Annotated in this window: 49 protein-coding genes, 13 pseudogenes and 2 other annotated features (2 of these 64 only partly in view); of the genes and pseudogenes, 23 read left to right on the forward strand and 39 right to left on the reverse strand. The window is 51.5% G+C overall.

Annotated features, from left to right (window positions below; translation table 11 throughout):
• Positions 1 to 442: pseudogene (locus tag C1P89_RS20530) on the forward strand (S6 family peptidase) (its annotated part extends 149 nt beyond the left edge of the window); the annotation flags it as partial.
• Between the two features lie 63 nt (positions 443 to 505).
• Positions 506 to 1662, forward strand: a protein-coding gene (locus tag C1P89_RS20535) for an IS3-like element IS600 family transposase (RefSeq protein WP_087879964.1) whose coding sequence is annotated in 2 segments (ribosomal slippage) — positions 506 to 755 and positions 755 to 1662 — 1158 coding nt in all. Because the reading frame shifts where the segments join, the coding sequence is not laid out codon by codon here.
• Between the two features lie 43 nt (positions 1663 to 1705).
• On the opposite strand, the pseudogene C1P89_RS20540 reads toward C1P89_RS20535, so the two are convergent.
• Both C1P89_RS20540 and C1P89_RS26105 read right to left on the reverse strand, forming a co-directional pair.
• A pseudogene (locus C1P89_RS20540) lies at positions 1706 to 2587 on the reverse strand (IS110-like element ISSso6 family transposase); the annotation flags it as partial.
• A 116-nt stretch (positions 2588 to 2703) separates the two neighbouring features.
• Positions 2704 to 2841: a hypothetical protein gene (locus tag C1P89_RS26105; protein ID WP_000670133.1), complete on the reverse strand. Its 138-nt coding sequence runs from the start codon at positions 2839 to 2841 to the stop codon at positions 2704 to 2706.
• 336 nt (positions 2842 to 3177) lie between these two features.
• Here C1P89_RS26105 and C1P89_RS20550 point away from each other — a divergent pair, with 336 nt between their 5' ends.
• Positions 3178 to 4104 carry an IS4/Tn5 family transposase DNA-binding protein gene (locus C1P89_RS20550; protein ID WP_024261277.1) on the forward strand — a complete coding sequence of 309 codons (927 nt, stop codon included), beginning with the start codon at positions 3178 to 3180 and terminating at the stop codon, positions 4102 to 4104.
• On the opposite strand, the gene C1P89_RS20555 is transcribed toward C1P89_RS20550, so the two are convergent.
• Positions 4054 to 5247, reverse strand: coding sequence for an MFS transporter (locus tag C1P89_RS20555; protein ID WP_000074488.1), 1194 nt, complete (start codon positions 5245 to 5247; stop codon positions 4054 to 4056). The genes C1P89_RS20550 and C1P89_RS20555 overlap by 51 nt on opposite strands.
• A gap of 135 nt (positions 5248 to 5382) precedes the next feature.
• On the opposite strand from C1P89_RS20555, the pseudogene iucA reads away from it, so the two are divergent.
• From iucA to iutA, 6 genes and pseudogenes are all read left to right on the forward strand, one after another.
• Positions 5383 to 6416 (forward strand): annotated as a pseudogene (iucA, locus tag C1P89_RS26110) (aerobactin synthase IucA); the annotation flags it as partial.
• Positions 6396 to 7106, forward strand: coding sequence for a ferric iron reductase (locus tag C1P89_RS26115; RefSeq protein ID WP_243666945.1), 711 nt, complete (start codon positions 6396 to 6398; stop codon positions 7104 to 7106). The pseudogene iucA and the gene C1P89_RS26115, both read left to right, overlap by 21 nt.
• A complete protein-coding gene (iucB, locus tag C1P89_RS20565) occupies positions 7107 to 8054 on the forward strand; it encodes a N(6)-hydroxylysine O-acetyltransferase IucB (RefSeq protein WP_001287501.1) in 948 nt (315 codons plus the stop codon).
• Entirely contained in the window at positions 8054 to 9796 is a 1743-nt protein-coding gene (gene iucC / locus C1P89_RS20570) for an NIS family aerobactin synthetase IucC (protein ID WP_001015717.1), read from the forward strand. Before iucB ends, iucC begins: the two co-directional genes overlap by 1 nt.
• On the forward strand, positions 9793 to 11130 hold the full coding sequence (iucD, locus tag C1P89_RS20575) for an NADPH-dependent L-lysine N(6)-monooxygenase IucD (protein WP_000750143.1): 1338 nt from the start codon (positions 9793 to 9795) through the stop codon (positions 11128 to 11130). The genes iucC and iucD overlap by 4 nt, the downstream gene beginning before the upstream one ends.
• Positions 11131 to 11135: 5 nt before the next feature.
• A complete protein-coding gene (iutA, locus tag C1P89_RS20580; RefSeq protein WP_014334084.1) occupies positions 11136 to 13331 on the forward strand; it encodes a ferric aerobactin receptor IutA in 2196 nt (731 codons plus the stop codon).
• Between the two features lie 550 nt (positions 13332 to 13881).
• Here iutA and C1P89_RS26120 read toward each other — a convergent pair.
• Entirely contained in the window at positions 13882 to 14025 is a 144-nt protein-coding gene (locus tag C1P89_RS26120; RefSeq protein ID WP_005140587.1) for a hypothetical protein, read from the reverse strand.
• 295 nt (positions 14026 to 14320) lie between these two features.
• Here C1P89_RS26120 and C1P89_RS20590 point away from each other — a divergent pair.
• Positions 14321 to 15018, forward strand: a protein-coding gene (locus C1P89_RS20590) for an IS1-like element IS1A family transposase (RefSeq protein ID WP_094096600.1) whose coding sequence is annotated in 2 segments (ribosomal slippage) — positions 14321 to 14570 and positions 14570 to 15018 — 699 coding nt in all. Because the reading frame shifts where the segments join, the coding sequence is not laid out codon by codon here.
• Between the two features lie 18 nt (positions 15019 to 15036).
• Positions 15037 to 15327: a hypothetical protein gene (locus C1P89_RS20595; protein WP_000961603.1), complete on the forward strand. Its 291-nt coding sequence runs from the start codon at positions 15037 to 15039 to the stop codon at positions 15325 to 15327.
• 405 nt (positions 15328 to 15732) lie between these two features.
• On the opposite strand, the pseudogene C1P89_RS20605 reads toward C1P89_RS20595, so the two are convergent.
• Positions 15733 to 16773 (reverse strand): annotated as a pseudogene (locus tag C1P89_RS20605) (IS3 family transposase).
• Here C1P89_RS20605 and C1P89_RS26125 point away from each other — a divergent pair.
• Positions 16740 to 17718 (forward strand): annotated as a pseudogene (locus tag C1P89_RS26125) (IS3 family transposase); the annotation flags it as partial. The pseudogenes C1P89_RS20605 and C1P89_RS26125 sit on opposite strands and share 34 nt — an antisense overlap.
• Positions 16970 to 17086, forward strand: a sequence feature (AL1L pseudoknot). (Overlaps the previous pseudogene by 117 nt.)
• A gap of 17 nt (positions 17719 to 17735) precedes the next feature.
• Here C1P89_RS26125 and C1P89_RS20625 read toward each other — a convergent pair.
• Together C1P89_RS20625 and nlpA are read right to left on the reverse strand one after the other, a co-directional pair.
• A protein-coding gene (locus C1P89_RS20625) for an IS1-like element IS1A family transposase (RefSeq protein ID WP_237158176.1) occupies positions 17736 to 18433 on the reverse strand; the annotation gives its coding sequence in 2 pieces (ribosomal slippage) (positions 17736 to 18184 and positions 18184 to 18433; 699 coding nt in all).
• 50 nt (positions 18434 to 18483) lie between these two features.
• Positions 18484 to 19251: a lipoprotein NlpA gene (gene nlpA, locus C1P89_RS20630; RefSeq protein ID WP_000779420.1), complete on the reverse strand. Its 768-nt coding sequence runs from the start codon at positions 19249 to 19251 to the stop codon at positions 18484 to 18486.
• A 221-nt stretch (positions 19252 to 19472) separates the two neighbouring features.
• Here nlpA and yicS point away from each other — a divergent pair, with 221 nt between their 5' ends.
• Positions 19473 to 19766 (forward strand): protein YicS, encoded by a 294-nt coding sequence (gene yicS, locus C1P89_RS20635; protein WP_000805509.1) that lies wholly within the window; start codon positions 19473 to 19475, stop codon positions 19764 to 19766.
• A 40-nt stretch (positions 19767 to 19806) separates the two neighbouring features.
• On the opposite strand, the pseudogene nepI reads toward yicS, so the two are convergent.
• The 5 genes and pseudogenes from nepI to C1P89_RS26525 all read right to left on the reverse strand — a co-directional run.
• Positions 19807 to 20989, reverse strand: a pseudogene (nepI, locus tag C1P89_RS20640) (purine ribonucleoside efflux pump NepI).
• A gap of 210 nt (positions 20990 to 21199) precedes the next feature.
• On the reverse strand, positions 21200 to 21652 hold the full coding sequence (locus tag C1P89_RS20645) for a DUF1198 domain-containing protein (protein ID WP_005140558.1): 453 nt from the start codon (positions 21650 to 21652) through the stop codon (positions 21200 to 21202).
• Positions 21653 to 21704: 52 nt separating this feature from the next.
• Positions 21705 to 22586: pseudogene (gene adeQ / locus C1P89_RS20650) on the reverse strand (adenine permease AdeQ); the annotation flags it as partial.
• A gap of 16 nt (positions 22587 to 22602) precedes the next feature.
• Positions 22603 to 23300, reverse strand: a protein-coding gene (locus tag C1P89_RS20655) for an IS1-like element IS1A family transposase (RefSeq protein WP_094096600.1) whose coding sequence is annotated in 2 segments (ribosomal slippage) — positions 22603 to 23051 and positions 23051 to 23300 — 699 coding nt in all. Because the reading frame shifts where the segments join, the coding sequence is not laid out codon by codon here.
• Positions 23301 to 23355: 55 nt separating this feature from the next.
• Positions 23356 to 23439: pseudogene (locus C1P89_RS26525) on the reverse strand (hypothetical protein); the annotation flags it as partial.
• Positions 23440 to 23613: 174 nt separating this feature from the next.
• On the opposite strand from C1P89_RS26525, the gene adeD reads away from it, so the two are divergent.
• The gene (adeD, locus tag C1P89_RS20665; protein ID WP_001065692.1) at positions 23614 to 25380 is read left to right on the forward strand and encodes an adenine deaminase; all 1767 of its coding nucleotides are present in this window, start codon (positions 23614 to 23616) and stop codon (positions 25378 to 25380) included.
• A 44-nt stretch (positions 25381 to 25424) separates the two neighbouring features.
• Here the strand turns inward: adeD and uhpT are convergent, their stop codons facing one another.
• The 7 genes from uhpT to ivbL form a co-directional block, all read right to left on the reverse strand.
• Positions 25425 to 26816, reverse strand: coding sequence for a hexose-6-phosphate:phosphate antiporter UhpT (uhpT, locus tag C1P89_RS20670; RefSeq protein ID WP_000879194.1), 1392 nt, complete (start codon positions 26814 to 26816; stop codon positions 25425 to 25427).
• 137 nt (positions 26817 to 26953) lie between these two features.
• Positions 26954 to 28273, reverse strand: coding sequence for an MFS transporter family glucose-6-phosphate receptor UhpC (gene uhpC / locus C1P89_RS20675; RefSeq protein ID WP_000936559.1), 1320 nt, complete (start codon positions 28271 to 28273; stop codon positions 26954 to 26956).
• A gap of 9 nt (positions 28274 to 28282) precedes the next feature.
• On the reverse strand, positions 28283 to 29785 hold the full coding sequence (uhpB, locus tag C1P89_RS20680; protein ID WP_005151348.1) for a signal transduction histidine-protein kinase/phosphatase UhpB: 1503 nt from the start codon (positions 29783 to 29785) through the stop codon (positions 28283 to 28285).
• Positions 29785 to 30375 (reverse strand): response regulator transcription factor UhpA, encoded by a 591-nt coding sequence (gene uhpA, locus C1P89_RS20685; RefSeq protein ID WP_000633668.1) that lies wholly within the window; start codon positions 30373 to 30375, stop codon positions 29785 to 29787. The genes uhpB and uhpA overlap by 1 nt, the downstream gene beginning before the upstream one ends.
• Before the next feature lie 74 nt (positions 30376 to 30449).
• Positions 30450 to 30740 (reverse strand): acetolactate synthase small subunit, encoded by a 291-nt coding sequence (ilvN, locus tag C1P89_RS20690; RefSeq protein WP_001181706.1) that lies wholly within the window; start codon positions 30738 to 30740, stop codon positions 30450 to 30452.
• Between the two features lie 3 nt (positions 30741 to 30743).
• The gene (gene ilvB / locus C1P89_RS20695) at positions 30744 to 32432 is read right to left on the reverse strand and encodes an acetolactate synthase large subunit (RefSeq protein WP_000168430.1); all 1689 of its coding nucleotides are present in this window, start codon (positions 32430 to 32432) and stop codon (positions 30744 to 30746) included.
• Positions 32433 to 32537: 105 nt separating this feature from the next.
• Entirely contained in the window at positions 32538 to 32636 is a 99-nt protein-coding gene (gene ivbL / locus C1P89_RS20700) for an ilvB operon leader peptide IvbL (protein WP_001312198.1), read from the reverse strand.
• Positions 32637 to 33200: 564 nt separating this feature from the next.
• Here ivbL and tisB point away from each other — a divergent pair.
• Positions 33201 to 33290 carry a type I toxin-antitoxin system toxin TisB gene (gene tisB / locus C1P89_RS20705; RefSeq protein ID WP_000060506.1) on the forward strand — a complete coding sequence of 30 codons (90 nt, stop codon included), beginning with the start codon at positions 33201 to 33203 and terminating at the stop codon, positions 33288 to 33290.
• Positions 33291 to 33413: 123 nt separating this feature from the next.
• Here the strand turns inward: tisB and ysdE are convergent, their stop codons facing one another.
• The gene (ysdE, locus tag C1P89_RS26130) at positions 33414 to 33488 is read right to left on the reverse strand and encodes a protein YsdE (RefSeq protein ID WP_211180519.1); all 75 of its coding nucleotides are present in this window, start codon (positions 33486 to 33488) and stop codon (positions 33414 to 33416) included.
• 81 nt (positions 33489 to 33569) lie between these two features.
• Here ysdE and emrD point away from each other — a divergent pair, with 81 nt between their 5' ends.
• Positions 33570 to 34754: a multidrug efflux MFS transporter EmrD gene (gene emrD / locus C1P89_RS20710; protein ID WP_001306726.1), complete on the forward strand. Its 1185-nt coding sequence runs from the start codon at positions 33570 to 33572 to the stop codon at positions 34752 to 34754.
• A gap of 7 nt (positions 34755 to 34761) precedes the next feature.
• Here the strand turns inward: emrD and C1P89_RS20715 are convergent, their stop codons facing one another.
• From C1P89_RS20715 to C1P89_RS20725, 3 genes are read right to left on the reverse strand one after another with little or no spacing between them, the layout of a single operon-like run.
• Positions 34762 to 35259, reverse strand: coding sequence for a radical SAM protein (locus C1P89_RS20715; RefSeq protein WP_000148060.1), 498 nt, complete (start codon positions 35257 to 35259; stop codon positions 34762 to 34764).
• The gene (locus tag C1P89_RS20720; RefSeq protein ID WP_001113432.1) at positions 35256 to 35618 is read right to left on the reverse strand and encodes a DUF202 domain-containing protein; all 363 of its coding nucleotides are present in this window, start codon (positions 35616 to 35618) and stop codon (positions 35256 to 35258) included. The genes C1P89_RS20715 and C1P89_RS20720 overlap by 4 nt, the downstream gene beginning before the upstream one ends.
• A complete protein-coding gene (locus C1P89_RS20725; protein ID WP_000703959.1) occupies positions 35608 to 35955 on the reverse strand; it encodes a YidH family protein in 348 nt (115 codons plus the stop codon). Before C1P89_RS20725 ends, C1P89_RS20720 begins: the two co-directional genes overlap by 11 nt.
• Before the next feature lie 108 nt (positions 35956 to 36063).
• On the opposite strand from C1P89_RS20725, the gene yidI reads away from it, so the two are divergent.
• On the forward strand, positions 36064 to 36513 hold the full coding sequence (yidI, locus tag C1P89_RS20730) for a protein YidI (protein WP_000511297.1): 450 nt from the start codon (positions 36064 to 36066) through the stop codon (positions 36511 to 36513).
• Positions 36514 to 36559: 46 nt separating this feature from the next.
• Here yidI and C1P89_RS26135 read toward each other — a convergent pair.
• Together C1P89_RS26135 and C1P89_RS20735 are read right to left on the reverse strand one after the other, a co-directional pair.
• Positions 36560 to 36718 (reverse strand): annotated as a pseudogene (locus tag C1P89_RS26135) (sulfatase-like hydrolase/transferase); the annotation flags it as partial.
• A 43-nt stretch (positions 36719 to 36761) separates the two neighbouring features.
• A complete protein-coding gene (locus C1P89_RS20735) occupies positions 36762 to 37970 on the reverse strand; it encodes an RNA-guided endonuclease InsQ/TnpB family protein (protein ID WP_024261483.1) in 1209 nt (402 codons plus the stop codon).
• Positions 37971 to 37977: 7 nt separating this feature from the next.
• On the opposite strand from C1P89_RS20735, the pseudogene tnpA reads away from it, so the two are divergent.
• Positions 37978 to 38409, forward strand: a pseudogene (tnpA, locus tag C1P89_RS20740) (IS200/IS605 family transposase).
• Between the two features lie 59 nt (positions 38410 to 38468).
• Positions 38469 to 38543, forward strand: a pseudogene (locus C1P89_RS20745) (hypothetical protein); the annotation flags it as partial.
• Here the strand turns inward: C1P89_RS20745 and C1P89_RS20750 are convergent.
• Together C1P89_RS20750 and C1P89_RS20755 are read right to left on the reverse strand one after the other, a co-directional pair.
• Positions 38540 to 39863, reverse strand: a pseudogene (locus C1P89_RS20750) (6-phospho-alpha-glucosidase). The pseudogenes C1P89_RS20745 and C1P89_RS20750 overlap by 4 nt on opposite strands.
• Positions 39863 to 41479, reverse strand: coding sequence for a PTS sugar transporter subunit IIB (locus C1P89_RS20755; protein ID WP_000952143.1), 1617 nt, complete (start codon positions 41477 to 41479; stop codon positions 39863 to 39865). The pseudogene C1P89_RS20750 and the gene C1P89_RS20755 overlap by 1 nt, the downstream one beginning before the upstream one ends.
• A 295-nt stretch (positions 41480 to 41774) precedes the next feature.
• On the opposite strand from C1P89_RS20755, the gene C1P89_RS20760 reads away from it, so the two are divergent.
• On the forward strand, positions 41775 to 42491 hold the full coding sequence (locus tag C1P89_RS20760; RefSeq protein WP_001300779.1) for a GntR family transcriptional regulator: 717 nt from the start codon (positions 41775 to 41777) through the stop codon (positions 42489 to 42491).
• Here C1P89_RS20760 and C1P89_RS20765 read toward each other — a convergent pair.
• From C1P89_RS20765 to ibpA, 3 genes are all read right to left on the reverse strand, one after another.
• Positions 42488 to 44149 carry a putative transporter gene (locus C1P89_RS20765; RefSeq protein ID WP_001279748.1) on the reverse strand — a complete coding sequence of 554 codons (1662 nt, stop codon included), beginning with the start codon at positions 44147 to 44149 and terminating at the stop codon, positions 42488 to 42490. The genes C1P89_RS20760 and C1P89_RS20765 overlap by 4 nt on opposite strands.
• A gap of 195 nt (positions 44150 to 44344) precedes the next feature.
• Complete coding sequence (gene ibpB / locus C1P89_RS20770) at positions 44345 to 44773, reverse strand: small heat shock chaperone IbpB (RefSeq protein WP_001243431.1); 429 nt, start codon at positions 44771 to 44773, stop codon at positions 44345 to 44347.
• A 111-nt stretch (positions 44774 to 44884) separates the two neighbouring features.
• On the reverse strand, positions 44885 to 45298 hold the full coding sequence (gene ibpA / locus C1P89_RS20775) for a small heat shock chaperone IbpA (protein ID WP_001243437.1): 414 nt from the start codon (positions 45296 to 45298) through the stop codon (positions 44885 to 44887).
• Positions 45292 to 45364 (reverse strand) — a sequence feature (ROSE (Repression Of Heat Shock gene Expression) occurs in the 5'-region of heat shock genes and acts as an RNA thermometer to modulate expression.). It overlaps the preceding gene by 7 nt.
• 239 nt (positions 45365 to 45603) lie before the next feature.
• On the opposite strand from ibpA, the gene C1P89_RS20780 reads away from it, so the two are divergent.
• The gene (locus tag C1P89_RS20780; RefSeq protein WP_001313407.1) at positions 45604 to 45936 is read left to right on the forward strand and encodes a YceK/YidQ family lipoprotein; all 333 of its coding nucleotides are present in this window, start codon (positions 45604 to 45606) and stop codon (positions 45934 to 45936) included.
• Position 45937: 1 nt separating this feature from the next.
• Here C1P89_RS20780 and C1P89_RS20785 read toward each other — a convergent pair whose 3' ends face one another.
• Positions 45938 to 47152: a YidR family protein gene (locus C1P89_RS20785; protein ID WP_005140517.1), complete on the reverse strand. Its 1215-nt coding sequence runs from the start codon at positions 47150 to 47152 to the stop codon at positions 45938 to 45940.
• A 100-nt stretch (positions 47153 to 47252) separates the two neighbouring features.
• Between C1P89_RS20785 and cbrA the strand changes: the two genes are divergently transcribed.
• Entirely contained in the window at positions 47253 to 48317 is a 1065-nt protein-coding gene (gene cbrA, locus C1P89_RS20790) for a colicin M resistance lipid reductase CbrA (protein ID WP_005140515.1), read from the forward strand.
• On the opposite strand, the gene C1P89_RS20795 is transcribed toward cbrA, so the two are convergent.
• From C1P89_RS20795 to dgoR, 5 genes and pseudogenes are all read right to left on the reverse strand, one after another.
• Positions 48314 to 49651, reverse strand: coding sequence for an MFS transporter (locus C1P89_RS20795; RefSeq protein ID WP_000253455.1), 1338 nt, complete (start codon positions 49649 to 49651; stop codon positions 48314 to 48316). The two genes, cbrA and C1P89_RS20795, sit on opposite strands and share 4 nt — an antisense overlap.
• Before the next feature lie 74 nt (positions 49652 to 49725).
• Positions 49726 to 50874 (reverse strand): annotated as a pseudogene (dgoD, locus tag C1P89_RS20800) (galactonate dehydratase).
• The gene (dgoA, locus tag C1P89_RS20805; protein ID WP_001198699.1) at positions 50871 to 51488 is read right to left on the reverse strand and encodes a 2-dehydro-3-deoxy-6-phosphogalactonate aldolase; all 618 of its coding nucleotides are present in this window, start codon (positions 51486 to 51488) and stop codon (positions 50871 to 50873) included. The pseudogene dgoD and the gene dgoA overlap by 4 nt, the downstream one beginning before the upstream one ends.
• A complete protein-coding gene (dgoK, locus tag C1P89_RS20810; protein ID WP_000127108.1) occupies positions 51472 to 52350 on the reverse strand; it encodes a 2-dehydro-3-deoxygalactonokinase in 879 nt (292 codons plus the stop codon). Before dgoK ends, dgoA begins: the two co-directional genes overlap by 17 nt.
• Positions 52347 to 53036, reverse strand: coding sequence for a D-galactonate utilization transcriptional regulator DgoR (gene dgoR, locus C1P89_RS20815; RefSeq protein WP_000174305.1), 690 nt, complete (start codon positions 53034 to 53036; stop codon positions 52347 to 52349). Before dgoR ends, dgoK begins: the two co-directional genes overlap by 4 nt.
• 277 nt (positions 53037 to 53313) lie before the next feature.
• Between dgoR and C1P89_RS20820 the strand changes: the two genes are divergently transcribed.
• Complete coding sequence (locus C1P89_RS20820) at positions 53314 to 53970, forward strand: YidX family protein (protein ID WP_000773806.1); 657 nt, start codon at positions 53314 to 53316, stop codon at positions 53968 to 53970.
• A gap of 45 nt (positions 53971 to 54015) precedes the next feature.
• Here the strand turns inward: C1P89_RS20820 and yidA are convergent, their stop codons facing one another.
• From yidA to gyrB, 3 genes are all read right to left on the reverse strand, one after another.
• Complete coding sequence (gene yidA / locus C1P89_RS20825) at positions 54016 to 54828, reverse strand: sugar-phosphatase (RefSeq protein ID WP_000985549.1); 813 nt, start codon at positions 54826 to 54828, stop codon at positions 54016 to 54018.
• Positions 54829 to 54942: 114 nt separating this feature from the next.
• Complete coding sequence (locus C1P89_RS20830; protein WP_463725820.1) at positions 54943 to 55383, reverse strand: YidB family protein; 441 nt, start codon at positions 55381 to 55383, stop codon at positions 54943 to 54945.
• Between the two features lie 197 nt (positions 55384 to 55580).
• A protein-coding gene (gene gyrB, locus C1P89_RS20835; RefSeq protein WP_000072067.1) for a DNA topoisomerase (ATP-hydrolyzing) subunit B crosses the window boundary here: on the reverse strand, positions 55581 to 57671 show its 3' portion. Its footprint extends 324 nt past the window's final position; 2091 of the gene's 2415 nt are visible here — the last part of the coding sequence; its start codon lies beyond the right edge, outside the window — the gene reads right to left on this strand; its stop codon occupies positions 55581 to 55583.

Here is a 57671-nt window from a genome sequence, read left to right on the forward strand (position 1 = left end):
TCAGATATCCCAGGCGGGTATTGTCCGTTCCGATATTGCCTATCAGATTTATCGTGATTTCGCCGAAAACAAAGGGCTTTTTGTACCTGGTGCCAATGATATTCCGGTATATGATAAGGACGGAAAACTTGTGGGAAGACTGGGTAAAGCCCCAATGGCCGATTTCAGCAGTGTGAGCTCAAATGGCGTTGCTACGCTTGTATCGCCTCAGTATATCGTCAGCGTAAAGCATAACGGAGGATATCGGAGTGTGAGCTTTGGTAATGGGAAAAATACATATTCCCTTGTTGACCGTAATAACCACCCTTCTATTGACTTCCATGCTCCACGTCTGAATAAACTGGTTACAGAAGTTATTCCCTCAGCGGTAACATCAGAAGGAACCAAAGCCAATGCTTATAAATACACTGAACGTTACACCGCTTTTTATCGGGTGGGTAGTGAGGTAGCCTGAGTTTAACGGACACTCCTTCCTGAAATAGAATGGCATCAGAAGGAGCTAATAATGAGCAGAAAAACCCAACGTTACTCTAAAGAGTTCAAAGCCGAAGCTGTCAGAACGGTTCTTGAAAATCAACTTTCGATCAGTGAAGGCGCTTCCCGATTATCTCTTCCTGAAGGCACTTTAGGACAATGGGTTACCGCCGCCAGAAAAGGGCTCGGTACTCCTGGTTCCCGCACGGTGGCTGAACTGGAATCTGAAATTCTGCAACTGCGTAAGGCGTTAAATGAAGCTCGCCTTGAGCGAGATATATTAAAAAAAGCAACAGCGTATTTTGCACAGGAGTCGCTGAAAAATACGCGTTAATCGAACAATGGCGACAACAATTTCCCATTGAAGCGATGTGTCAGGTATTTGGTGTATCCAGGAGCGGTTATTACAACTGGGTACAGCATGAACCCTCAGACAGAAAACAAAGTGATGAGCGGCTAAAACTGGAGATTAAGGTGGCACATATCCGCACTCGCGAAACATATGGAACCCGGCGGCTCCAGACGGAGCTGGCAGAGAATGGCATCATCGTTGGTCGTGACCGACTGGCACGTCTTCGTAAGGAGCTAAGGCTACGCTGTAAGCAGAAACGCAAGTTCAGAGCGACTACGAACTCGAACCACAATCTGCCAGTTGCGCCAAATCTGCTGAACCAGACGTTCGCTCCTACAGCACCAAATCAGGTCTGGGTGGCGGACCTGACGTATGTTGCCACACAGGAGGGATGGTTGTACCTCGCTGGCATCAAAGATGTTTATACGTGCGAAATTGTCGGCTACGCCATGGGAGAGCGCATGACAAAAGAGCTGACAGGTAAAGCCCTGTTTATGGCGCTCAGGAGCCAGCGCCCACCTGCCGGGCTAATCCACCACTCTGATCGAGGTTCACAGTACTGCGCATACGATTACCGGGTCATACAGGAGCAGTCTGGTCTGAAAACATCAATGTCGCGTAAAGGTAACTGTTACGACAACGCTCCGATGGAAAGCTTCTGGGGAACGCTGAAAAATGAGAGCCTGAGCCACTATCGTTTTAATAACCGGGATGAAGCCATCTCAGTAATACGGGAATACATTGAGATTTTCTACAATCGTCAGCGTCGTCACTCTCGTCTGGGGAATATCTCCCCGGCAGCCTTCAGGGAAAAATATCATCAGATGGCTGCTTAAAAAAAGAACAAATGGTAGTGTCCGCTATTGCCAGTACACCTCACCACGCTGCCTCGACCAATAGCTTTCTGGCATAGCTGTTTCCGGCTTTGGTAATGCTGCCCTGATGTCTGCTTCCACCCGATGAATATTCTGATGGCGTGATACCAAACCATGACATCAGTTGTCGTGGATGTTCAAAACGGGTCAGATCACCCAGTTCAGAAATTAATCCAACCGCAGTAATAAACTGAATCCCTCGCATGGCTTGCAGCGCCTCTACTACCGGATACAGCCTCCATTCGGTAACGGCCTCCTTCAGGGCGGATTCCAGCCGTTCACATTGTGCCTGCCGGTCTTCTATTGTACGACGGTGTTCGTCAAAAGCTAATTGTCGCCAGGGACTTTCGAATGAGTATTTGCTGAGCCAGCGTCGGTGTGCAGGGCCCCAATCTGCTCGTCCGACATAATGGCCCCCATGAACCAGAAGAAACGATTTCAGACGTTGCCTTGCATGCCGTAAATCATCGCGGGCAGATGCCCATGCCCGGGCCAAATCCCGGAATGCCTCATCTTCAATGCCGGGTACGTAGACAGCAGAAAGATCTCCTGCACGCAGTGAACGCACAAGTCTGATGGCATCACGGCGATCGGTTTTAACCCGCTCCCCCGGTTTTTTCGGGATAAGTGAGGGGGCGCAGACCATGCAGTCAAAACCGGATTTCACCAGCCGACGATAAAGTCCATAACCACAGGGCCCCGCTTCATAAACGATACTGACCTGCGATGACTTTGACCTGAGACGTTTACAAAGATTCTGAATATCAGTAGGTGATGTGCCAATTTTACCCATCAGTTCAACAGGTTCTGAATTGATAGCATAAGCGACAGTAATCGATTCTTTGTGAACATCTAACCCGACGTACAATGTGTTATTGTTGTTCATGCTGGCCTCCGTGGTGGAAATACCGGGGTGTAGCAACAGCTCACCCATGCGGCTCTGACAACGATGTTAACCCGCGTTAAATATCCCACGTTGGCCAGCATCTGTCTCACGGAAAGTCATACTGCCTTACTCTCAACGAAGGGGCCGACAAACACGTTGTCCCTGAGTTCACATTCATAAATGTTGACCGGTTTGACAATACGGACATTGATCCCATAAATCACATCCCGGACAGCACATTCCAGAAATTTCATACTCACACGTCCTTTAAATACAGATGACATTTGCCGGAATTATACCGCCCAGATTCACTTGCCATGTTTCAGAATAGCTTATAAGCCGCACTTTTACCGATACTCAGCAACAAATCAGGTCTGTATCCACTTCAGCCGGAAACCGGATCTGCGCGGCGGGGAACGGGCAAGAAATATGATAATTAAGCAACACACATAAAATCATATTGCATAATCGCATCTGAATCGAACACTTATTCGCATCACTATCGATCATCACTTCGCATCTCATACCCTTACCCACAAGTTGAAATAATAGTATTATATTGAAAAGACAGAGATTATTTCAGAGGTGTTATGGAAAACTGGGTTATTCAGGAGCTAAAATCACTGGATATAGGGGACTCAAGACTTGATAAAAGAGTAAAACATATCCTCAATAGCCTCAGTCGTTCACCAGAAGAAAGTATTCCTGTTTCCTGCCGTACCTGGAGTGAAACAAAGGCAGCTTATCGTTGTTTTTCAAACGATAAAGTCTCTGCTAATAAAATTATGGCTCCTCACAAAGAAAATATCACTGAAAGAGCTCAGCAGTTTAAAAGAGTTTTAGTTTTACAGGATACAACAGAACTTAATTATTCTGGTCAGAAAGAAAAACAAGGAGTTGGTCACAAAAAACATAAAGATGAAAGAAACTTATTTCTTCATCCTCAACTCGTCATCAGTGAGTCAGGTGTTTGCCTCGGTGTTTATGATGACTATCAGTGGTTCAGGGATGAATTAAAAACCAGTAAAAATACCCGACAAGAAATCTGCAATGATTTACTTCATAAAAAACATGTCAGTGAAAAAGAAACCTGGCGTTGGGTTGAAGGATATAATAAAGCAACAGAACTGGCTCGCCAATGCCCTGATACCCATGTATTGTCAATTTCTGATCGTGAAGGCGATTTTTATGACCTGTTTGAACGCGCAGAGCAGACTCCCGGAATAAAAGCTGACTGGCTTGTCAGAATGAAATTTAATAACAGAGCAACGCTGAATATTAATGGTAAACGGGATCATAGGTTGTTGCACGAAAGAATCATGGAGATTACACCGCAGCAACTGGTTGAATTCACTATACCTGATGGGCGGGGGCAGCAAGCCAGAACACTGCCTGACATGCTTTCATCAGACGCAGGTCCTCTCTCATATCCTCTGATTTACTCCAGTAAGGTGATGATCATATCTTTATTTGATAGTACGGTAATGCCAGATAAATACAGACACAATGGTAAATAATATAGTTGCAAATAATGCTGCCATAATCAGCGCGATTGCGACACCTGTTTTCGATACCAGCGGCACCAGCAAAGCGCACAGTCCATAGCCAAGTGTGTGACTGGTAGCGAGCCAGCCCGCGCCTGCGCCATCAGCCAGCTTATCATTCAGTAGAAGTTGATAAGCGGGTGTTGCCAGAGCTGCTCCAAATGACAGCACTGCACAGCCCGGGTAAAACAACCATAGCTGTTCGGAGAGCATGATAGCCAGACCACCACTCATCAACACTCCGGCACTCAGGAGCAGGGCCACCGGAGTCAGGCGCTGCGGACGGAGTACCCCGAACTGCGCGATAAGCGCAGCTACTGCGGACAGACCCAACAGCCAGGCCACCTGTTGGCTAATGGCGGTGGTATCCGTGACGAACTGGCGAGTAAGGGCAGGCGAAAGTCCAAGCTGCATCATGCTCACCGCCGCAGCCAGTAATATTGCGCAAAGCAGATAAGGCAGACAATCCCGCTTCAGACTGACGCTCTTGCACTCCGGTGTGGGCTGTGGTGGTGTGCCGGGCAACCGCAGCAGCATCAGCAGCGCCAGCACTGGTGCTGCCATCAGTAGCCCCAGTGGCGCCAGAGGATGAATGGCCAGCATTGCTGCCGCGCACAGCGGCCCGAATAGCCTGCCGCAACTCAGGCCGGAGCTGATGGTTGCCAGAGCGGCCATGCGATTCCCTTCTCCAGCTCTCTGCAATGCCCAGACCTGACAGGCTGGCACCATTGCCGACACGGTCAGCCCGTAGGCGATCCGGGCGATGATTAATATTCCCAGTCCCACCGCTGTTGTTATGGCGCTGGTAGCCATCAGCACGCTTCCCAGCCCTAGCAGGGTAAAGCTTATGCCATATCCTCCCAGAGCCCACAACACCACAGGTTTACTGCCAGTACGGGAAATTTGCTTTCCCCACCACGGGGACGATGGCAGAAACAGCATTGAGCCAAGCATCAGCAGGGCAGCCCATACAGACAGACTCAGATTTGTCTGTATGACCAGAACAGGGAGCACAACCAGCAGACCGTTCTGTCCGATACCGAGAAGCCCGGCACTGAACGCAAGTGGCCAGCAGGACAGTGTTTTTTGGGGCGTATCTTCGATCCCTGGTGACATTATAATGTTTCAACTCCATGTATTAATTGTGTTTATTTGTAAAATTAATTTATCTGACAATAACATTTATTGTTGATAATGAGAATCATTATCGACATAATTGTTATTATTTTACTGTGTGGGAGCTGTTTGACTATGACCCTGCCCTCTGAAAAACCAGCCACAGATGTGGCTGCGCAGTGCTTCCTGAATGCACTGATTCGTGAAACCACAGACTGGAAACTGACAGAATACCCGCCAGACGAATTGCTCATCCCGCTGGATGAGCAGAAATCGCTCCATTTCAGAGTGGCTTATTTCTCCCCAACCCAGCATCACCGCTTTGCATTTCCTGCACGTCTGGTCACGGCATCAGGCAGTTATCCTGTCGACTTTACCACTCTCTCCCGGCTTATTATTGATAAGCTACGCCATCAACTGTTTCTGCCCGTTCCCCTCTGCGAAACTTTCCACCAGCGCGTGCTGGAAAGCCATGTCCATACGCAACAGGCAATTGATGCCCGTCATGACTGGGCCGCTCTGCGTGAAAAAGCGTTGAATTTTGGCGAGGCTGAGCAGGCGCTGCTGACAGGACACGCTTTCCACCCTGCGCCTAAGTCTCATGAACCGTTTAACCGACGGGAGGCTGAACGCTACCTGCCTGATATGGCACCCCACTTCCCACTGCGGTGGTTTTCGGTGGATAAAACGCAAATCGCCGGTGAAAGTTTGCATCTCAACCTTCAACAGCGGCTGACGCGATTTGCCGCAGAGAATGCGCCTCAGTTACTCAACGAATTAAGTGACAACCAATGGCTGTTCCCGTTGCACCCGTGGCAGGGGAATATCTTTTGCAGCAGGGGTGGTGCCAGGCACTTGTTGCTAAAGGGCTGATTAAAGACTTAGGTGAGGCCGGCACGTCGTGGCTGCCGACCACCTCTTCCCGTTCCCTCTACTGTGCCACCAGCCGCGATATGATCAAGTTCTCCCTGAGCGTACGGCTGACCAACTCCATCCGTACTCTGTCCGTGAAAGAAGTGAAGCGTGGGATGCGCCTGGCACGCCTGGCTCAAACCGACGGCTGGCAGATGCTACAGGTCCGCTTCCCGACTTTCCGGGTAATGCAGGAGGATGGCTGGGCCGGGCTGCTCGATCTTAACGGCAACATCATGCAGGAAAGTCTGTTTGCCCTGCGTGAAAATCTGCTGGTGGATCAGCCGAAAAGCCAGACTAACGTACTGGTCTCCCTGACTCAGGCCGCACCTGATGGCGGTGATTCGCTGCTGGTTTCGGCGGTAAAACGCCTGAGCGATCGCCTCGGTATCACTGTGCAACAGGCCGCCCATGCATGGGTCGATGCATACTGTCAGCAAGTGCTAAAGCCGCTGTTTACGGCTGAAGCGGATTACGGCCTGGTGCTGCTGGCGCATCAGCAAAATATTCTTGTCCAGATGCTTGGGGATCTGCCGGTCGGATTTATTTACCGTGACTGTCAGGGCAGCGCTTTTATGCCTCACGCGACAGACTGGCTCGATTCTATTGGCGAGGCGCAGGCGGAAAATATTTTCACCCATGAGCAGTTGCTGCGCTATTTCCCTTATTACCTGCTGGTTAACTCCACTTTTGCTGTGACCGCTGCGCTGGGGGCTGCCGGGCTGGACAGCGAATCGAATCTGATGGCTCGTGTACGAGCATCGCTGGCTGAAGTGCGTGATCAGGTGACTCATAAAACCTGTCTCAACTACGTGCTGGAAAGTCCGTACTGGAACGTAAAAGGTAACTTTTTCTGTTATCTGAACGATCATAACGAGAACACCATTGTTGACCCTTCGGTGATCTATTTCGATTTCGCTAACCCGCTGCAGGCTCAGGAGGTCTGAATGTCTGAGGCAAACATTATTCACAGCAGATATGGACTGCGCTGTGAAAAACTCGACAAGCCCCTGAATCTTGGCTGGGGACTGGACAATAGCGCGGTGTTGCACTGTCCCGGGGAGCTGCCGACAGGGTGGCTGTGCGATGCGCTGGATCAGATATTTATCGCCGCACCACAACTGTCAGCAGTGGCTCTCCCCTGGGCCGAATGGCGTGAGGAGCCACAGGCGCTGACGCTTTTTGGGCAGGTAAAAAGCGACATTATCCATCGTACTGCCTTCTGGCAGTTACCGTTATGGTTGAGTTCACCGGCAAACCGGGCCTCCGGTGAAATGGTTTTTGATGCAGAGCGTGAGATTTATTTCCCGCAGCGCCCACCCCGTCCACAGGGTGAGGTTTACCGCCGTTACGATCCACGTATTCGCAGGATGCTGAGTTTCCGCATTGCCGATCCCGTTTCTGATGCAGAACGTTTCACCCGCTGGATGAATGATCCGCGCGTTGAGTATTTCTGGGAGCAAAGTGGCTCACTGGAGGTACAGACCGCCTATCTGGAGCGCCAGCTCACCGGTAAACATGCATTCCCGCTGATTGGGTGCTTCGACGATCGGCCATTCAGCTATTTCGAAATCTACTGGGCGGCGGAAGACCGCATTGGTCGTCACTATTCGTGGCAGCCCTTTGACCGTGGCCTGCATCTGCTGGTTGGTGAACAGCAATGGCGCGGGGCCCACTATGTGCAAAGCTGGCTGCGCGGGCTGACACATTACCTGCTGCTGGATGAGCCCCGTACGCAGCGCACAGTACTGGAGCCACGCACCGATAACCAGCGCCTGTTCCGCCATCTTGAGCCTGCGGGATACCGGACAATTAAAGAGTTCGACTTCCCACATAAGCGCTCGCGCATGGTGATGGCGGATCGTCATCACTTCTTCACGGAGGTCGGTCTGTAATGAATCACAAGGACTGGGATTTTGTTAACCGTCGGCTGGTGGCAAAAATGTTGTCTGAGATGGAGTATGAGCAGGTTTTCCACGCGGAATCTCAGGGCGATGACCACTACTGCATTAACCTGCCGGGAGCACAATGGCGCTTCATCGCTGAACGTGGTATCTGGGGCTGGCTGTGGATTGATGCCCAAACGTTGCGCTGCACGGACGAACCAGTACTGGCGCAGACGCTGCTGATGCAGCTAAAGCCGGTGCTGTCAATGAGTGATGCCACTGTTGCAGAGCATATGCAGGATTTGTATGCCACGCTACTGGGCGACCTGCAACTGCTGAAGGCCCGTCGCGGACTGAGTGCCAGTGACCTGATTAATCTTGATGCCGATCGTCTGCAATGCCTGCTGAGCGGTCATCCTAAATTCGTTTTTAATAAAGGTCGCCGTGGCTGGGGCAAAGAGGCGCTGGAACGATATGCGCCAGAGTATACCAACACCTTCAGACTGCACTGGCTGGCGGTAAAACGTGAACATATGATCTGGCGCTGCGATAACGATCTGGATATTCAGCAGTTGTTGACTGCCGCAATGGATCCGCAGGAGTTTACACGCTTCAGTCAGGTCTGGCAGGAAAACGGGCTGGATCACAACTGGCTACCGCTGCCGGTACATCCGTGGCAGTGGCAGCAAAAAATCGCCACAGACTTCATCGCTGATTTTGTCGAAGGCAGGATGGTGTCTCTCGGCGAGTTTGGCGACCAGTGGCTCGCCCAGCAGTCGCTGCGTACCCTGACCAACGCCAGCCGCCGGGGAGGGCTGGATATCAAGCTGCCGCTGACCATCTACAACACCTCATGCTACCGGGGAATCCCTGGCAGATATATCGCTGCCGGACCACTGGCTTCACGCTGGCTGCAACAGGTTTTTGCGACCGACGCCACCCTGGTGCAAAGCGGCGCAGTGATCCTTGGTGAACCGGCTGCAGGCTATGTGTCCCATGAAGGCTATGCCGCGCTTGCCCGGGCTCCCTATCGCTACCAGGAAATGCTTGGTGTTATCTGGCGGGAGAATCCGTGCCGCTGGCTGAAACCGGATGAAAGTCCTGTTCTGATGGCAACACTGATGGAGTGCGACGAAAACAATCAGCCGCTGGCAGGCGCATATATCGACCGCTCCGGACTGGACGCTGAAACCTGGCTTACGCAATTGTTCCGGGTGGTTGTGGTTCCGCTGTATCACCTGCTTTGCCGCTACGGTGTCGCGCTTATTGCACACGGACAAAATATAACGCTCGCCATGAAAGAGGGGGTACCACAGCGTGTTCTGCTGAAAGACTTCCAGGGCGATATGCGGCTGGTGAAAGAAGCGTTTCCCGAAATGGACTCTTTGCCTCAGGAGGTGCGTGATGCCACATCCCGTCTGAGTGCGGACTACTTAATCCATGATTTGCAGACGGGTCACTTCGTGACAGTACTGCGTTTTATTTCGCCACTGATGGTTCGTCTTGGCGTACCTGAAAGGCGATTTTATCAACTGCTGGCAGCAGTGTTGAGTGATTACATGAACAAACATCCACAAATGGCAGAGCGTTTTGCGCTTTTCTCACTCTTCAGGCCACAAATCATTCGCGTGGTGCTGAACCCGGTAAAACTGACCTGGCCGGACCTGGATGGCGGCAGTCGCATGCTGCCGAATTACCTTGAGAATCTGCAAAATCCGCTGTGGCTGGTAACTCAGGAATATGAATCATGAAAAAAAGTGTCGATTTTATTGGTGTCGGGACAGGGCCATTTAATCTCAGCATTGCTGCATTGTCACATCAGATCGAAGAACTGAACTGTCTCTTCTTTGACGAACATCCTCATTTTTCCTGGCATCCGGGTATGCTGGTACCGGATTGTCATATGCAGACCGTCTTTCTGAAAGATCTGGTCAGTGCAGTTGCACCTACAAATCCCTACAGCTTTGTTAACTATCTGGTGAAGCACAAAAAGTTCTATCGCTTCCTTACAAGCAGGCTACGTACAGTATCCCGTGAAGAGTTTTCTGACTATCTCCGCTGGGCTGCTGAAGATATGAATAACCTGTATTTCAGTCATACCGTTGAAAATATTGATTTCGACAAAAAAAGTCGATTGTTTCTGGTTCAGACCAGTCGGGGAGAATATTTTGCCCGCAATATCTGCCTTGGTACAGGAAAACAACCTTATTTACCACCCTGTGTGAAGCATGTGACACAATCCTGTTTCCATGCCAGTGAAATGAATCTTCGTCGGCCGGACCTGAGTGGAAAACGGATAACCGTGGTTGGTGGAGGACAGAGTGGTGCAGACCTGTTCCTTAATGCATTACGCGGGGAATGGGGAGAAGCGGCGGAAATAAACTGGGTCTCACGGCGTAATAATTTTAACGCACTGGATGAGGCTGCTTTTGCTGATGAGTATTTTACACCTGAATATATTTCAGGCTTCTCCGGACTGAAGGAAGATATTCGCCATCAGTTACTGGATGAGCAGAAAATGACATCGGATGGCATCACTGCCGATTCTTTACTGACCATTTATCGTGAGTTGTACCACCGTTTTGAAGTTCTGAGAAAACCAAGAAATATCCGTCTGCTACCCAGTCGCTCGGTAACAACCCTGGAAAGTAGTGGTCCGGGCTGGAGGTTATTGATGGAACATCATCTGGATCAGGGCAGAGAGAGCCTGGAAAGTGATGTGGTGATTTTCGCCACAGGTTACCGTTCTGCATTGCCACAAATACTTCCCTCACTGATGCCCTTGATCACCATGCACGATAAGAACACCTTTAAAGTGCGTGATGACTTCACTCTGGAATGGAGTGGCCCGAAAGAAAATAACATCTTTGCGGTCAACGCCAGCATGCAAACTCATGGCATCGCCGAACCCCAGCTCAGCCTGATGGCCTGGCGATCTGCACGTATTCTTAATCGCGTACTGGGGCGTGATTTATTCGATCTCAGTATGCCGCCCGCACTGATTCAGTGGCGCAGCGGCAGCCGGAAAAAACCGCAGCCGGAGGCTGCTTCTTTAACTCACTATACAGCAAATATTCAGGAATAACGATGATGCGCAAAAAGTATATGCCCCGGGCTCTTGGTCCGCTGCTTCTTGTCGTGCTGTCACCAGCTGTCGCCCAGCAAAACGATGATAATGAGATCATAGTGTCTGCCAGCCGCAGCAATCGAACTGTAGCGGAGATGGCGCAAACCACCTGGGTTATCGAAAATGCCGAACTGGAGCAGCAGATTCAGGGCGGTAAAGAGCTGAAAGACGCACTGGCTCAGTTAATCCCCGGCCTTGATGTCAGCAGCCAGAGTCGAACCAACTACGGTATGAACATGCGTGGCCGCCCGCTGGTTGTCCTGATTGACGGTGTGCGCCTCAACTCTTCACGTTCCGACAGCCGACAACTGGACTCTGTCGATCCTTTTAATATCGACCATATTGAAGTGATCTCCGGCGCGACGGCCCTGTACGGTGGCGGGAGTACCGGAGGGTTGATCAACATCGTGACCAAAAAAGGTCAGCCGGAAACCATGATGGAGTTTGAGGCTGGCACAAAAAGTGGCTTTAACAGCAGTAAAGATCACGATGAGCGCATTGCCGGTGCTGTCTCCGGCGGAAATGACCATATCTCCGGACGTCTTTCCGTGGCATATCAGAAATTTGGCGGCTGGTTTGACGGTAACGGCGATGCCACCCTGCTTGATAACACCCAGACCGGCCTGCAGCACTCCAATCGGCTGGACATCATGGGAACCGGTACGCTGAACATCGATGAATCCCGGCAGCTTCAACTGATAACGCAGTACTATAAAAGTCAGGGAGACGACAATTACGGGCTTAATCTCGGGAAAGGCTTTTCCGCCATCAGCGGGAGCAGCACACCATACGTCAGTAAGGGGCTGAATTCTGACCGCATTCCCGGCACTGAGCGGCATTTGATCAGCCTGCAGTACTCTGACAGTGATTTCCTGGGACAGGAACTGGTCGGTCAGGTTTACTACCGCGATGAGTCGTTGCGGTACTACCCGTTCCCGACGGTAAATGCGAATAAACAGGCGACAGCTTTCTCCTCGTCACAGCAGGATACCGACCAGTACGGCATGAAACTGACTCTGAACAGCCAACTGATGGACGGCTGGCAAATCACCTGGGGGCTGGATGCTGAGCATGAGCGCTTTACCTCCAACCAGATGTTCTTCGATCTGGCTCAGGCAAGTGCTTCCGGAGGGCTGAACAACCATAAGATTTACACCACCGGGCGCTATCCGTCATATGACATCACCAATCTGGCGGCCTTCCTGCAATCCAGCTATGACATTAATGATATTTTTACCGTTAGCGGTGGCGTACGCTATCAGTATACTGAGAACAGGGTAGATGATTTCATCGACTACACGCAGCAACAGAAGATTGCTGCCGGGAAGGCGATATCTGCCGACGCCATTCCTGGTGGTTCGGTAGATTACGATAACTTTCTGTTCAATGCTGGTCTGCTGATGCACATCACCGAACGTCAGCAGGCATGGTTCAATTTTTCCCAGGGGGTGGCATTGCCGGATCCGGGGAAATATTATGGTCGCGGCATCTATGGTGCAGCAGTGAACGGCCATCTTTCCCTGACAAAGAGCGTGAACGTCAGCGACAGTAAGCTGGAAGGCGTGAAAGTCGATTCTTATGAACTGGGCTGGCGCTTTACCGGTGACAACCTGCGGACTCAAATCGCGGCATATTACTCGCTTTCCAATAAGAGCGTGGAAAGGAATAAAGATCTGACCATCAGTGTGAAGGACGACAGGCGCCGTATTTACGGCGTGGAAGGTGCGGTGGACTACCTGATCCCGGATACTGACTGGAGTACCGGTGTGAACTTCAATGTGCTGAAAACCGAGTCGAAAGTGAACGGTCAATGGCAAAAATATGACGTGAAGGAATCAAGTCCATCGAAAGCGACAGCTTACATTAACTGGGCGCCGGAACCGTGGAGTCTGCGTGTACAGAGCACCACTTCTTTCGACGTAAGCGATGCAGAGGGTAACGATATTAATGGTTACACTACCGTCGATTTTATCAGTAGTTGGCAGCTTCCGGTGGGAACACTCAGCTTCAGCGTTGAGAACCTCTTCGACCGTGACTATACCACTGTCTGGGGACAGCGTGCACCTCTGTACTACTGCCCGGGTTACGGCCCTGCTTCACTGTACGACTACAAAGGCCGGGGCCGAACCTTTGGTCTGAACTACTCAGTGCTGTTCTGACGGGGATGCTTTTGCAACAAGGGTATGCTGTAAACAACATGGTCCTTGGTGGCCATGTTGTTTACAGCCAGTATAATATACAGCCTTAACAAGATATTCCGTCTCCGGAATGGACTGTTCACCACTGAATAACATTATTTCTGTTTTATGGATCTTTGACTGAAATTTATCGCATATCCTCATTTCATTGTCCGTCTGAAAACTAACCTTACAAGTAAGCGTCGTCTCAGCACCGTCTGGCAGATCCTGAAATTCCTGAGAGGATGATCTGCGCCCAATATCCTGAGCCGGAACTTTGCTGCAATGAAGGCCAACGAAAAATGGGGGAGTATGTTATAGAGTACTTGCTACAGGGTAAAAAGAGGTACCTGTCGCTGGTTCTCCGTTCAGTTTAACCGGGAGATTTTCTCCTGCGCCTGTCATAAAGTCCGGTAATGGAGATTGTTAATACGATGGTGCACGATGCATTGTCGGTGCCCGGCCCGGAGGATGCCCCGTAACTACATACGGATCAGGGTTGGCAATATCGAATGGCAGGCTATAGGCAAAGTTAAAGCCCCATGGAGTAGCACAAAATATGCCACACAAAGGAAACGGTCTGAATAACGCAGTGATGGAGAACTTCTTCGGCACACTGCAAAATCGCATCGTGGTCGATCGCTAATTCGCCGTGAATCACTGAACGATGTTCCATGCGAACAGATATTCGATCATATCGAAATATTAAACATTACCCCTCCCCGCATTGGGCAAAAAAAAAAAACAAAAAACGATCAATTAGTATTGATTCACATAATCTCTCATCATTAATGAGAACATTGTCACATATTTACAATATAGAACTGTTACTTTTAGTAAGCTGTTAGTAACCAACTGTTACTAATAATTTTAATTCTTAATACTTTGTTCATTCAATAAATGAGTTGAGAGAATAGGTGATGCTGCCAACTTACTGATTTAGTGTATGATGGTGTTTTTGAGGTGCTCCAGTGGCTTCTGTTTCTATCAGCTGTCCCTCCTGTTCAGCTACTGACGGGGTGGTGCGTAACGGCAAAAGCACTGCCGGACATCAGCGCTATCTCTGCTCTCACTGCCGTAAAACATGGCAACTGCAGTTCACTTACACCGCTTCTCAACCCGGTACGCACCAGAAAATCATTGATATGGCCATGAATGGCGTTGGATGCCGGGCAACTGCACGCATTATGGGCGTTGGCCTCAACACGATTTTACGTCACTTAAAAAACTCAGGCCGCAGTCGGTAACCTCGCGCATACAGCCGGGCAGTGACGTCATCGTCTGCGCGGAAATGGACGAACAGTGGGGCTATGTCGGGGCTAAATCGCGCCAGCGCTGGCTGTTTTACGCGTATGACAGTCTCCGGAAGACGGTTGTTGCGCACGTATTCGGTGAACGCACTATGGCGACGCTGGGGCGTCTTATGAGCCTGCTGTCACCCTTTGACGTGGTGATATGGATGACGGATGGCTGGCCGCTGTATGAATCCCGCCTGAAGGGAAAGCTGCACGTAATCAGCAAGCGATATACGCAGCGAATTGAGCGGCATAACCTGAATCTGAGGCAGCACCTGGCACGGCTGGGACGGAAGTCGCTGTCGTTCTCAAAATCGGTGGAGCTGCATGACAAAGTCATCGGGCATTATCTGAACATAAAACACTATCAATAAGTTGGAGTCATTACCCACATGCTGGTCACTGACACCATAACAGAGGCCACCCTGTACGAAAACGGGCTGTATACGCGCCACATCAGACTCAGTCGCCCAGTATCTGACAGCAAATACCCCTTGCCACCCGGATCTCAGCTCATTAAAAATATGACCTTACGACTGCGCCTGCAGGATCAGCAGGAAGAAACATCCGTGACATTATTTCAGGGAAAAATGAGTACCGACGGAAATAACTATTACATCATCAAAGGTAAAGTAAGCTCAGTACTTCTGTTATTAAAAATGCTGCAGATTAATCACGCCTGATCTCTGTCCCGGTATTTTAGCCCGAGGTATATTCTGAAATATCATTCATCATGACCGGCGTTTATACAAACGCCGGTCATTCGCTAACAGCTTCACCGTTCCTTCCCCCATCCAGGTTCCGCATGAGCGTGTTGTAATGTTCATAAGCGTATTATCAGGATTGTCTGGAAAATTCCCGATACTTTGGACTATTACTCCTGAACAATTCGAAATTCAGCAGATTAAAGGTAAGCGTTAACGGAGGTAAGCGTTAACGGAGGTAAGCGTTAACGGAGGTAAGCGTTAACGGAGGTAAGCGTTAACGGAGGTAAGCGTAAACCGACTGCCGTATGTAGCCATTAAGCCAGTATTGGTAACGTAGGTGCCCACCTTTTCAAATGATCTGCGCCCCAAATCTTGGACATCCTATGAAAAATGTTTAAGTCGATATTGAACCGGACTCATGCCATCGAGTTTCTCTTTAATGCGATGGTGATTGTAGTATTCAATGTAATCAATTATATCTTGCTTTAGATGATGTAACTTATTGTATTTATTTAGGTAGTAACATTCTTATTTTAAAGTACTAAAAAAGCTTTCCATTGCTGCATTATCTAAGCAGTTACCACGTCGGGACATGCTTTGTGTTATGCCATTATCACTCAACCAACGTTGCCAACGAGGCATCTGATATTGCCACCCCTGATCACTATGCAACAAGGGCTTATCGTCTTTATTGAGTTGTTCTACCGCATCTAATAGCATGCTCTTTACCATTGATGCTAATGGGCGCTCAGTAAGGTTATATGAGACTATTTCTCCATTATACAGGTCCATGATTGGTGATAAATAGAGCTTCCTGCCATCGACCTTAAACTCTGTGACATCTGTTACCCACTTTTGATTTGGGCGGTCAGCATAAAATTGTCTCTTCAGTAAATTATTACAAGTTCGCCCCTGTTCTCCACGATAGGCACGGTACTTCTTGCGCCTGATAAGTGAGCTGATACCCAGTTCCTTCATTAACTTTCTGATGGTTTTACCATTAAGTAAAATGCCCTCGTTACGGCAGGCAAGTCTGATGCGTCGATAACCATAACGCCCTTTATGCTGATGGTATATTCTCAATATTACTTGTTTAACAAGTTGATATGGATCTGGCGCATTAAGGCGTTTCACGTGATAGTAAAATGTACTACGTGGCAAATCCGCGATAACCAGTAATTGTGATAATGGATGACATTGCCTTAACTCATTAATAATGATTACTTTTTCTTTTGTTCCAATCGTAATTTTTCCTGAGCTAAGGCTTTCAGCTTTTTTAGATAATGAACCGCCCCGGGAATCCTGGAGACTAAACTCCCTGAGAAAGAGGTAAACAGGATGACTAAAAATACTCGTTTTCCCCCGAAGTCCGTCAACGGGCAGTCCGTATGGTTCTGGAAAGTCAGGGCGAATATGACTCACAATGGGCGGTAATTTGTTCCATTACTCCAAAGATTGGCTGTACACCGGAGACTCTGCGTGTCTGGGTTCGCCAGCATGAGCGGGATACCAGGGGCGGTGATGGAGGGCTCACCACCGCTGAACGTCAGCGTCTGAAAGAGCTGGAGCGTGAGAATCGTGAACTGCGCTGCAGTAACGATATCCTTCGCCAGGCTTCCGCTTATTTTGCGAAGGCGGAGTTCGACCGCCTCTGGAAAAAATAATGCCACTGCTGGATAAGCTGCGTGGGCAGTACGGGGTCGGACCGGTATGCAGTGAACTGCATATTGCCCCGTCAACGTATTACCACTGTTAGCAACAGGACATCATCCTGATAAACGCAGTGCCCGTGCGCAGCACGATGACTGGCTGAAGAGAGAGATACAGCGCGTATACGATGAAAATCATCAGGTGTACGGTGTGCGTAAAGTCTGGCGCCAGTTGTTACGGGAAGGAATCAGGGTGGCCAGATGTACAGTGGCGCGCCTCATGGCGGTTATGGGACTTGTCGGTGTTCTCCGGGGTAAAAAGGTCCGCACTACCGTCAGCCGGAAAACCGTTGCCGCAGGTGACCGCGTAAACCGTCAGTTCGTGGCAGAACGTCCTGACCAGCTGTGGGTGGCTGATTTTACTTACGTCAGCACATGGCAGGGCTTCGTCTATGTGGCGTTCATCATTGATGTGTTTGCCGGATACATCGTGTGGTGACGAGTCTCATCGTCTATGGAAACGACATTCGTGCTGGATGCACTGGAGCAGGCGTTGTGGGCCCGTCGTCCGTCTGGCACCATCCATTACAGCGATAAAGGCTCTCAGTATGTGTCACTGGCCTATAAGGCGCGACTAAAAGAAGCAAAACTGCTGGCATCAACAGGGAGTACAGGCGACTCGTATGACAACGCGATGGCAGAGATCATCAAGGGCCTTTAGGTAATGACTTCAACTTATTGATAGTGTTTTATGTTCAGATAATGCCCGATGACTTTGTCATGCAGCTCCACCGATTTTGAGAACGACAGCGACTTCCGTCCCAGCCGTGCCAGGTGCTGCCTCAGATTCAGGTTATGCCGCTCAATTCGCTGCGTATATCGCTTGCTGATTACGTGCAGCTTTCCCTTCAGGCGGGATTCATACAGCGGCCAGCCATCCGTCATCCATATCACCACGTCAAAGGGTGACAGCAGGCTCATAAGACGCCCCAGCGTCGCCATAGTGCGTTCACCGAATACGTGCGCAACAACCGTCTTCCGGAGACTGTCATACGCGTAAAACAGCCAGCGCTGGCGCGATTTAGCCCCGACATAGCCCCACTGTTCGTCCATTTCCGCGCAGACGATGACGTCACTGCCCGGCTGTATGCGCGAGGTTACCGACTGCGGCCTGAGTTTTTTAAGTGACGTAAAATCGTGTTGAGGCCAACGCCCATAATGCGTGCAGTTGCCCGGCATCCAACGCCATTCATGGCCATATCAATGATTTTCTGGTGCGTACCGGGTTGAGAAGCGGTGTAAGTGAACTGCATTTGCCATGTTTTACGGCAGTGAGAGCAGAGATAGCGCTGATGTCCGGCAGTGCTTTTGCCGTTACGCACCACCCCGTCAGTAGCTGAACAGGAGGGACAGCTGATAGAAACAGAAGCCACTGGAGCACCTCAAAAACACCATCATACACTAAATCAGTAAGTTGGCAGCATCACCCGGGTGATTGATAAGATTGCAGAAATTCCTTCACGTTTTCTGCATTCTTATTATCTTCCCGTGCCACCAAAATATTCACATACGGCGAATTCTTATCTTCAATAAATACGCTGTCGTGCACCGGAGAAAGCCCTGTCTGCTGAATGTAAGTGGTGCTGATAATCGCTACATCAACTTTGGGATCATCCAGTACGCGCGGGAGCTGCGCCCCCTCGAGTTCCATAATCTGCAAATGACGAGGATTATCGGTTATATCCAGCGCGGTAGGTAATAACCCTTTTCCCTCTTTCAGAGTAATTAGCTTCTCTTTTTGCAACAGTAAAAGTGCGCGACCAAGGTTGGTCGGGTCGTTGGGGATCGCCACTGTCGCGCCTTCTTTTATTTGCGCCACGGTTTTGATTTTTTTGGAATAACCCGCCATAGGGAAGACAAACGTATTTCCCACCGCTACCAGTTTATAACCATGCGCCTGATTATCTTGTTCAAGAAAGGGTCGATGCAGGAAGACATTCGCATCAAGTTCGCCATGATTTGTCGCATCGTTCGGTAGCAACGAACCGCTAAATCCTACCAGTTCAACATCGAGGCCATATTTCTCTTTTGCCACCTTTTTAGCGACTTCCGCGACATCTTGTTCTGCGCCATTTATAACGCCAACTTTAATGTGTTTTGCATCGCTGCTACTCTGGTCGCAACCTGCCAGCAGAATTCCGGCCAGCAATAATGCGGCCCCTGTCCGTAGATGATGTGTTGTCAGTTTCATTTTTTTATCCTTTTATTAATGATTACCTGACTATAGCGGTAAGGTCGCTGCGGTTTAAAAAACGAAACGCTATCGATAAGAATAAAAAGGAATAAAAGTGGAATATAAAGTCTGGCACTTCTTACTGACCACGCAAGCGCGTTTCGTACAGCATGATGAGAGCGATGAAAGCAAACTACACTTATGCTTCATTCGATACACATTTGTAAAAGGTTGAATCCATGAAACCAACGACACTACTGCTTATTTTCACTTTTTTCGCTATGCCAGGCATCGTATACGCCGAGTCGCCTTTTAGCTCACTGCAGTCCGCAAAAGAGAAAACCACGGTATTACAAGATTTACGTAAAATTTGCACGCCACAGGCGTCATTATCAGATGAAGCGTGGGAAAAGTTAATGTTGTCAGATGAAAACAATAAACAACATATACGCGAGGCCATCGTGGCGATGGAACGTAATAATCAGAGCAATTATTGGGAAGCGTTGGGTAAGGTAGAATGCCCGGATATGTAAGAACAGCAACAACTACTGACCAACGCTTCTTTACCTGATATCAGGATTTCTTCATTTTCACCTTTGCAGTAACCAACAATGCAGTCAGCAACATCAATGTGCCAGAAAACATCAACGGCGAAGTCAGACCAATATTATCCAGCGCATAACCGCCGATTGCCGCGCCACAAGCTGAATAACCGCCACCTGAATAGACCCGGCTTTTTCTGCCTGATCGGCCAGTGAGCGGGTGATCCACGTTGACCAGCCGACGGGAACCAATGCAAAAGTTAGCCCCCAGATAATCGCCACGCCGGTAGCAACGATTTTATCGCTTCCCCACAACGTCAGCACCAACGCACTCACAGCCAGTATTAACGGCGCGCCTGCTAAGGCCAGTTTTTACCGAACGTTTAAGAATGAATGACGAAAGCGACGTACCGATAAAGCTGGCAATGCCAAAACTCAACAGCACCAGCGTTAAGCCATCCACGCTGAATCCCGCCAGGTTCATATACACCGGGCGAATATATGTGAAGAAAGCAAACTGCCCGGCGAAAGACATGAAGATGGCGATCATCCCTGCCATCACACCCGGACGTTGTAATAAGCGGAAAGTATTTTGTTTCTGATGCGAGGGTTCGCCTGGCAGTGAAGGCAATGATTTGATAATCCAGAAAATACACAGCACGCCCATCACCGCCGCCGCATTAAAGACATTGCGCCAACCGATAAGCTCGCCTAAAAAAACTGCCCAACGGCGCGGCAATCACCAGCGCAATAGAAACCGCGCCGAAGATCACCGACAGCGCCTTCGGCACCGTACGCGGCGGCACCAGACGCATGGTCAGCGACGCCGACATCGCCCAGAACCCGCCCAGCGCCAGCCCCAGACAGGCACGACCGATTAAAAGCAAACTGAATGAGTTAGCAAAGGAAACCAGCAAGCAGGAGAGCGTCAGCAAAACGGCAAACAAAATAACAACGTTGCGGCGGTCAGTAGCCTGAATTGTCTGGGTAATAAACAAACTGGCAAACATTGCCACAAAGGCGGTCACGGTCACCGATTGCCCGGCAACCCCTTCCGAAATGCCTAAATCCTGGGCCATTGGCGTCAACAAACTGACGGGCAAAAACTCAACGATAATCAGACAGGCGACACAAAACGCCACCGAGAAAACGGCTGACCAGTTCGGTCGGGTGATGGCATCCGCGCCGCGGTTTTCGGCAATAAATTCACTCATGGTGTTACCCGTGGCATGTTTCAGGGGAAAAGCCGACCACTTTAACATTGAAATGTGTGACGCATTTAACGTTTTTGCAACTTTTACGGTGTTGCTTGAGCTGGAGTTAAGATCGAAACGGAACAGGGCAAAGATTACCGGATGCGGCGTGAACGTCTTATCCACCCGACAGGTCAGGCGCGGTCTGTAGGCTGATAAGACGAAGCGGTTTTAATGCAGCCAGTGAACGCCCTCGGCAGGCTGAAAGAACGCGTTATAGCGCATCTGAAAAGCATTAATATCCTGCATTTCAGGTTCGGTTTCGCGCAGAAAACCCAGCGCCAGCCTGACCTGAGCATCGGTAATCGGCGCGGAAAGGCGGGCTTTTTGTAAAATCCGATGCCATTGCAGCAGGTTCTGTTCGCTACCATCGACAATGACAATTTGCCAGATGAGCAACACCTGCGCGGCGTTTTGCAGGTGCGACTCATCCGGGCGATGCAAATAACGTAAAAATTCGTCACCGGCTGACTTTCCCATTTGATCGACCATCGACTCCACGGGTACGACATCGATATTCAGCCGATCACTGAGACGGCGAATCGCTTTTCTGGCCCCGGATGTCAGCACCCGAAAACCAACCACAAACACTACCGCCAGCGTGGCGAGCATTATCCAGATCATGAGTTCTCCTGCGTTATCAGAACTCATGATATCTGGAAACCCTCGCCAGTTACTAATCCACCAGAATAATCTTCAGTGCAAACAGAGATGCGACCACCACCACACACAGGTTCAGATCGCGCCAGCGCCCGGTGCACACTTTCATGATGCAGTACGACATAAAGCCGAGTGCAATCCCTTCGGTGATCGAGAAAGTAAAGGGCATCATCACCGTGGTAATAAACGCAGGCACCGATTCGGTAAAATCATCCCAGTTAACGCGCGCCAGGCTCGAAGTCATCAGCACGCCAACAAAGATTAACGCTCCGGCGGTTGCGTAAGGAGGAACCATCGCCACCAGCGGGGAGAAGAACATAACCAACAGGAACATAACGCCAACCACAACCGCAGTCAGCCCCGTGCGGCCACCGACTGCCACACCAGAAGTACTTTCAATATAGGCAGTAACAGACGAGGTGCCGATAAACGCACCCGCCACCGAACTGACGCTATCAACATACAGCGCCTTATTCATATTGGGGAATTTACCGTTACCATCTATTAAGCCCGCTTTATCAGTTACACCAATTAATGTTCCTGATGAATCAAATAGGTTGATCAGCATAAAGGAGAAAATGATACCGGCGAGTTCAAGTGTTAACGCGCCGCTCAAATCTACTTCACCAATGACGCCGCTAATATCAGGCGGAATGGAATAGACGCCGCTAAAATGAACATCACCGAAAAATAATCCACAGCAAGACGTCACCACAATAGAAACCAGCACCGCGGCATGAAAATGACGTGATGACAACACGGTTATAATAAAAAACCCTAAAATACCTAACAACACGCCGTGAGAACTTAAATCGCCAATCATCACCAGCGTGTCTTTATTGGCGACAATAACGCCAGTATTTTTTAATCCCATTAAGGCGATAAATAATCCAATTCCGGGTAATGACTCCAACTTATTGATAGTGTTTTATGTTCAGATAATGCCCGATGACTTTGTCATGCAGCTCCACCGATTTTGAGAACGACAGCGACTTCCGTCCCAGCCGTGCCAGGTGCTGCCTCAGATTCAGGTTATGCCGCTCAATTCGCTGCGTATATCGCTTGCTGATTACGTGCAGCTTTCCCTTCAGGCGGGATTCATACAGCGGCCAGCCATCCGTCATCCATATCACCACGTCAAAGGGTGACAGCAGGCTCATAAGACGCCCCAGCGTCGCCATAGTGCGTTCACCGAATACGTGCGCAACAACCGTCTTCCGGAGACTGTCATACGCGTAAAACAGCCAGCGCTGGCGCGATTTAGCCCCGACATAGCCCCACTGTTCGTCCATTTCCGCGCAGACGATGACGTCACTGCCCGGCTGTATGCGCGAGGTTACCGACTGCGGCCTGAGTTTTTTAAGTGACGTAAAATCGTGTTGAGGCCAACGCCCATAATGCGTGCAGTTGCCCGGCATCCAACGCCATTCATGGCCATATCAATGATTTTCTGGTGCGTACCGGGTTGAGAAGCGGTGTAAGTGAACTGCAGTTGCCATGTTTTACGGCAGTGAGAGCAGAGATAGCGCTGATGTCCGGCAGTGCTTTTGCCGTTACGCACCACCCCGTCAGTAGCTGAACAGGAGGGACAGCTGATAGAAACAGAAGCCACTGGAGCACCTCAAAAACACCATCATACACTAAATCAGTAAGTTGGCAGCATCACCGGTGGTCCCATGCTGAGGTAGTTTAAATAATCGCGAAAGCGTCCCTGATTCATTACTCACGTAATCGGTATTGTCATTATTCATTTTTTTGTCCATTGGAGGAGATTTAATCCCTTGCTTTTGTAAAACAAATGACAACAACGGTTCAGTGATAATTATCACATTTCAATTGCACATTAATGGATATTCTTTAATAATCTCGCGACGTTTCTTTATGATAAATAATAATCAAATTGATAAAATCAAAATGAGAAAAATATGAATAATTCTATTAACCATAAATTTCATCACATTAGCCGGGCTGAATACCAGGAATTGTTAGCCGTTTCCCGTGGCGACGCTGTTGCCGATTATATTATTGATAATGTCTCTATTCTCGACCTGATCAATGGCGGAGAAATTTCCGGCCCAATTGTGATTAAAGGACGTTACATTGCCGGTGTTGGCGCAGAATACGCTGATGCTCCGGCTTTGCAGCGGATTGATGCTCGCGGCGCAACGGCGGTGCCAGGGTTTATTGATGCTCACCTGCATATTGAATCCAGCATGATGACGCCGGTCACTTTTGAAACCGCTACCCTGCCGCGCGGCCTGACGACCGTTATTTGCGACCCTCATGAAATCGTCAACGTGATGGGAGAAGCCGGATTCGCCTGGTTTGCCCGCTGTGCCGAACAGGCAAGGCAAAACCAGTACTTACAGGTCAGCTCTTGCGTACCCGCCCTGGAAGGCTGCGATGTTAACGGTGCCAGTTTTACCCTTGAACAGATGCTCGCCTGGCGGGACCATCCGCAGGTTACCGGCCTTGCAGAAATGATGGACTACCCTGGCGTAATTAGCGGGCAGAATGCGCTGCTCGATAAACTGGATGCATTTCGCCACCTGACGCTGGACGGTCACTGCCCGGGTTTGGGTGGTAAAGAACTTAACGCCTATATTACTGCGGGTATTGAAAACTGCCACGAAAGTTATCAGCTGGAAGAAGGACGCCGGAAATTACAACTCGGCATGTCGTTGATGATCCGCGAAGGGTCCGCTGCCCGCAATCTCAACGCGCTGGCACCGTTGATCAACGAATTTAACAGCCCGCAATGCATGCTCTGTACCGATGACCGTAACCCGTGGGAGATCGCCCATGAAGGACACATCGATGCCTTAATTCGCCGCCTGATCGAACAACACAATGTGCCGCTGCATGTGGCATATCGCGTCGCCAGCTGGTCGACGGCGCGCCACTTTGGTCTGAATCACCTCGGCTTACTGGCACCCGGCAAGCAGGCCGATATCGTCCTGTTGAGCGATGCGCGTAAGGTCACGGTGCAGCAGGTACTGGTGAAAGGCGAGCCGATTGATGCGCAAACCTTACAGGCGGAAGAGTCGGCGAGACTGGCACAATCCGCTCCGCCATATGGCAACACCATTGCCCGCCAGCCAGTTTCCGCCAGCGACTTTGCCCTGCAATTTACGCCCGGAAAACGCTATCGGGTCATTGACGTCATCCATAACGAATTGATTACGCACTCCCACTCCAGCGTCTACAGCGAAAATGGTTTTGATCGCGATGATGTGTGCTTTATTGCCGTACTTGAGCGTTACGGGCAACGGCTGGCTCCGGCTTGTGGTTTGCTTGGCGGCTTTGGACTGAATGAAGGTGCGCTGGCTGCGACGGTCAGCCATGACAGCCATAATATTGTGGTGATCGGTCGCAGTGCCGAAGAGATGGCGCTGGCGGTCAATCAGGTGATTCAGGATGGCGGCGGGCTGTGCGTGGTACGTAACGGCCAGGTCCAAAGTCATCTGCCGTTGCCCATTGCCGGCCTGATGAGCACCGACACGGCGCAGTCGCTGGCGGAACAAATTGACGCCTTGAAAGCCGCCGCCCGTGAATGCGGTCCGTTACCCGATGAGCCGTTTATTCAGATGGCGTTTCTTTCTCTGCCAGTGATCCCCGCGCTAAAACTAACCAGTCAGGGGCTATTTGATGTCGAGAAGTTTGCCTTCACTACGCTGGAAGTCACGGAATAATAAAAAAGCCCGGCGTCATGCCGGGCAAAAGTCACCAGTTACGTTTATGCCACTGTCAACTGCTGAATTTTTTTCTCGCGGCGGATTTTGCGTTCTTCCATCACCGCCACTATCGCCATCAGGCAGATACAACCAATCGCGGCGATATCAAGTGCGGCGAAGGTGCCTGCCCAGCCGGTAAGGCCGAATACCGGCGTCCCATCGGCAATCATTCCCAGACCTAACTTGGCAAAGCTGTCACCAATCAGGTAAGCAAAGGTGCCTTTAATACCATCGGCAGCGCCAATCGCTTTTTTAGGTACAAAGCCAACAGCAGCCACACCAATCAACAATTGCGGGCCAAAGACCAGGAAACCCAACGCAAAGAGAGAAGCCAGATAGATATATTCGTTACTGGCATGTTGATACACACCGAGCGTGGCGATAATCAGCGCCAGCGCGATGCAGGCCACCAGGCCACGGCGACCGTTCGCTAGGTCAGAGAGCCAGCCCCACAGCAGCGTACCGACCAGCGCACCAGCTTCAAACAGCGTAAAGCCCTGAATCGCCACCGCTTTAGAGAGTTTCAGTTCCTGGAACGCGTATACGGTTGACCACTGGTCGATACCAATACGTACCACATAGAGGAAAATGTTGGCGAAGCACAGCAGCCAGATCACTTTGTTTTTCAGCACATACTCAACAAAGATCTGCCACTTGGTCATATCGGTAGATTCTGTCTCTTTGTCCTCTTCGCTGATCTCCTCGCCGAACAGTTCTTCAGCTTTGCCGAGGCCATAAGATTCCGGGGAGTCGCTGCCGTAACGCAGGCCGATAAAACCGACAATCAGCGCGATAATCGACGGGAAGATAAACATGCCGATGACATGGCCATCGAACAGGTAATTTGCCCCGAACAGCGCCACGCCTGCTGCGCCTGCACCGCCAAGGTTGTGAGAAATATTCCAGAAACCGAGGAATGTCCCGCGTTTACGACGCGGCGTCCATTTGGTGATGGTGGAGTAACTGCACGAACCGCCGGTACTCTGGAAAAAGCCGCTTAAGGCGTAGAAGGCAATCATCAGGAACAGGCTAACCGAGCCGCTGCCCATACTGGCACTGAAGCCCAGCATACAAATGGCAGACAGGATCAGCATGAACGGCAGGAATTGTTTGGTGTTTTTGCCGTCGGCGTAGTAGGAAACCAGCGTTTTACCCACGCCATAAGTGATGGAGAAACCCAGGCCGATCATCCCCAGCTGCGTCATGCTCAACCCGTAGGTCGAGATCATGTCGTTCTGCGCGATGTTAAAGTTCTTGCGAATCAGGTACATCGTCAGGTAGCCGATAAAGACCACCAGGTAGGATTGCATGAACGGTTTGAACCACATTTTGCGCCGCACTTCGAGCGGAAGGTCCAGGGTCGGCTTGCGAACCTGGTTTAAGAAAGCCAGCATGGGTTACTCCTGAAATGAATACCTGCGTGAGGCATGCATTGTAAAAATCAGCAGCAAATCAGGCCTGAGATAGCGTCCAGGCAAAACCTGGAAAATTTCTTAGTTTTGCCGGATATGAAGTGAAAAGGTGAGATGCATCACGCTTCGCGCGGTGTCTGGGCGTTCAAAAAGGGCAGTAACAGCAGTGCGGAAATCCCGGCGGCGATAGAGATAACCACAAAAAATCCGCTCCAGTGCCAGGTATCGAGTACTTTCGCCAGCGGCCAACCAGCAAGCGACGCCCCCAGATAAGCAAACAAGCCGACAAACCCCGTCGCCGCCCCTGCCGCCTCTTTGTGGGAACACTCTGCCGCCGCCATACCGATTAACATCTGTGGGCCAAAGACAAAAAAACCAATGGTGAAGAAGCAGGTTGCCTGCATCACGTAGCTGGCAAATGGCATCAGCCACAGGGAGCCGACTGAAAGCAAAATTCCGGCGGCGAAAATCAAATTCATCGGCCCTCGGTTGCCGTTAAACAATTTGTCCGAGCCCCAACCCGCTACCAGCGCACCGATAAATCCACCCAGTTCAAACATCGTCACTGCCGTATTCGCCGTGACCAGATCGACGCCCAGCGTCTCGGACATATACAAATTGCCCCAGTCGTTGATCGCCGCCCGGACCACATAGACCAGCACATAGCAAAACGAAAGCAGCCAGATATACGGATTCAGCAACACATATTTGGTGAGGATCTCTTTACGCGTCAGCCCTGCCCCTTCTTGTTGTTGAGCTATCTCCAGCGCGTCGTGTCGCCATTCACCGACCGCCGGTAAACCTAACGCCTGCGGGCGATCGCGCAGCCGCCAGCAGAGAAAAATTCCCACGACGATCGCCATACAACCAGCAATCATCATCCCGGCACGCCAGCCGTAATGTAGTGCAGCCGCTGCCATCACAATGGGAATGAGTGCGCCGCCGACGTTATGCGCCGTGTTCCATAATGCCCACCAACCACCGCGCTCGGTACGTGAATACCAGGCCGTTAACAGACGCGCACACACCGGTGAACCCCAGCCCTGGAAAAAGGCGTTCAGCACCCAGAGTACGGCAAACGCCCATAGCGACGTCGAGAAGCCAAACAGAATGTTGATAATGCCCGTGGCGATAAGCCCTATCCCCATAAAATAACGGGCATTTGAGCGATCGCTGACAATGCCGGAGACAAACTTCGACACGCCATAGGTAATGTAAAACAGGGTCGCTAACAGGCCGATATCGCTACGGCTGAGCACGCCGTTAGCAAGGATTTCTGGTACGGCGGCGTTAAAACTTTTCCGCGTGAAGTAAAACAGCGCGTAACCCAGCCAGATGGTCAGCAGAATATGCCGACGCCAGTAGCGATAGCGGGCATCAATTTCATATTTATCAGCCATTAATGGCGCATCGGCAGGCGCTTTCAGAAACGGCAACATCATCAAACCTTAGACATAGCGTTGAGGTAGAGAAACGCTGACACGCGTGCCGTGCAGACAGGAAATGTGTAATGTGCCACCCAGCGCCGTTACGCGCTCGCGCATTCCGGTGAGGCCAAAACCTTGTTGCCCGGAACCCGGCGGCAAACCGCTGCCATCGTCTTCAATAACCAGCATCAACCGTTCATCCTGCTGCCAGCCTTGCAGGGTGACCGCGCTGGCATCAGCATGTTTCACAATGTTGTTCAGCCCTTCCTGGCAGACACGAAACAGCGTCACGCGCTGGTTTTCGCTTAACGCTGATTCATCGATTCGCCATTCGAGATGGCTGACAATACCGCGCCCTTCCAGCTCCATTTCCCGCATCAGTGAGCGGATGGCCTGCTCCAGGGTGAGATCATCCAACTGGCGCGGACGTAACCGACCCAACAAACGGCGCACCGCGTCGTAAACGCCCAGCGATAGTTGTTCGATGAGTTGCCCGCTCTGCTTCACGCTGGCGTTATCTGCCGCCAGCCGCTGAACAATGCCCGCCTGAGTACGAATAGCAGTGATGGTCTGGCCGATATCATCATGCAGCTCACGCGCCACATCACGGCGCACGCTCTCTTCGGTTTCCAGCAACCGTTCAGCCAGATGCTGATTGCGCGCCAGTTCCTTTTGCAGCGACTGGTTAAGTTCACGCAACCGCTGGATGCCAGCGCCAAGCAACAACCCTGTCAGACTTTGCACCAGCAGCGAGAGCAATAAATCCACCGGATGATCGCGCCAGGTTTGACTGGCGATCAGCGCGATGGCGTTCATCAACGTCGCAATCAGCGCCCCTTGCCAACCATAGTGCCAGGCCAGCGCGATAATCGGCAGCACCAGACAGAATGGCGTAAAGCGCGACAGTTCGTCCGGCAATCCCAACTGGAGCCAGAGACTGATAACAAACAGCAGCAAGTACCAGACCAGATGTCGCCCGCGCCAGTTGATTGGCTGAGAAACCAGTGACGGGCCGAGCGGCAGCCAGGTGTTATTGGCGAGATAGTGCCAGAACACCAGACATATCGGGGCCAGCGTCAGGCCGCCAGTTAAAGTCAGCAACAGCGCATTCCACGACTCTTTGCCGTGCCAAAGCCAGGGCAGCGACTGCAACAACGCCGCCGCCGTTAACGCCGCCCCCTGTAACAGCAAGGTGCGCCAGTCACGCTGATGGCGATAGCGCGAGATCAGCGCTACGGGCAGTAACGTCAGTAAACTACCGATCATCAATAACGGAAAATGGGTTAAACCGACCGCCTGCGTTAGCCAGTAAATCAGCAGCCACTCCGCACCCAGCAATACGGGCCAGTATCCGCGCGGGCATTGCAGCATTAGCCCCAGACGCAGACCAAACGGAAATAACAGCACCGCCATATCAGGGCGCTCAACCAGATGCAGGCTGATACTCCACAGGCAAAACCATGCGGCAGAGAAGATAAAAAAGCAGGCAATAACGGTAATTAAGCGGGAGAACAACGTCTTCATCACCAGCCATCAAACATGCGGCGCGCCAGCTCTACGTCGTTACTGACGCCCAGTTTTTCCATCAGATTGGCGCGATGGACGTGTACCGTTTTCGGTGACAAGCCCAGTTCGGCGGCAATCTCTTTCACCGCCATTCCTTGCGCCAGTTTTTCCGCCACCTGGCGTTCACGTTTGGTTAGCGGGTCCTGACGACCGGATGCCAGTTTAATGGCAATATCCGGCGTCAGATAACAGCCACCCGTGGCAACCGTATGCACCGCAGCAATGAGTTCATCCGGGCTACAGCGTTTGGAAAGAAAGCCGCGTGCCCCCGCGTTAAGCGCCTGCTCAACCAGCGCAGGACTGTCGTGAACGGAGAGCATAATCGTCGCCATACCTTTCGGCAGCTGGCTTAGCAGCTCCAGACCGGAGATATCGGGCATGGAGATATCGCAAATACACACCTGCACACCGCGCCCCGGCAGCCCCGCCAGCGCCTCGCGCCCCGAACCAAACTCGGCAACTACCTGCAAATCAGGTTCCAGCCCCAGCAGCTGCGCAAAGCCGGAGCGGACGATGAGGTGATCGTCTATAAGGGCAACGGTGATCATGGTCTTGTCCTGGCGGGTAAAAAAAAACGCGCTTACCTTAACGATAAGCGCGATGTTGTTCAAGCCTTGAGCGGTTACTGAAAAAACACCGCGATCTTGTTAAACATCGTCGGATCGGACTGATTACGCTGCACTTTCACGACATCTTCCAGCTTATCGATTTGGCTTATCATCTGCTCCAGACGCTGGTCGTCATTGACCAGTAGCCAGATATGGCTTTTGTCGCTGTCCTGAATCGGCAGACAAAGAATGCCTTCAACGTTAAAAGCGCGGCGGGCAAAAAGGCCACAAACGTGGGTCATTACGCCCGGATGGTTGCGAACGGTGAGCTCCAGAATTACGTTGTCATGAGTTGTGTTTTGCATGGCTTATTCCTCCACCATTTCAGTATTCGCCGCACCTGGCGGCACCATCGGGTAAACTTTTTCTTCGGCATCAATGCGCACATGGATCAGCGCCGGGCTAGGGCGATTGATGATTTCCTGCAATGCAGCCTGCGGATCGGCTTCGTTATTCAAATCACAGGTTTCGAGGCCGAATCCGGCGGCAATCTGCATAAAGTTGATTTTGCCCGGATAGGTGGCGGCAAAAACGCCTTGCTCGTAGAACAGACTCTGTTGCTGATGCACCAGCCCCAGCGCTTCGTTGTTCATCAGAATGATTTTGACATCCAGCTGATTTTCACTGGCGGTCGCCATCTCCTGAATATTCATCATCAGGCTGCCGTCGCCGGAGAAACACAACACTTTGCGATCCGGGTTCGCCAGCGCCGCGCCAATCGCCGCAGGCAGGCCAAAACCCATCGTGCCCAGCCCACCGGAGGTCAGCCACTGGCGTGGGCGATTGAGCGGATAAGCTTGCGCGGTCCACATCTGATGCTGACCCACATCGGTGGTGATAATCGCATTGTCATCGACACAGGCGGCAACGGCGTTGATCAGGCCGTAATGGCTTAATGGATCGCACGCTTTCGGGATTGGACACGGGAATTCGCGCTGCAAATCCGCTACCAACTGGTGCCACTCTGCACGCGGTTGCGCTTCCACCTGCGGGATCAATTGCGCCAGCACGTCATCAACATCCGCCTGAATCGCCACATGCGGCTGCTTGATTTTACCCAGCTCTGCGCGATCGATATCGACATGAATAATTTTGGCATTCGGACAGAACTGCTCGGTTTTGCCAATCGCCCGGTCATCAAAACGCGCACCGAGCACAATCAACAAATCCGCCTCCTGCAAAATATAGTTGGTACTGCGCACGCCGTGCATCCCCAGCATACCCAGCGACAACGGATGCGCTTTTGGCAGCATGCCCAGCGCCATTAAAGTCATGGTGGTAGGCAGTTGCGCTTTCTCCGCCAGTTCACGCACCCGCGCAGGCGCATTGATCACACCACCACCCAGATAAAGCACCGGGCGTTTGGCAGCGTTAATCATTGTAGCTACGTCACGAATGCTTTCTTCGCTAAAGGCGGGTGCAGCGGCTTTTTCTGCCACCGCGGGCTGAGCTTCAATCTCAAAAACCGCCGTTTGTACATCCTTAGGAATGTCTATCCACACCGGGCCAGGGCGGCCTGATTGCGCAATGCGGAAGGCATCGCTCATGACCTGCGGGAGTTCTTCGATATGTCTGACCAGATAGTTGTGTTTGGTGATGGGGATAGAGATGCCGTAGGTGTCGACTTCCTGGAAGGCGTCGGTGCCGATCATCGAGGCGGGAACCTGACCAGTGATGCAAATCAGCGGGATGGAGTCCAGCCGCGCATCGGCAATGGCGGTCACCAGGTTAGTCGCACCCGGTCCGCTACAGGCCATACAGACCGCCGGTTTACCGTCGGTGCGCGCCATTCCCTGAGCGATAAAGCCCGCGCCCTGTTCATGACGGGCCAGAATATGGCGGATTTGCGTGCTTTGGCTTAAGGCATCGTAAACAGGCAGGATAGAACCGCCCGGAATGCCTGTCACAATCTTAATGCCCTGCTGTTCCAGGAAATGAACGATAAATTCTGCGCCGGTAAAGCGCTTACGCGTCAATGTTGTGCCCGAACTTGCCATGCTCCAGTCCTTTTCTTCTGGGCCGACTTTCCGGGAGGTGCTTAAACGAAAAACCCCGCCCGGTTTGCGCCGACGGGGTTTTGGAATCGTGTGTTGTTCCAGTCCCTACGGCGCATTGCCGACGACCACCACCACACGCACGACGACCACTGCGGCGGATGGCGCAGTTGGTAGTAGTTTTGCGTTGAACATGGAAGTAGTCATTGGGGACCTTGTTGGTTTTGTGTTTAACAATATTTATACAAGCACAGCTTTACAGGGGAGACAATGGAAAATTTTTCAGCAAGGGAAAATTGAGGGGTTGATCACGTTTTGTACTGAATTGCAGATAACAAAAAACCCCGCCGGAGCGAGGTTTCGTCAGTCGCCCGCGGCTGGTAACCGCAAAGCACACTGTATTATGTCAACACAGAAAGTATACGTGTTCCGCGCAGAACGCGCAATTTCGGCACGAATTTTGACGTATTTAGTGCATAGTTGAGTATCGATCACAGTTTGCGTTTTGTCCAAATATTACTGTTTATTTATACAGTAAACTTCTATAATATCACTGTACGCAATGTGTTATGCGGGGGCCGCATCGTTACCCGGCGCACTAAGTCCTGGCTGAAACGGGTGGTGCCGTCAGCGCCTTAACCCCGCGTGAGCACACTGTGTTATGTCAACAAGCACAAAGTTTCTCCTTGAGATACCGCGTGCACAACAGCTGGCAACAGGCAGCGGAAAGGTACGTCAGCTGGCAGTGCTCCTGAACCACAGGAGACGCGTATGAGCCTGGTGGATATCGCCATTCTTATCCTCAAACTCATTGTTGCAGCACTGCAACTGCTTGATGCTGTTCTGAAATACCTGAAGTAATTCAGATTCAAGTCGCACCAAAGGGGAGCGGGTAACCGCTCCCCTTTTATATTTAGCGTGCGGGTTGGTGTCGGATGCGATGCTGACGTATCTTATCCGCCCTACCATCTCTCCCGGCAACATTTATTGCCGCTTTTGTTTACATATTCTGCCGCTAAACAACTCCCCATTCCTGGCGTATATCTGGCTAACATTCATCAATGTGATAGATTCCTCTCCCGCATTTATGGGAATGCGTAGTGACTTACTCTAATTATTTTTATAAAAGCATCCGTGATAATGAAAAGGCATAGAAACGTCAATTTGTTATTGATGTTGGTATTACTCGTGGCCGTCGGTCAGATGGCGCAAACCATTTATATTCCAGCTATTGCCGATATGGCGCGCGATCTCAACGTCCGTGAAGGGGCGGTGCAGAGCGTAATGGGCGCTTATCTGCTGACTTACGGTGTCTCACAGCTGTTTTATGGCCCGATTTCCGACCGTGTGGGTCGCCGACCGGTGATCCTCGTCGGAATGTCCATTTTTATGCTGGCAACGCTGGTCGCGGTCACGACCTCCAGTTTGACGGTATTGATTGCCGCCAGCGCGATGCAGGGGATGGGCACCGGCGTTGGCGGCGTAATGGCGCGTACTTTGCCGCGAGATTTATATGAACGGACACAGTTGCGCCATGCTAACAGCCTGTTAAACATGGGGATTCTCGTCAGTCCGTTGCTCGCACCGCTAATCGGCGGTCTGCTGGATACGATGTGGAACTGGCGCGCCTGTTATCTCTTTTTGTTGGTTCTTTGTGCTGGTGTGACCTTCAGTATGGCCCGCTGGATGCCGGAAACGCGTCCGGTCGATGCACCGCGCACGCGCCTGCTTACCAGTTATAAAACGCTTTTCGGTAACAGCGGTTTTAACTGTTATTTGCTGATGCTGATTGGCGGTCTGGCCGGGATTGCCGCCTTTGAAGCCTGCTCCGGCGTGCTGATGGGCGCGGTGTTAGGGCTGAGCAGTATGACGGTCAGTATTTTGTTTATTCTGCCGATTCCGGCAGCGTTTTTTGGCGCATGGTTTGCCGGACGTCCCAATAAACGCTTCTCCACGTTAATGTGGCAGTCGGTTATCTGCTGCCTGCTGGCTGGCTTGCTGATGTGGATCCCCGACTGGTTTGGCGTGATGAATGTCTGGACGCTGCTCGTTCCCGCCGCGCTGTTCTTTTTCGGTGCCGGGATGCTGTTTCCTCTGGCGACCAGCGGCGCGATGGAGCCGTTCCCCTTCCTGGCGGGCACGGCTGGCGCGCTGGTCGGCGGTCTGCAAAACATTGGTTCCGGCGTGCTGGCGTCGCTCTCTGCGATGTTGCCGCAAACCGGTCAGGGCAGCCTGGGGTTGTTGATGACCTTAATGGGATTGTTGATCGTGCTGTGCTGGCTACCGCTGGCGACGCGGATGTCGCATCAGGGGCAGCCCGTTTAAGCGCACGTCACCGCAGCATCGTCATCAGCTCCATGGGAGAACGATGCTGCTTTATCAGATCACGCATCACCCGCATATGCGGTGCGGAGTAAGAATAAAACGCCTGATAGCCCGCACAAAGCACGCTGTCTGGCATCTCCTGCCGAGCGTGCGGGCACAGGCGATGCCAGTCGCACGCCTGGCAGTCACAGCGCGGTTGCGGGTTTTCGCTGCCACACCATTTTTGTAAGGTGGCGTCAAAAAGCTCAATCGAGATACGACTGATATCTGCCCGCACCCAACACTCGAACAGGGCAATTAAAAATTTCCCCCACAGCTCTGCTGTCACCGAAGCGGCCGTCAGATCGCCCCGGTCATCAAATTCAAGATAGGGAATGAGCTGTACGGAGCGGATGCCCCGCTGTTTGAAATTGTGATAAAAATCGGCAGGTTGCAGAGCATCCTTGTACTCTACAACCAGTTTATGCCTGTCCTCTTCAGCATCAATGACCTGACTTCCTGTCATGCGACTCTCTCAATAAATACGATAAGTTGATGTATATGCGTTACAGCAAACAGTATTGCGAGAGATAACACCGCGAGGGAGATCAAAAATTTGTCACGGACTACGTGAAATTGGGAAAAATCGCTATTCGTGACATCCATTAAATTGCGATTACGGGTGTAGTGCCAGAGGATCAGCGCCACGATGGCGAGAATGCCAATCGAAATCCAGAATAACATGCCCGCCTGGTGCCAGTTGTGTTTGATAGCCAACGCCATCAACGCGCCGTAGCCCAGCATGGTACGAAACCACGCCAGTGATGTGCGCTCCGGCTGCAGTCCTGGGTCGGCAATGCGTCTGGCTTTGCGGCTATCCGGCATACAACACCAGTCCCATAACGATCACCGCCACGACCATCAATATTAAGCTAATGATTAATAAGCTGTTGGTGTAGGGCAGGTCCTCTTTCAGACGCATCGCTTTTTCATTGCGTAACCAGCGCAGGTAGCCATACATTGCTAACCCGCCGGAAAACAGACACAACAACAACGCCAGCAGTTCACGAATGACGGGCGTGGCGAAATCTGGCGCAAGTTGATCAAGCCCAACCCCCGCCGCCAGAAATCCTAGTGCGGTACGGATCCACGCCAGAAAAGTACGCTCATTAGCCAGCGAGAAGCGGTAATCGGGCGCTTCTCCAAGGCGGGAAATTTTCATTGTTGCTCCTTTGCAATTTCACTAACTCTCTACCTTTAGCGGTTTTTTTTAAGAATTTCGTCCGCCCGTTTCCTGATATGCTTTTGCCATCCGCTACAAGGAGGTCAGATGGGTATCATAGCGCAAAATAAAATCAGTTCATTGGGCATGCTGTTCGGTGCCATCGCTTTAATGATGGGGATTATCCACTTTTCATTCGGCCCTTTTTCCGCACCACCGCCAACGCTTGAAAGCATCGTGGCGGACAAAACGGCTGAAATTAAAAGAGGTCTTCTCGCCGGAATAAAAGGCGAAAAAATTACCACCGTGGAGAAAAAAGAGGACGTAGATGTCGATAAAATCCTCGATCAAAGCGGTATCGCACTGGCCATTGCTGCGCTACTTTGCGCATTTGTTGGCGGTATGCGTAAGGAAAATCGCTGGGGCATTCGCGGCGCGCTGGTTTTTGGCGGCGGAACGCTGGCTTTCCATACCTTGCTTTTTGGTATCGGCATCGTGTGCAGCATTTTGCTGATATTCCTTATCTTTTCCTTCCTGACCGGCGGTTCGCTGGTTTAAGCAGCCTGAATAATGCCCGCCGGGTGATCATCAGCGGGCATTATCGTCAGAACTTCTGTTTTTTCTCTTCCACCTTCACCCCTTGTGTCGGTAGGCCGGTGTCATAGTCACGTACCACCGGCGAATAGCCATCTTGTGGGCGTGGACGAAATGCCCCCATCCAGCGCGGCCGTGCATCTTTACGCCACGGACGCAGGCTCCATTGTTGACATCCTCCACGCCCTGAAGGACGTGGACCCCTGCTACGTTCAGGCTGTCGCCTGAATCATTTCGGTGGGTTCCTGCTTCAACGAGCGGCCTGACTGCACCATCTCTCCACAGGCAAGAACGGCGTGCCCCGCCGCTAAAATGTTACGAGCGCCATTTACATCGGCGTTCGCTGTATATCCACATACCTGGCATCTGAATTTACTTTGTGACAGGCGATTTTCTTTCGCTGTATGACCACAGCACACGCAACGCTGGCTTGTGTACGCTGGCGGAACAGCAAGCACCTGACCACCACGCCAGAGCTGCTTGTACGCAAGCTGGCGGCGCATTTCATACCAGCCCTGATCCAGTATCGAACGGTTTAAACCTGATTTTGCCCGGACATTGCGCCCCGGCAGGCTGACCGTACCCGCTGCTGACTTTGACATGTTGCTGACCTTCAAATCCTCAATGACTATCATTGCGTGGTTTTTGCTGACGGTCGTTGTGACTTTGTGAAGGTAGTCCCTGCGGATATTTGCGATACAGGAATGCAGTCGCTGTATTTTGCGTTTCTGCTTCTGCCAGTTGTTGCTGAATTTGACCTTGCGGCTTAACTGTCGCTGAAGTCTCGCCAGCGTCTTCTGGTTTTTCTGAAAACTGTTTACAGGCTCAAAGACTGTGCCATCTGACAGCGTGGCGAGTTTAGCCACGCCAGCATCCAGCCCGACCATTGATGCTGAAGGGTGAGCCGGAGTGGATACTTCACTTTCTGTCTGAATACTGATGTACCACTTACCGCAGGACTGGCTGACAGTGACATTTTTCACAACACCCGTGACCTGACGGCTGTTCCGGTAGCGCATCCAGCCCAGTTTCGGCAGAAAAATACGGCTGTTTTCCTGATCGAGCTTAACGCCCTGCGGGTAGCGGAATACATCATTCTGTCCCCGCTTTTTGAATCGGGGAAAAGCAGCCCGATTCTGGAAGAAGTTTTTGTAAGCCCGCTCAAGGTCTTTCAGTGACTGTTGCAATGGCTGTGACGGGGCATCTTTAAGCCATTGCGTTTCAGTGGCATTTTTCCACTCAACCAGCCAGGAAGCCATTTTCCCGTAAGGGATGTATTTATTACCGGCCTCATGATTCTCATTCTGACGTGCCAGAGCACGATTGAAAACGAAACGACATGCGCCTGCGAAGCGCCTCATTTCACGCTCCTGTTGACCACCGGGTCTTAACTGGAATTTAAATGCTTGTAGTCGTTTCACAGGCCAAATGATACTTTGGTCTGTGAAAAAAGAAACCGATATCCGGCGTGGAAGGCATTGTGTTTTCCTGATGCATGTTCACCTGGTCTTTGTCACCAAATACCGACGTCAGATTTTTGACTATGACGCGACAGAAAAACTACGCACTTACTTTTCAAATGTATGTGCTGATTTTGAAGCTGAACTGGTTTAAATGGATGGCGAACCAGATCACGTCCATTTGTTAATTAACTATCCTCCCAAACTGGCGATATCCAGTCTGGTAAACAGCCTCAAAGGCGTATCGGGTAGGTTACTGCGACGAGATCGACCAGATATTGCAGTCAGGTATTACTACAAAGGCGTTTTGTGGAGTCCTGGCTATTTTGCCAATAGCTGCGGAGGTGCGCCAATATCCGTCATCCGCCAATACATTGAACAACAGCAAACACCTGGTTAGGTGGAAAACCGCGCCTTATATCCCCGCCCTGAGGGACGGGGTTTTACGGCGCACCGGATAAATTTGGTTATGCGCCGTCAGCCGTGCTAAAGAATACGGACCAGCACCCAACGGATGCCAGTCCACACAATTAACGTAACTCTGGCCAGTACGCTTTGTTGGCCTCCAGCAACTCATCCAGAATAGCTTTGGCGACCGAGGCGCTCGGTACCGTTTTCGATAACGTAATCGCCTGCCACAGGTGCTGATATGAACGCTGTTCCCAGGCGTCCACGACCAGTTTTTCCACCGCCACTTGCTGACTCATTAACCCTTTCTGAAACTGCGGGATATCGCCGACCACCAGTGGTTCTGGTCCGTTGTGCCCGACCAGACACGGGATCTCGACCATCGCTTCATCATCAAAGTTATGGATTGCCCCGTTGTTAGGCACAATCAGCAACATCCGCTCCTGAGTGTTGAAGGCAATTGCCGCCGCCAGATCGACGATGTATGACGCATGTTCGTCAATCTCCAGCTTGGCCGCCGCTGAATTTCCTGCCGCTGTAATGGCGCGGCAAGCATCGAAAACCTGTTTCTCGCGATGTTCCATTCACCTCATTCGCGCGGGTATGTTCAGGGTTGGAATGCTGAACAACATAATCCGGGAAGAGATAATATTTCAGATAGGTGTTCGGCAATGTATCCGGGTCCAGTGCCTGGACATCCCGCGCTTTTGCATAGGTGTCGTTCCAGCTCGCTTCAGTATGTGTATCTTGCTGCGGTGGAACATAACCGTGCTTCGAGACATATTGCCGCAGCTGGGGCATCAGGTCGTTGCCCTGCAAATCTTCAATTGATGTCCACCAGCCAAAGTGGTTCAGGCCGTAGTAGCGCACGCGCATCTGTTTGCGATCTTGCAGCCCAACAATTTGCGCCATCCGGCTTTCAATACCGATTGGCATGTCACAGATGTTGAGGATTTTCGCATTCGGGCGCAGACGACGCGTGGCTTCTGCGACAATGGCTGCCGGGTTGGAGTAGTTGAGCATCCAGGCATTTGGTGAATATTTTTCCATATAATCCACCAGTTCCAGGACGCCGCCAATGGAACGCATGCCGTACGCTATTCCGCCGGGTCCGCAAGTTTCCTGACCAACAACACCGTGGCGCAGTGGGATTTTTTCATCCAGTTCGCGCATCGGGTACTTGCCGACGCGGATGTGCGCCATGACAAAATCAACGTCGCTGAACGCCACTTCAGGATCGGTGGTGTAACTAAACGCAATGTCCGGCGCTTTCTCTTTAAGGATGACTTTACAGGCTTCGGCAATCACTTCCTGCCGCGCGCCATCGTTATCATAAAATTTCAGTGCACGAAGCGGGAAACGCTCCTGATTCGCCAGGAGCATCAACACGATGCCTGGCGTAAAGGTGCTTCCACCGCCTGCGACAACCACTGAGAATTTGGTCATTATACTGCCTCCGTAATGGCAACATTTTCTGCTGATTGATGAGAATTAATTAAGCTATCGAGCTGTTCACGCAGCTGGGATACATGCAGACCAATGATCACCTGAATGGCATCGCCACTACGGAAGACGCCGTGCGCTCCCAGCTTTTTAAAGACTTCGTCATCCAGCGTTTGTGACATGTCATGCAGTGCAATGCGTAGACGCGTCGCACAATTGTTAATGCTGGAGATATTGCCGACCCCGCCCAGGGCTTGCAGGATACCGGCAGCTTGATCCAGCTCTTTTTTTGGCTCTGCCGCGGTGGTTTGGCCTCGCGAGGCTTTGTATTCGGCTTTTGAGTAGAGTTTCACTTCCGCATCTTCACGTCCCGGCGTGCACATGTTGAACTGCAGAATCAGGGTGCGGAAAACCACGAAGTACAGCAGGGTAAAGCACAACCCAATGGCGATTTGGGTCAGCATCATATCCGCGTGGTTGCTGAACATCGGGATCCAGTTTTGCGGTAAAACCTGGTCAATCAGACCTCCGCCCATGTTGCCCACCACACCAAAGAGATACATCACGGTCGACATTGAGGCCGCAAGCACAGCGTGTACCGCAAACAGCAACGGTGAAATGAACAGGAAGGTAAATTCCAGCGGTTCGGTAATTCCCACCAGCATGGCGGTTAAGGTTGCGGGAATCAGCAAGCCCGCCACTTTTACCCGATTTTCCGGTGCGGCAGTGAAGTACATCGCTAAAGAAATGCCCACGGCACCAAAGATTTTTGAGTTACCGTGCAGGGCAAAACCGCCTTCCGGGAACAACGATTTCAGCGGCTCGGCGCTCAAACTGAACTCTTGCAGATGCTGCGCCCAGTACATCTGAATGCCGCCTTCAACAGCTGCCGGACCCAAGATAAACGGTCCGTAGATGAAGTGGTGTAAACCGGTTGGGATCAGAATACGTTCGAGGAAGGTGTAAACCCAGACCCCAAGCGCACCCGCCGAACGCAGGAACGCTTGCAGAGATTCAATCCCCGTTTGTACTTTTGGCCAGCCGAGCAATGTCAGCCAGGCACAGGGGATCATCACCAGGAAGGCGATAATCACCACATAAGACGTCCCCTGGAAAATGCCGAGAAAAACCGGCAGTTTTTTATCGAACAGACGGTTATGCAGCGCCGTCACAATGCCGGAAATGATAATTGCGCCGATAATGCTGGTATCGAGGGTTTTAATCCCGGCCATCATTGTCAGACCGCTACCTGCCACCGCGTCCTGAGTGAAATCGACGCCGAAGTAGCTTCCCCAGGTCATTCCCATCGCGTTGATGAAATAGTTCCAGGTCAGGAAACTCACCATCACCGCCAGACAAGCACGTCCCTGCGCTTGCTTAGCAAGGCCAATGGGTAAACCGACAGCAAAAATCAGCGGCATATTACGGAATACCGTCCAACCGCCCTCTTCAATAATGTGTACGATTTGCGCGAATAAACTGTTCGGATCGGTCAGTGATTCCCCGACAAACATCGGGTTTTGCAGCAAGATGGCAAGACCCACCACAATCCCGGCGAAGGGAAACAGCAGCACTGGCGTAAACATCGCGCCGCCAAAGCGTTGAATTTGACTGAGCATTTCCACATCCTCTTTTCTCAATTCTGTAAGTAGGAAGCCTGATTGGTTATGCGGCAGGCCTGGAGCAAGGATAGGAAGATGCGATCGGCAGAACATGACGACCCAATGGGATTCGTGATCGCTTTCATGCTTTTCGTTGGGCGGTAGAGATCTACGTTTTCGCGAAAAAGTAGACATCTGTGAGCACAGGTACACAGCATCGAACACATCTTTAAAAAAAAGATGTTTTTTCAATCGATTAAGCAGAACTTGTGTGCGCATTACCCGGGCTTGCAGGCAAAAAAGAGATCTAGAGATGATCTACAAAAGCATTGCGGAGCGGTTAAGAATTCGACTTAACTCCGCAGATTTCACGCTAAACAGCCTTCTTCCGGGTGAAAAAAAGCTGGCGGAAGAGTTTGCGGTATCGCGGATGACCATCCGTAAAGCCATTGACCTGCTGGTAGCGTGGGGGCTGGTGGTCCGCCGCCACGGTAGTGGCACTTACCTGGTGCGCAAAGATGTACTGCATCAAACCGCCAGTCTGACCGGGCTGGTGGAGGTGTTAAAACGGCAGGGAAAAACTGTCACCAGCCAGGTGCTGATTTTTGAAATCATGCCTGCGCCTCCGGCCATTGCCAGCCAGTTACGGATTCAAATCAACGAGCAGATCTACTTCTCCCGTCGCGTTCGTTTTGTGGAAGGGAAACCGCTGATGCTGGAAGACAGCTATATGCCGGTAAAACTGTTCCGTAATCTTTCGCTGCAACATCTGGAAGGGTCGAAGTTTGAATATATTGAACAAGAGTGCGGGATTTTGATTGGCGGTAATTATGAAAGCCTGACGCCGGTGCTCGCCGATAGACTGCTGGCGCGGCAAATGAAGGTAGCGGAACACACGCCACTGCTGCGGATCACCTCGTTGTCATATAGCGAGAGCGGGGAGTTTTTGAATTATTCAGTGATGTTCAGAAATGCCAGCGAATACCAGGTGGAGTACCATTTACGGCGACTCCACCCGGAAAAGAGTTAACCGATACTCCAGAAGAGCACCGCCAGTAATTGGGGGGTGATAATGCGCAGGAACATCACTAACGGATAGACAGTGGCGTAAGAGAGCGCCGCCGCACCGCTAGTTGGATGAAGATTATTAGCAAACGCCAGCGCCGGAGGATCGGTCATGGAACCTGCCAGCATCCCGCACATGGTCAGGTAATTCATTTTGGCTAACATCCGCGCCAGAATGCCAACAGTAATCAGCGGAACGGCGGTGATCAGGGCACCATAACCAATCCAGCTTAGCCCTTCGCCATTGACCAGGGTATTCACAAAATCCCCACCAGATTTCAGACCAACGACCGAGAGGAACAGCACGATCCCCAGCTCCCGCAGCGCGAGGTTGGCACTTGGCGGCATAAACCAGTACAGCTTGCCGATACTGCCGATACGCCCGAGGATCAACGCCATAATCAGCAGACCGCCCGCCAGCCCCAGTTTCAACGCGGCCGGGAATCCCGGCACAAAGACGGGAATAGAACCTAACAATACGCCAAGCCCGATGCCAATAAACACTGGCAGCATCTGAACCTGTTGCAGTTTTTGCTGCGCATTCCCCAGCACATTGGCAACGGCATCAATTGCGGACGGACGCCCCACCAGGTTGAGGATATCGCCGAACTGCAGGCTGATATCGCCACTGGCGACCAGTTCGACCCCGGCACGGTTCAGGCGCGAGATAACAACGTCATAGCGTTCTTTAAAGTGCAGGTCGCGAATACGTTTTCCGAGCACGTTTTCATTGGTGACCACCACACGCTCGACGCGCAAATCAGTGTCTTTCGTGGACAGCGAAGTATCGACCTCCTGACCAATCACCAGTTGCGCATTATGTAAATCCGCTGGCTGACCCACCAGATGCAGCAAATCGCCCAGTTGGATAATGGTATCTGGCGAAGGAACTTTTAGGGTTTCTTCGCGTTTCAGACGCGAGCAGATAATTTTGTCGCCGTTGAGAATCGGTACATCTTTAATGGCTAAATCATGCAGGTTAGGGTTCTCAACGCGAATATTGATAGTCTTGATCAGCGCGCCGCCATTGGTGCGTGAAGACTCGTGCTGCTGAGCTTCTGTCTCGACATTGACGCGGAAAATAACCCGCAACATCCACATGGTGAACAAAATCCCGCAAATGCCGAATGGATACGCCATCGCGTAACTCATCCCCATCTGATCGACCATTTCCATTGGTGTACCCAGGTCGCGCAAAATCTGCTGCCCTGCCCCCAGCGCTGGCGTATTGGTAACCGCACCGGAGAAAATCCCCAGCACTACCGGCAGTGGAATATCAAACAGTTTATGCAGGATGGCGGTAACCAGACCACCGATGATGACGATCAGAACAGCAAACAGGTTGAGGCGTAATCCGGAGACGCGCAATGAGGCAAAGAAGCCCGGCCCTACCTGAATCCCGATGGTATAAACGAACAGGATCAGGCCAAATTCCTGAATAACATGCAGCATATCGCTACTTAATGTCATCCCCGCCTGAGAAACAAAATGGCCGACGATGATCCCACCAAACAGCACGCCGCCAATACCTAATCCTATGCCGCGAAATTTGACGTTGCCGATAAACAAACCGACGACTGCCACCAAAGCCAGAATACTGACCGTTAATGCTATATCACTCATCGTCCATTTCTCTTGAGATAACATTTTAATTGCTACGGATTATGGCTGAATCGGTGAAGCAGATTTGCCTTATAGCGCACATTATTACGGGAAAGAACGTGCCGAAATATCTTAAACAGTCGAAATTTAACGCATTGTTGAAGAAGAAAGACAAAAAAAGCCCCACCAGAATGGCGGGGCAAAGAGAATAGCTAGTTAGCTATTTAACGCGGGACGTTCGCTGATAGCGATACGCTGCGCTGCGATGGGTTCAGGCTCATTACGAATTAAATCAATATGCAGTAAACCGTTTACGAAAGTTGCGCCAGAGACTTCCATATTTTCAGCCAGCGTAAAGCTCAGGCTAAATGGCTGATTCATAAGCCCTTGATGCAGCCATTTTTTCTCTTCTTTTGGCTGCTCCGGCGTGCCTTTTACGCTCAGGCGCGTACCTTCCAGTTGAATCTCTAAATCTTCCTGACGGAAACCTGCCAGCGCAAGGGTAATGCGGTAGTGGTTATCGTCGCTTTTCTCAATGTTGTACGGCGGGAAGCTCTGACTTTCACCGGCGTTTTGCAGTGCGTTGGCCAGTTTGTCAAAACCGATCCATTGACGCATCAGTGGGGATAAATCGAAGTTACGCATAGTCATTTCTCCTTCTAAGAAGCGAGTAAGTACCTGCAAATCCGAAGATTCGCATATGCTCCCTGACGGCGAGCATGGAGATGTCAGGCCGCGCCAGGCGGCCTTAAGGAATTAGTTGATTTCGATACGGCGCGGTTTTTTCGCTTCCGGAATCACGCGTTCGAGATCGATATACAGCAAACCATTTACCAGGTTAGCGCCACGAACATGAATGTTCTCAGCTAACTGGAATTTGCGTTCAAAGTTGCGTTCAGCGATGCCCTGGTACAGATAGGTGCGCTCTTTTTGTTCGTCGGCGTGAGCACCTTTCACCACCAGCAGATTATCCTGGGCGGTAATTTCCAGTTCGCTCTCAGCAAAACCAGCCACAGCGATAGCAATGCGGTAATGGTTTTCGTCTACCAGTTCAACGTTATACGGAGGGTAGCCGCCATTACTCTGGCTCTGGTTGTTTTCTAAGTGGTTAAACAAACGGTCAAATCCAATAGCAGAACGGTAAAGCGGGGATAAATCAAAGTTACGCATAATCAATAGCTCCTGAAATCAGCGAGAATGTAAGACCTTCCACAATGGACAGGTCAGGTAGCCAGAACACCCATCAGGCGCGTCCTCATCGACTACGATGTAAAAATGGGTCTGGAAATGAACTTTTCAAGCCTTATCAGCGGACTTTTTTTTGCAGTTTATGGTCTATTGCATAGACTGAGGGGGCAGCACGAAACGTTAAAGTGCGATAGCCGCCACAGAGCGACGTAATGATGATGTTATTTTCAGCAAGGGATCGCTATAACTCATCAGGCCAACACCCACGATCAACAGATGAATTTATTATGATAAGAAATGTGTTGTTAGCGTTCATGATATGCAGCGGAATGGCATTACTCGGAGGATGCTCCAGCGTGATGTCCCATACCGGAGGGAAAGAAGGAACGTATCCCGGCACCCGCGCCAGCGCCACCATGATTGGCGATGATGAAACCAACTGGGGCACTAAGTCGCTGGCGATTCTCGATATGCCGTTTACCGCTGTGATGGACACGCTTTTATTACCGTGGGATGTGTTCCGCAAAGACAGCTCGGTGCGCTCACGCGTTGAAAAAAGCGAAGCCAACGCGCAAGCCACCAATGCGGTTATTCCACCGGCCAGAATGCCTGATAACTGATTTAGCGATCAGTTTCGGTGATCCACAGCTGGCCACCTTCCATCCACGCCAGCCATTGACCATCCGGCGAGAAGACCACGGCGTCCGCAGAAGGTGGATTGGCGTGGTTTTCGGTTAAATACTCAACCTCGCCGCTTTGCGCATGGGCACAAGCAATTCGATTATCCAGCACAAAGCCCAACCATTCTCCTGACGGATGCCAGTTAAATGCAGACTGAATATCCGTTTTGTTATGGGTTAACTGGCGCGGCTCGCCGCCCTGTGGCGAGATAAGCCACAGTTGCACAATGCCGTTATCATCACGCATTAAAAACGCGATTTGCGTACCCTGCGGATTACAGCGCACCCAGTGGCGCGGGACGTTGACTAACCCCGGATAAGCCCGATGGTGGGTAAAGGTTAAACGTCGCTGCACGACGCCACGCGGTGGCGCGGGCAGGGTGGTTTCCGTTCCACTTAACGGCGCATCACCTGCCGCTTTCCAGCCAGCTTCATCTTGCGGCAACTCAACGATAAACAGCTCCGGCACTTTCTCACCCTTTGGCGAAAGTGTGTCGCCAATAAACGCCAGCGCGTGATTTCCTACCCATCCTTCTTCATAAGCACGATTGATTTCATCACTGCCAGGCTGCGGCGTGGGCGTGGTTTTACTCACCAGCACACACCAGTGGCTGCCGCTGTATTCACGCGGATGCTGCTTTTGTACGTTGACCGGACCAAACGGCGCAGCAACACCGACGTTTCGCAAATCCAGCGCCGGATCGAGTTCATGCATTACATGGTCGTTATAGGTAAAGCTCACCCTTTCACCGTTCGGGCTAAAGACATGCACATGGCTGCCGCCGCGCAGCGCTCCTGGCGTATACGGCGCGGTAATATCCATTGCATCGAGATTGCTCACCTTGCCGCCTTCAGCAATGACTCCGCGCCGATGATGGAAGTCGTAATGCCATGTTTCATCAGGATTTTCCGGGCCGTGAATAAAGACATATTTCTCTGACTTCGGATGAACGGTCACCACGCCGACGTGTGCGCCCTGTGACGCACAGTAGATAACCTCGACCTCACCGGTATGGATATTCACACGCTCAATGGTCTCGCCGGTAAACGACGCCCCAGAAGGACGCACGTCAAATACCAGCCACTGGCTGTCGGGCGTCCAGGTATTGGTATTGGTGAGCAGGTGATTACGGGGAGCAAAGGTTATCTGTTTCATGGCGCGGTCCTGATACAAAACGGGTCCAGCCATCATACTTCACAAGGACTTCACTTTCAGACAATAGTCTTTTGCCATCGTGATGAATGTGAGTGAAAAGATGGAACATTTCGACGTGGCGATTATTGGCCTCGGCCCGGCAGGGTCGGCGTTGGCACGAAAGTTAGCCGGCAAAATGCAGGTGATCGCGCTGGATAAAAAGCACCAGCATGGTACTGAAGGTTTCAGCAAACCTTGTGGCGGTCTGCTGGCACCGGACGCGCAGCGATCTTTTATTCGCGATGGGCTGACGCTTCCTGTCGATGTGATCGCTAATCCGCAGATTTTCAGCGTCAAAACCGTCGACGTCGCCGCATCGCTCACGCGTAACTACCAGCGAAGCTATATCAATATTAATCGCCATGCTTTCGACTTGTGGATGAAATCGCTGATCCCCGCCAGCGTTGAGGTTTATCACGACAGCCTGTGTCGAAAAATCTGGCGTGAGGATGATAAATGGCATGTCATTTTTCGTGCAGACGGCTGGGAGCAGCATATTACCGCCCGCTATCTGGTCGGTGCCGATGGTGCCAACTCGATGGTGCGGCGACATCTCTACCCGGATCATCAAATCCGTAAATATGTCGCAATCCAGCAGTGGTTCGCAGAGAAACATCCGGTGCCGTTCTACTCCTGCATCTTTGATAATGCGATAACTGACTGTTATTCATGGAGTATCAGCAAAGACGGTTATTTTATCTTTGGCGGTGCCTATCCAATGAAAGACGGTCAGACGCGTTTCACGACTCTGAAAGAGAAAATGAGCGCCTTTCAGTTCCAGTTTGGCAAAGCGGTGAAAAGCGAAAAATGCACGGTGCTGTTTCCCTCACGCTGGCAGGATTTTGTCTGCGGTAAGGACAACGCCTTTCTGATTGGTGAAGCGGCGGGATTTATCAGCGCCAGCTCGCTGGAGGGGATTAGCTATGCGCTGGATAGCGCAGACATTCTGCGTTCGGTGTTACTGAAGCAGCCAGAGAAGCTCAATACCGCTTACTGGCGCGCCACCCGCAAACTGCGTTTAAAACTCTTCGGCAAGATAGTAAAAAGCCGATGCCTGACCGCACCGGCTTTAAGAAAGTGGATTATGCGCAGTGGTGTGGCACATATTCCACAGTTGAAGGATTAGCCAACGCGCTTCACATCGCCCACCAGCAGGATATAAGAGAGCGCGCCAATCAACGCGACGGCGGAGATATAAACCAGTGCAGGTGCGAAACCGTAACCCTGCGCCAGGTACCCCACCACCAGCGGAACGGTGATGCCGCCCAGACCACCGGCGAAGTTAAACACGCCGCCGGTTAAACCAATCAGGCGCATCGGTGCCAGAGAAGAAACCAGCGACCAGGTAATCGAAGCAAAACCGTTACCGAAGAATGCCAGCGCCATCAGGCACATAATCATCATCGGATCGTTAGTGTAGTTAGCGCCCATAATGCAGGTGGAGATCAGCAAGCCGCAGATAATCGGCGTTTTACGCGCAAAGCCCAGTGAAAAGCCCTTACGTACCAGCAGATCCGCTACCCAGCCAGAGAGCAGGACGCCGACAAACGCCGCGAGGAATGGCACCGTGGTCATAAAGCCTGCTTTCAGCGCCGTGATTCCTTTTTCCTGGGTTAAATAGTTCGGGAACCAGGTTAAGAAAAACCACAGTGTAGAAGCCACCGCAAATTGCCCAAGATAGACGCCGATCAGTTTACGATGGAACACCAGTTTCCAGTCTTTGGCTGTTAACGGCTGACGTGCCTCTTTCTTCACTGGCGCATCACCATCCACCAGACCGCCGCCATCACGAATGTAATCCAGTTCAGCTTTGCTGATGCCTTTGGTCAGGCGCGGCGGCTGATAAACCTTAAACCAAATCAGCGACCAGATAATGCCGATACCACCAGTCACAATGAACACCCAGTGCCAGCTCAACATCTCCTGAATCCAGATCAGCAGCGGAGTCAAAAACGCCAGACCGACAAACTGACCAGACGTATAAAAACCAACGGCGGAAGCGCGTTCATGTTCCGGGAACCAGCTGGTCACCATCCGGTTATTGGTCGGGAAAGCGGGCGCTTCGAAAATACCGGTTATCGCACGCAGACCAATTAATGACATTAATCCCGTGGCAAAGCCCTGGAATAAAGTCGCCACTGACCAGCCAAATATCGCAATAAAATAAGTCACGCGAGAACCTACGCGATCTAAAAACCAACCGCCGGGGATCTGGCATAGCGTATAAAGCCAGGCGAAGGCCGAAAATACATAGCCCATTTCCGCTTTCGTAATGCCGAACTCTTCCTGAATATGGGCGGAAGCCACGGCCAGGTTAGCGCGGTCAACATAACAAATGACCACCGTAATAAAGATCATCACCAGCGTCAGATAACGCCGACGCCCCGGCTTTGCTGCATTAACGGGAATATCCATAGCGAGCTTTCTCCAGATTTTGGGCATAGCGAAGCCGCTCACCATGCCCTGTAATTTACAGAGGGTTATATTTTTGTATTGCTGTTTTAGTGCCCGATGAGGGGCTTACGTGGCAGGAATTACCACTCTGCTACGCTGTTATCTTCATGACGCCAGAGTGGATTACGCCAGTCCGGGGCATTTTTACTGAACTCAATAACTTTAGCTTCGTCGATTTCCACGCCTAAGCCCGGTTTCGTTAGCGGTTTAAAGAAGCCGCCAACCATGCTGAAGTCTTCTTTGTTTTTCACAAAGTCGAGTAACTCCGCGCCTTTGTTGTAATGAATTCCCATACTTTGTTCCTGAAGTACCGCGTTATAGGAAACAAAGTCGATATGCAGACAAGCCGCCAGTGCAATCGGTCCGAGCGGACAGTGCGGCGCAAGGGTCACGTCATAGGCTTCTGCCATTCCGGCAATTTTGTAGCATTCGGTAATACCGCCTGCATGGGAGAGATCCGGTTGTAGAATCGAAATACCGCCTGCCTCCAGCACGCGTTTAAAATCGAAACGTGAGAACATGCGCTCACCCGCCGCCAGTGGAATATGCGTTTGTGCCGCCAATTTCGGGTAGTATTCGGCTTGTTCCGCCAGCACCGGCTCTTCAATAAACAGCGGGCGATACGGCTCCAGTTCTTTAATCAGCACTTTCGCCATTGGCGCGCTGACGCGACCGTGGAAATCAAGACCAAACTCAATCTGATTGCCAAAAGCTTCACGAATTTGTGCCACGGTGTTGACTGCCGCATCTACCGCGCGGGAGTTATCAATTAGCCCCAGTTCTTCACAACCGTTCAGTTTGAAGGTATCGAAGCCGATTTCGCGCAGGGTTTTAATACCGTCGATCACATCCGCCGGACGATCGCCGCCGACCCAACTGTAGGCTTTAATTTTGTCGCGAACCAGGCCGCCCATCAGTTGCCAGACCGACGCATTCAGCACTTTACCTTTGATATCCCATAACGCCTGGTCGATCCCGGCAATGGCGCTCATCAGGATTGGACCGCCACGATAAAATCCGGCGCGATACATCACTTGCCATAAGTCATTGATGCGCTATGGATCCTGACCAATCAAATAGTCACCCAGCTCGTGAACTGCCGCTTCCACCGTGCGGGCGCGGCCTTCAATCACTGGCTCGCCCCAGCCGACGACGCCTTCATCGGTTTCAATTTTCAGGAACATCCAGCGGGGAGGTAAACGATACGTGGTAATTTTGGTGATTTTCATTGCACTGCCTCTCGATACGCCTTAACAAATGCTGCTGCCTGCTGCGCGGTGCGTTCTACGGACTGCCCGGCGCGATAGAGATCGCTGCCTAAGCCCGCCCCAGCACAACCTGCGTCTATCCACTGCGCCAGGTTTTCTGGCGTCACGCCGCCAACGGCAAAGACTGCGATGTCCGATGGCAATACCGCTTTTAACGCTTTGATGTATTGCGGACCAAAAGCCGATGACGGAAATATTTTCAGCGCCTGCGCGCCCGCTTCGAGCGCGGTAAAGGCTTCGGTCGCCGTCGCGCAGCCGGGGCAGACGGTCATGCCGTAGCCCACCGCACGGCGGATCACTTCACTATGGATATTGGGCGTAACGATGAGCTGACAGCCCATCCTGGCGAGCGCATCGACCTGTTCAGGTTTCAGTACCGTACCTGCGCCAATCAACGCCTTGTCGCCATACGCATCAACGATGGCGGGAATGCTTTGCTCCCATTGTGGGGAATTCAGCGGGATTTCAACCGCGTCGAACCCGGCGTCAATCACCGCGCCAACATGCGCCAGCGCCTCGTCGGGCTTAATGCCGCGCAAAATGGCGATCAGCGGAAGTTTAGTTTGCCACTGCATGAGCGATGCTCCTTATACCAGCCTGAAATGCCGTGTCGCCCGCCACCGCCGTCACGTCGCAACCCATCGCCTGAAAGGCTTGCTGGTAGCGCGCGGTCAACGATGTTCCGGCGACAAGGGTGATGGCGTGTTGATGGGCCACATAGTCGCGCATACTGGCGACCTCTGCGCCAATCAACAAACCAGAGAGAAATTCACTGACCTGTTCACGGGGAAGTGTTCCCAGCACATGCGAGGCACGAACTTCAAAAAGCTGCGGCAATATGGCGGGCGTATTAAGACCACGCTCAAGGCCAGCCGTGAAGGCATCGGCAGAGTTTTCCTGCGGCGGCAAACCTGCACCAATCAATGAGTGATTTAACAGTAAATGATGTAATTCACCGGTCATCACGGTGCGAAAATCGTTGATTTGCTGGCTATCGGCCTGCACCCATTTGCAATGCGTACCGGGCATGACATAAAGAGAGGAAGGAGCCAGAGCTCGCGCGCCGATCAATTGAGTTTCTTCGCCGCGCATCACATTGTGGTTATCATCATGAGAGACGCATAATCCGGGAATAATCCAGATATTGTCGCCAACAGACGTTAATTGTTCGCCAATAGACGAAAAACGGGCAGGAACAGATAAATACGGAGCAACTTTCCAGCCGACATTGCTGCCGACCATTCCTGCCATTACCACTGGCGTATTCTCTTCACGCCAGTCGGTCGTGACTTCTGCTAACACCGCAGCCGGAGATTTTCCGTTCAGGCGCGTGACGCCTGCTTCTGATTGCCTGCTCTCCAGGCAGTGGTCGCCCTGATAAAGCCAGGCGCGCAGATTGGTCGATCCCCAGTCAATTGCGATGTAGCGAGCTGTCATGTGATTTCCTTTAACCTTCGTGTCGAGCTGGCGATCATGGTAAGCGCCGCCTGCTCTGCCGCATCGCCGTCCTGATGCCGTATCGCATCGAACAGCGCCTTATGTTCCTGGAGCGTTTGCGGCATGTTGGCCTCATCGCCCATCCAGGTTCGTTCAAAAACCGCCCGCTGCAGCGAACTGATCGCAATGCTAAGTTGCTGTAACACCGGGTTATGCACCGACTGCAGCACCGCCTCGTGGTAGCGAATATCCGCTTCGTTAAACGCTTCGCGGTCCTGATTGTTGGCAATCATCTCGTTCAGCGCCGATTCAATCTGCGCCAGATCGCTGGAGGTCGCGCGCTCTGCTGCCCAACGGGCAATCGCCGGTTCCACCAGATTTCGCACTTCGCTCATGGCACTGATAAGCCGTGGGTCGTAGTCGTTTTCCAGCACCCATTGCAGTACGTCAGTGTCGAGGTAATTCCACTGGTTACGCGGTGCCACAAACGCGCCGCGATAACGTTTCATTTCAATCAGCCGTTTCGCCATCAACGAACGGAACACCTCACGGATGATGTTGCGCGAGGTTGCAAACTCCTCACAGAGTTCCGCCTCAGCCGGAAGCGGCGAGCCTGGTACGTATTTGCCGTGAACGATCTGTTTACCCAGCGTAATGACGATGCGATCGGTTTTATTGAGAGTCATGGAGAGTCCTTGTGCTCTGTATGTTCTTCTCTACTTTACCCCGATCGATGCATAACACGGCAACTTTGTAGTACCAGCGTGATGACGTTCGCGTTTGCTGTGCGTGTAATGTAGTACAAACTTATATTGTTGTACTACAATTTAGATCACAAAAAGAACAATGCGTAAAAAAATGACATGCGTCGGGCAGAAATCTGAAAAGGGATATCAGGCGCTAAACAGGAGGGAAAGAAGAGTATGCTTTCAACGGCTTAGCTACTCGTTTAAAGGATTAATCATGAAGTTGAATCTTAAGGGATTTTTTAAGACTGCCGGTTTATTCCCACTGGCGCTGATGCTTTCGGGCTGTATCTCGTATGCCCTGGTTTCCCATACCGCAAAGGGTAGTTCAGGAAAGTATCAATCGCAGTCAGACACCATCACGGGGCTATCGCAGGCAAAGGATAGTAATGGAACAAAAGGCTATGTTTTTGTAGGGGAATCGCTGGATTACCTTATCACAGATGGTGCCGATGACATCGTTAAGATGCTCAAGGATCCAGCTCTTAACCGGCACAATATTCAGGTTGCTGATGACGCAAGATTTGTTTTAAATGCGGGGAAAAAGAAATTTACCGGCACAATATCACTCTATTACAACTGGAGCACAGAAGAAGAAAAAGCACGAGTGACACAATATCGTTTTGCTTGTGGTGTTCAGCACTGTACCCGGACAGTAGAAAACCTGGAAGGTACTATCCATGAGAAAAATAAAAACATGGATTACTCAAACGTAATGGCTTTCTACCATCCATTTAAAGTGCGATTTTATGAATACCATTCACCCAGAGGCATTCCGGATGGTGTTTCCGCAGCATTACTGCCAGTGACTGTTACGCTGGACATCATTACTGCACCGCTGCAATTTCTGGTTGTATATGCAGTAAACCAATAATCAGTAAGCGGGCAAACGCGTTTATGCTGTTTGCCCGCCCACAGATTAATTCAGCACATACTTCTCAATAGCAAACGCCACGCCATCTTCAAGGTTAGATTTGGTGACAAAGTTCGCCACTTCTTTCACCGAAGGAATAGCGTTATCCATCGCCACACCGACGCCTGCATATTCAATCATTGCGATGTCGTTTTCCTGATCGCCAATCGCCATGATTTCTTCCGGTTTAATACCTAACACGTCGGCCAGTGATTTCACACCCGTACCTTTGTTAACGCGTTTATCGAGGATTTCGAGGAAGTACGGCGCACTTTTCAGCACGGTATATTTCTCTTTCACTTCCTGCGGAATACGCGCGATAGCCTGGTCGAGGATGGCGGGTTCATCAATCATCATCACTTTCAGGAACTGGGTATTGGGGTCCATTTTCTCCGCTTCGCAGAACACCAGCGGAATAGTGGCAACGAAAGATTCATGCACTGTGTAGTAGCTGATATCGCGGTTGGCGGTGTACAGCGTGGTGCGGTCCAGGGCGTGGAAATGAGAACCGACTTCGCGAGAGAGTTTTTCCAGGAAACGATAGTCGTCATAGCTGAGAGCAGTTTGCGCCACGGTGCTACCATCAGCGGCCTTCTGTACTAGCGCGCCGTTATAAGTAATGCAGTAGTCGCCCGGCTGTTCCATATGCAGCTCTTTCAGGTAGTTGTGCACACCTGCATACGGGCGACCCGTCGTTAGCACGACATTCACGCCACGGGCGCGAGCTGCGGCAATCGCATTTTTAACGGCGGGTGAAATGGTGTGATCGGGCAGCAGAAGGGTGCCATCCATATCGATAGCAATGAGTTTGATAGCCATGAGTTCCCCAGGTAGATTGGTTCCTGACCCATGCTAACGCGATTCCGCTCAAAAATCAGTACAACACCCGAGGGAAAAGGGGGATGCAACGCGGGTTGCATGCTCCCCATTTGCTTAGCGGAAGAGTTTCCCTTTCAGCAGTTCCATACCTGCGGAAAGCAGATCGTTATTGGCTTGTGGTGACACTTCACCTTGCGGTGAGAGCGCATCAATAATCTTCGGCAATTGCTCTGCCAGTAAACTGGAAGCTGTACTGGTATCCACGCCAAGTTTTTGCCCGAGATCGGACACCGCATTTGTGCCGAGCGCCGATTCCAGTTGCTCGCCACTAACCGATTGATTGCCCTGTTGATTACTCAGCCAGGTTGAGAGAATGGCCCCTAAGCCGCCACTTTGCAGTTTTTCCAGCAGCACCTGAATGCCGCCCTGCTCCTCAACCCAACTTAAAATAGCCTGATATTTCCCCGCATCGCCTTTCAGAAAGGCACCGACAACTTCATCAAAAAGCCCCATGATAATCACCTGTAAAGCGTTACGTGTTGACCCAAAAAGTATAGATTTGCGGGATGATAATTGCGGATTGCAGAAATAAAAAGGGCGGAGATGATCTCCGCCCTTTTCTTATAGCTTCTTGCCGGATGCGGCGTGAACGCCTTATCCGGCCTACAAAATCATGAAAATTCAATACATTGCAAGATTTTCGTAGGCCTGATAAGCGTAGCGCATCAGGCACGCTCGCATGGTTAGCGCCATTAAATATCGATATTCGCCGCTTTCAGGGCGTTCTCTTCAATAAACGCACGGCGCGGTTCAACGGCGTCGCCCATCAGCGTGGTGAACAACTGGTCGGCAGCAATCGCATCTTTAACGGTAACGCGCAGCATACGACGGCTTTCCGGGTCCATGGTGGTTTCCCACAGCTGTTCCGGGTTCATCTCGCCCAGACCTTTATAACGCTGGATGGAGAGGCCGCGACGGGACTCTTTCACCAGCCAGTCCAGCGCCTGCTCGAAGCTGGCTACCGGCTGACGACGCTCGCCACGTTCGATAAACGCATCTTCTTCCAGCAAGCCACGCAGTTTCTCACCCAGCGTGCAGATACGACGATATTCGCCACCGGTGATAAACTCGTGATCCAGCGGATAGTCAGTATCCACACCGTGGGTACGCACGCGAACAATCGGTTCAAACAGGTTTTGTTCGGCATTGGTGTGGACATCAAACTTCCACTGGCTGCCGTGCTGTTCTTTGTCGTTCAGTTCGCTGACCAGCGCGTTCACCCAGCGGGTAACGGTCTGCTCATCAGAGAGGTCGGCTTCCGTCAGCGTCGGCTGATAGATAAGCTCTTTCAGCATTGCTTTCGGATAACGACGCTCCATGCGGTTGATCATTTTCTGCGTCGCGTTGTACTCAGACACCAATTTCTCTAACGCTTCGCCAGCCAATGCCGGTGCGCTGGCGTTGGTGTGCAGCGTTGCGCCATCCAGCGCGATAGAGATCTGGTACTGATCCATCGCTTCGTCGTCTTTAATGTACTGTTCCTGCTTGCCTTTCTTCACTTTGTACAGCGGCGGCTGAGCGATGTAGACGTGACCGCGTTCAACGATTTCCGGCATCTGACGATAGAAGAAGGTCAACAGCAGCGTACGAATGTGCGAGCCGTCGACGTCCGCATCGGTCATGATGATGATGCTGTGATAACGCAGTTTGTCCGGGTTGTACTCGTCACGACCGATACCACAGCCAAGCGCGGTGATAAGCGTCGCCACTTCCTGAGAAGAGAGCATCTTATCGAAGCGCGCTTTCTCAACGTTGAGGATTTTACCCTTCAGCGGCAGAATCGCCTGGTTCTTGCGGTTACGCCCTTGCTTCGCAGAGCCGCCCGCGGAGTCCCCTTCCACCAGGTACAGTTCGGAAAGCGCCGGATCGCGTTCCTGGCAGTCTGCCAGTTTGCCCGGCAGGCCCGCTAAGTCGAGCGCACCTTTACGGCGGGTCATTTCACGCGCGCGACGCGCCGCTTCACGGGCACGGGCAGCATCGATAATTTTGCCAACCACGATTTTCGCGTCGGTTGGGTTTTCCAGCAGGTATTCTGCCAGCAGTTCGTTCATCTGCTGTTCAACCGCTGATTTCACCTCAGAAGAAACCAGTTTGTCTTTGGTCTGGGAGGAGAATTTCGGGTCCGGCACTTTCACGGAAACGACCGCAATCAGGCCTTCACGCGCATCGTCACCGGTGGCGCTAACTTTGGCTTTTTTGCTGTAGCCTTCTTTGTCCATGTAGGCGTTCAGGGTACGGGTCATCGCCGCACGGAAGCCTGCCAGGTGAGTACCGCCGTCACGCTGCGGAATGTTGTTGGTAAAGCAGTAGATGTTTTCCTGGAAGCCATCGTTCCACTGCAACGCCACTTCGACGCCAATACCGTCTTTTTCAGTGGAGAAGTAGAAGATATTCGGGTGGATCGGCGTTTTGTTCTTGTTCAGATATTCAACGAACGCCTTGATGCCGCCTTCATAGTGGAAGTGGTCTTCTTTGCCGTCGCGCTTGTCGCGCAGACGAATGGAAACGCCGGAGTTGAGGAACGACAACTCACGCAGACGTTTCGCCAGAATTTCATATTCGAACTCGGTCACATTGGTGAAGGTTTCGAGGCTGGGCCAGAAACGCACCATGGTGCCGGTTTTTTCAGTCTCGCCGGTAACCGCCAACGGTGCCTGCGGTACACCGTGTTCGTAGATCTGACGGTGAATTTTACCCTCGCGCTGGATAACCAGCTCCAGTTTTTGCGACAGGGCGTTTACTACCGAAACACCAACGCCGTGCAGACCGCCGGACACTTTATA

This window comes from Shigella sonnei, assembly GCF_002950395.1.
Classification (GTDB): Bacteria; Pseudomonadota; Gammaproteobacteria; order Enterobacterales; family Enterobacteriaceae; genus ECMA0423.

Excerpts from the sequence above, each read along its gene's own strand:
- C1P89_RS26105 (WP_000670133.1), bottom strand. The coding sequence starts at position 2,841 with ATGAAATTTCTGGAATGTGCTGTCCGGGATGTGATTTATGGGATCAAT.
- C1P89_RS20550 (WP_024261277.1), top strand. The coding sequence starts at position 3,178 with ATGGAAAACTGGGTTATTCAGGAGCTAAAATCACTGGATATAGGGGAC.
- C1P89_RS20555 (WP_000074488.1), bottom strand. The coding sequence starts at position 5,247 with ATGTCACCAGGGATCGAAGATACGCCCCAAAAAACACTGTCCTGCTGG.
- C1P89_RS26115 (WP_243666945.1), top strand. The coding sequence starts at position 6,396 with ATGCAGGAAAGTCTGTTTGCCCTGCGTGAAAATCTGCTGGTGGATCAG.
- iucB (WP_001287501.1), top strand. The coding sequence starts at position 7,107 with ATGTCTGAGGCAAACATTATTCACAGCAGATATGGACTGCGCTGTGAA.
- iucC (WP_001015717.1), top strand. The coding sequence starts at position 8,054 with ATGAATCACAAGGACTGGGATTTTGTTAACCGTCGGCTGGTGGCAAAA.
- iucD (WP_000750143.1), top strand. The coding sequence starts at position 9,793 with ATGAAAAAAAGTGTCGATTTTATTGGTGTCGGGACAGGGCCATTTAAT.
- iutA (WP_014334084.1), top strand. The coding sequence starts at position 11,136 with ATGCGCAAAAAGTATATGCCCCGGGCTCTTGGTCCGCTGCTTCTTGTC.
- C1P89_RS26120 (WP_005140587.1), bottom strand. The coding sequence starts at position 14,025 with ATGGAACATCGTTCAGTGATTCACGGCGAATTAGCGATCGACCACGAT.
- C1P89_RS20595 (WP_000961603.1), top strand. The coding sequence starts at position 15,037 with ATGCTGGTCACTGACACCATAACAGAGGCCACCCTGTACGAAAACGGG.
- nlpA (WP_000779420.1), bottom strand. The coding sequence starts at position 19,251 with ATGAAACTGACAACACATCATCTACGGACAGGGGCCGCATTATTGCTG.
- yicS (WP_000805509.1), top strand. The coding sequence starts at position 19,473 with ATGAAACCAACGACACTACTGCTTATTTTCACTTTTTTCGCTATGCCA.
- C1P89_RS20645 (WP_005140558.1), bottom strand. The coding sequence starts at position 21,652 with ATGATCTGGATAATGCTCGCCACGCTGGCGGTAGTGTTTGTGGTTGGT.
- adeD (WP_001065692.1), top strand. The coding sequence starts at position 23,614 with ATGAATAATTCTATTAACCATAAATTTCATCACATTAGCCGGGCTGAA.
- uhpT (WP_000879194.1), bottom strand. The coding sequence starts at position 26,816 with ATGCTGGCTTTCTTAAACCAGGTTCGCAAGCCGACCCTGGACCTTCCG.
- uhpC (WP_000936559.1), bottom strand. The coding sequence starts at position 28,273 with ATGTTGCCGTTTCTGAAAGCGCCTGCCGATGCGCCATTAATGGCTGAT.
- uhpB (WP_005151348.1), bottom strand. The coding sequence starts at position 29,785 with ATGAAGACGTTGTTCTCCCGCTTAATTACCGTTATTGCCTGCTTTTTT.
- uhpA (WP_000633668.1), bottom strand. The coding sequence starts at position 30,375 with ATGATCACCGTTGCCCTTATAGACGATCACCTCATCGTCCGCTCCGGC.
- ilvN (WP_001181706.1), bottom strand. The coding sequence starts at position 30,740 with ATGCAAAACACAACTCATGACAACGTAATTCTGGAGCTCACCGTTCGC.
- ilvB (WP_000168430.1), bottom strand. The coding sequence starts at position 32,432 with ATGGCAAGTTCGGGCACAACATTGACGCGTAAGCGCTTTACCGGCGCA.
- ivbL (WP_001312198.1), bottom strand. The coding sequence starts at position 32,636 with ATGACTACTTCCATGTTCAACGCAAAACTACTACCAACTGCGCCATCC.
- tisB (WP_000060506.1), top strand. The coding sequence starts at position 33,201 with ATGAGCCTGGTGGATATCGCCATTCTTATCCTCAAACTCATTGTTGCA.
- emrD (WP_001306726.1), top strand. The coding sequence starts at position 33,570 with ATGAAAAGGCATAGAAACGTCAATTTGTTATTGATGTTGGTATTACTC.
- C1P89_RS20715 (WP_000148060.1), bottom strand. The coding sequence starts at position 35,259 with ATGACAGGAAGTCAGGTCATTGATGCTGAAGAGGACAGGCATAAACTG.
- C1P89_RS20720 (WP_001113432.1), bottom strand. The coding sequence starts at position 35,618 with ATGCCGGATAGCCGCAAAGCCAGACGCATTGCCGACCCAGGACTGCAG.
- C1P89_RS20725 (WP_000703959.1), bottom strand. The coding sequence starts at position 35,955 with ATGAAAATTTCCCGCCTTGGAGAAGCGCCCGATTACCGCTTCTCGCTG.
- yidI (WP_000511297.1), top strand. The coding sequence starts at position 36,064 with ATGGGTATCATAGCGCAAAATAAAATCAGTTCATTGGGCATGCTGTTC.
- C1P89_RS20755 (WP_000952143.1), bottom strand. The coding sequence starts at position 41,479 with ATGCTCAGTCAAATTCAACGCTTTGGCGGCGCGATGTTTACGCCAGTG.
- C1P89_RS20760 (WP_001300779.1), top strand. The coding sequence starts at position 41,775 with ATGATCTACAAAAGCATTGCGGAGCGGTTAAGAATTCGACTTAACTCC.
- C1P89_RS20765 (WP_001279748.1), bottom strand. The coding sequence starts at position 44,149 with ATGAGTGATATAGCATTAACGGTCAGTATTCTGGCTTTGGTGGCAGTC.
- ibpB (WP_001243431.1), bottom strand. The coding sequence starts at position 44,773 with ATGCGTAACTTCGATTTATCCCCACTGATGCGTCAATGGATCGGTTTT.
- ibpA (WP_001243437.1), bottom strand. The coding sequence starts at position 45,298 with ATGCGTAACTTTGATTTATCCCCGCTTTACCGTTCTGCTATTGGATTT.
- C1P89_RS20780 (WP_001313407.1), top strand. The coding sequence starts at position 45,604 with ATGATAAGAAATGTGTTGTTAGCGTTCATGATATGCAGCGGAATGGCA.
- C1P89_RS20785 (WP_005140517.1), bottom strand. The coding sequence starts at position 47,152 with ATGAAACAGATAACCTTTGCTCCCCGTAATCACCTGCTCACCAATACC.
- cbrA (WP_005140515.1), top strand. The coding sequence starts at position 47,253 with ATGGAACATTTCGACGTGGCGATTATTGGCCTCGGCCCGGCAGGGTCG.
- C1P89_RS20795 (WP_000253455.1), bottom strand. The coding sequence starts at position 49,651 with ATGGTGAGCGGCTTCGCTATGCCCAAAATCTGGAGAAAGCTCGCTATG.
- dgoA (WP_001198699.1), bottom strand. The coding sequence starts at position 51,488 with ATGCAGTGGCAAACTAAACTTCCGCTGATCGCCATTTTGCGCGGCATT.
- dgoK (WP_000127108.1), bottom strand. The coding sequence starts at position 52,350 with ATGACAGCTCGCTACATCGCAATTGACTGGGGATCGACCAATCTGCGC.
- dgoR (WP_000174305.1), bottom strand. The coding sequence starts at position 53,036 with ATGACTCTCAATAAAACCGATCGCATCGTCATTACGCTGGGTAAACAG.
- C1P89_RS20820 (WP_000773806.1), top strand. The coding sequence starts at position 53,314 with ATGAAGTTGAATCTTAAGGGATTTTTTAAGACTGCCGGTTTATTCCCA.
- yidA (WP_000985549.1), bottom strand. The coding sequence starts at position 54,828 with ATGGCTATCAAACTCATTGCTATCGATATGGATGGCACCCTTCTGCTG.